The following is a 55,447-nucleotide window of genomic DNA, read 5'->3' on the forward strand; positions in this document are numbered from 1 at the left end:
TGGCCGCATAGGACGGCGAAGCCAGCAGCACCGCCGCCGCGCCGTCGACCACGCCGGACGAATTGCCTGCATGGTGCATGTGAGTGATTTTCAGGTCCGGATAGACCTGACGGATCAGGTCGCCATAGGTCGTGCCCTTGTCGTCGATCGGCACGTTGGCGATCATTTCAAACGACGCCTTCAACCCTGACAGGCCCTCGAGCGTGGTCTGCGGGCGCGGGAACTCCTCACGGTCCAGGGCCAGCGAGCCGTCTTCGCGATAGACCGGCACCAACGACTTGTCGAAGCGGCCTTCCTTGATCGCGACATCGGCGCGCTGCTGGCTCAGCAGCGCCAGTTCGTCCAGCGCCCGGCGGTCGATGCCTTCCATCGTGGCGATGGCGTCGGCGCAGACGCCCTGCTGGCTCTGCGGGTGGCGCGCGCGCAGGCGCAGATTGCCGCCATCCATCATCGGCGGCGTCGACGGATCGCCCGTCGAGGAGGTGTAGGACATCATCTCGGTGCCGCCAGCGATCACCAGGTCTTCCATGCCCGACATGATCTGCGCGGCGGCCAGGTTCACCGTCGTAATGCCCGAGCCGCAGAATCGGTCGAGCGTCATGCCGCTGGCCTTGACGTCATAGCCGGCGTCAAGCGCGGCCATCCGGCCGAGGTCGCCGCCCTGCTTGCCGCGCTGGCTGGAGGTGCCCCAGATGATGTCGTCGACTTCGCCGGTCTTCAGGTTGTTGCGCTCGGCCAGGGCCTTGAGCACCGTCGCGGCCAGGTGCTGCGGGTGAAAGTCGGCCAGCGCGCCTTTGCCGACCTTGCCGATGCCGCGCGGGGTGCGGCAGGCGTCGATGATCAGGGCCTCGGGCATGATGTGTTCCTTCCTGGTGCCTCCGGCGCGCGCCGGATCGTTTGGCGGACACTGGCTCACCCGCCGCCACGTCAGTCCAGCGCAAATGCGCGGCCCGGAGTCAGGCGGAGAATATCCATCCCGCCGGCAGCGTCGACAGCTGCACCCCGACCAGGATCACCACGTCCGGCCCGCCCAGATTGACCAGGACGTCGGCCCCGACCTGATTGACCGTATAGGGCGCGCCGCCCTCGACCCGGACTCGGTCGCCCTCGCCCGCATTGAAGTCCAGAACCCGATCGATGCCTGCGCCGACGAAGGTGTTGAAGATGTCGGCCCCGCTCCCGCCCGCGACCGTGTCGCTGCCGCGGTCGCCGCTGATGAAGTCATCGCCGTCCTCGCCGCTCAGGACGTCGCTGCCTTGCCCGCCGCGCAGGGTGTCGGCGCCCTCGCCCCCGAAGCCGGTGTCATCGCCCATGTTGCCGTAGACCTGGTCGGCGCCCTGGTCGCCATAGAGCCGGTCACCGTCCTGGCCGCCGACCACCCAGTCGTCCCCCTCCCGGCCGCGGATGGTGTCGGCGCCGACATTGCCGTTGATGTCGTCGAACCGGATGCCGCCGACGATCGAGTCGTCGCCTGCGTCGCCGCGCAGATAGCTGTCGCCTGGCCCGTGGTTGGTCCCGCTGACGACGACGTCGTTCCCCGCCCCGCCGTAGATGGTGTCGTAGCCGCCGCCGCCGTCGATGGTGTCGTCGCCGTCGTGTCCGCGCAGCAAGTCGTCGAACGAAGCGCCGATGAGGCTGTCGTCGCCGTTCAGGATGGTCCGGAACGCGGCCGGCATGTCGCCGTCCGCGGCCAGCCCGAGGATCCGCGTCGCCGAAGCTGAAAATGCCGAGACGTCGAAGTGCAGGTAGCCGGACAGGTTCTCCTGGATATGGTTCAGCTCGCCGCCCGCCAGCCGCCCGGCGCCGTCGAAGCTGAAGTTCCCGAACAGCGCGACCCGATCGCCGAACGCGCCGTCAGAATAGATCCGCCCGGTGTTGGCCAGGGTGATCACACCGCCGAAAAGGATATTCAGATCAACGGTGTCCATATTGACGCCGAATCTGGCGCCGGCCTTCAGAAACGCCATCACCTGCTCCCGTCGGTTCGCGCGCATGACGGGCTCGCCTCAAGCGTGCGTCAATGGTCAACGCGTGCAGGTGGCGCAGTGTTAAGATGAATTAGGAGTTCGGCCCCGCGCCCGCCGCCGCCAGCGAGGCCAGGGTATCGCGCACCGGGCTTTCGGGTTTCACCCGATCCCTTGCCCGCCCGCAGGTCGCTTCTCTGCCTGCTTGTAGACATCGGAGCGCAGCCATGGCCGCCAAACAACCGAACATCCTCGTCATCTGGGGCGACGACATCGGGCAATCGAACCTCAGTTGCTACACCCATGGCCTGATGGGCTACCACACGCCCAACATCGACCGCATCGCTAAGGAAGGCATGCTATTCACGGACAGCTACGGCGAGCAATCGTGCACGGCTGGCCGCTCCTCGTTCATCACCGGCCAGAGCGTCTACCGAACGGGCCTCTCCAAGGTCGGCATTCCCGCCGCGCCGGTCGGCATGAGCGAGCAGCTGGTGACCATCGCCGGGCTGCTCAAGAACCAGGGCTACGCGACCGGCCAGTTCGGCAAGAACCACCTGGGCGACCTGAACCACATGCTGCCCACCAACCACGGCTTCGACGAGTTCTTCGGCAACCTCTACCACCTCAACGCCGAGGAAGAGCCGGAGATGGACAACTACCCGACCGAGAAGGACTTCCCGAACTTTCGCAAGACCTTCGGACCGCGCGGCGTCGTGCACTCCTGGGCCACGGACAGGGACGATCCAACGGACGAGCCGCGTTGGGGCCGGGTCGGGAAGCAGAAGATCGAAGACACCGGGCCACTCAACAAGAAGCGCATGGAGACCTGCGACGACGAGTTCGTCGCGGCCGCCACCGACTTCATCAAGCGCGCCAACGCCGAGGGCAAGCCGTGGTTCGTGTGGCTGAACACGACCCACATGCACTTCATCACCCACACCAAGAAGGATAGCGTCGGTCAGGCAGGTCGCTGGCAGTCGCCCTATCACGACACCATGATCGACCATGACAAGAACGTCGGTCAGATGCTCGACCTGCTCGACGAGCTCGGCATAGCCGAGGACACCTTCGTCCAATACTCCACCGACAACGGCCCGCACCGCAACTCCTGGCCAGACGGCGGCATGACCCCGTTCCGCAGCGAGAAGAACACTAACTGGGAAGGCGCCTTCCGCATTCCACTGCTGGCCCGCTGGCCGGGTAAGATCGCGGCGGGGTCGGTCGCCAACGGCATCGTCCAGCACCACGACTGGCTGCCGACCTTCCTGGAGATGGCCGGCGCGCCCGATGTCGTCGACAAGCTGAAAACGGGCTACCAAGCCTGCGGGCGGACCTACAAAAACCACATCGACGGGGTCAGCCTGGCCTCCTACATCACCGGCAAGCAGAAGGAGTGCCCGCGCAACTTCTTCTTCTATTTCAGCGACGACGGCGACGTGCTCGGCCTGCGATACGACAACTGGAAGGTCGTATTCATGGAGCAACGTTGCCACGGCACCATGCAAGTCTGGGCCGAACCGTTCACGCGGCTGCGGTTGCCGAAGATCTTCAATCTACGCACCGACCCCTACGAGTTCGCCGATGTCACCTCGAACACGTACTGGGATTGGATGATCCACAACGCCTACTTCATCTACGCCGCCCAGGCGGCGATGGCGAAGTTCGTGGATTCGTTCGACGAATTCCCACCCGTTCAGCGGCCGAACACCTTCACGGTCGACGACGCGCTGGTGAAGATGACCGAGGCCGCAGGTTCATCCTGAGGCCGGCCAGGGCCAGGGCGGCGGATCTGGCGTCCGCCGCCTTGCGCCTGTCCGGCAAAGCTTCCATTCCGTAACGTCACTATCCGAACATCAGCCGGATGCTCGGGAGGAGACGAACGCCATGGACGCTGCTGCGATGAACGCCATGCTGGCTAGGCAGAAGGCCGCTCACCTGCGTGACGGAGAACCTTCGGCCCAGGTCCGCATCGACCGCATCGACCGGGCCATCGCCCTGCTGATCGACAACCGTGCAGCCATCGAGGATGCGATCAACCAGGACTTCGGCTCGCGCTCGCGCGAGGCGACCGCCTTCACTGACATCGCCGCCTCTATCGGCCCGCTCAAGCACGCCAAGGAAAACCTGGCCAAGTGGATGCGGCCCGAGAAGCGCAAGCCGACGCCGGCGATCCTCGGCCTGTTCGGCGCCAAGGCCGAGATCCGCTTCCAACCCAAGGGCGTGGTCGGGATCATCAGCCCCTGGAACTTCCCGGTGAACCTGACCTTCGGCCCGCTCGCCGGGGTGCTGGCGGCCGGCAACCGGGCGATGATCAAGCCGTCCGAGTTCACGCCCGCCACCTCTGAGCTGATGGCCAAGATGTTCGCCGGCGCCTTCTCGGAGGAGGAGATCGCGGTCGTCACCGGCGGCCCCGAGGTCGGCCAGGCGTTCTCGTCGCTGGCTTTCGACCACCTGATCTTCACCGGGGCGACGTCGATCGCGCGCCACGTGATGCGGGCGGCGGCCGAGAACCTCGTGCCCCTGACGCTGGAACTCGGCGGCAAGAGCCCGGTGATCCTCGGCAAATCGGCGGACCTCGAGGTCGCCTCGGCGCGGATCATGAACGGCAAGACGCTCAACGCCGGCCAGATCTGCCTGGCCCCGGACTACGTGCTGACGCCGCGCGAGAGCCTGGAGCCGTTCATCGCCGGGGCCCAGGCCTCGGTGTCGAAGATGTTCCCGACCCTGAAGGACAATCCCGACTACACCGCCATCGTCGCCCAGCGGCACTACGACCGGATCAAGGGCTACATCGACGAAGCCCGGGCCAAGGGCGCGCGGGTCATTGAGCTGAAGCCCGACGGCGAGGACCTGTCGCAACAGGAGCATCGCAAGATCGCCCCGACCCTGATCATCGATCCGAGCGACGACCTGAAGGTCATGCAGGAGGAGATCTTCGGCCCGGTGCTGCCAGTGAAGACCTATGGCGGCATCGATGAGGCCATCGCCTATGTGAACAAGGGCGAGCGTCCGCTGGGCCTCTACTATTTCGGCTCGGACGAGGCTGAACGCGAGAAGGTGCTCAGCGGCACGACCTCGGGCGGGGTGACGGTCAACGACGTCATCTTCCACGTGGCGCAGGAGAACCTGCCCTTCGGCGGCGTCGGGCCGTCAGGCATGGGCAGCTATCATGGGGTCGACGGCTTCCGCGAGTTCAGCCACGCCAAGTCGATCTACCGGCAGATCAAAGCCGACAAGCCGCTGCAGCAGATGCGTCCGCCGTACGGCCCGGCCATTCGCAAGTACCTGGACGGCCAATTGAAGCGCTGACGAAAGTCGCCAGCTCCGAATCGACGGAGCGGGCGGCGCTCGCCCCGGCGAGCGCGGCCCGGAGCGGCGAGTCGGATTCGCGGGCCTCGACCGGCGTGAACGTGCACACCAGTCCCCAGACGGCGACGGCGATCGGTCGTGGCATGTCTCGCTCCCATCTGGCGGTCTTCAGGCCGCTCGTGGGGGCGCTCTTGCAGCGGTTCGAACATTGCGCGCAGTTGCACCAAGGCGCATGTGCGCCGCTGCACCGGGGCGCCACCGGTTGCAAATCGCGGCGCCGCGATGCATTCGAAAACCCGCGTTACATCAATCGCGGCAAGCCAAAAAAAAACGCCGCCCCGAAGGGCGGCGCTCTTTTTGTGATGCCGAAAGGCCTTATTCGCCCGAGCGTAGCTGCTCGCGGGCCTGGGCCAGCAGTTCGTCCATCTTCATGCGCACTTCGCCTTCGCTGACGGCGACGCCCGAGCCCTTCAGGTCCTCGAACACCTTGCGCAGCACGTCATCGTCGCCCGGCAGCTCGAAGTCAGACTTCACCACGGCCTTGGCGTACTCGGCGACGCTCTCGGCCGAGAGGCCCATCAGACCGGCGGCCCATTCGCCCAGCATGCGGTTGCGACGAGCGCCAGCCTTGAATTCTTGCTCCTGGTCGAGCTCGAACTTCTTTTCAAATCCACGCTCGCGATCGTCGAAGGTCGTCATGTGTTCCCCAGTAGGCGGTCGGTCGGCGTTGCATATCCCGTGAACCGCGCCGTAGCAACGTAAACGCACGATGAGGCGATGCGGCTCTTGCGCCGTTTGCGCCGCGCGGACCAATCCGTTAGTTTTTTCAGGCCTCATATGAGTGAGAGGGCCATACGGTCGGAGCCGCGCGCGTTTGCATCGAACTGCGCGCGTTTTTCGTTTTTCCGCTGGCGGCCAAGCCCTCGCTCTGGGAGAAGGCGCACATGACTACCCGCCGCAAGAAGATCTACGAAGGCAAGGCCAAGATCCTCTACGAGGGCCCCGAGCCCGGAACCCTGATCCAGTACTTCAAGGACGACGCCACCGCGTTCAACGCGCAGAAGAAGGCGATCCTCGAAGGCAAGGGCGTCATCAACAACCGCATCAGCGAGTACGTGATGACCAAGCTGAACTCCATCGGGGTTCAGAACCACCTCATCCGCCGGCTGAACCTGCGCGAGCAGCTGATCCGCGAGGTCGAGATCATCCCGCTGGAGGTGGTCTGCCGCAACGTCGCGGCCGGCAGCCTGTCGCAGCGTTTCGGCCTGCCGGAAGGCCAGGCCCTGCCCCGCTCGATCATCGAGTTCTATCTGAAGGACGACAAGCTCAGCGACCCGATGGTCGCCGAGGAGCACATCACCGCGTTCAACTGGGCCTCGACCCAGGAGATCGACGACATGATGGCCCTGACCCTGCGGGTGAACGACTTCCTGACCGGCCTGTTCGCCGGCGTCGGCATCACCCTGGTCGACTTCAAGGTCGAATTCGGCCGCATCTACGAGAACGACTTCGCCCGCGTGATCCTGGCCGACGAGATCAGCCCCGATTCGTGCCGCCTCTGGGACAGCCAGACGAACGAGAAGCTGGACAAGGACCGCTTCCGCCGCGACATGGGCGACGTCATCGAGGGCTACACCGAGGTGGCCCGCCGTCTTGGCATCATGAAAGAGATGCCCACCGTCATCCAAGGAGGCCTGCACTAGTGCGCGCGAAAGTTCATGTGTTCCTGAAGCCCGGCGTGCTGGACGTTCAGGGCAAGGCCGTCGAAAGCGCCCTGCACGGCCTTGGCTGGCCGCAGGTCGACGGCGTGCGCGTCGGCAAGACCATCGAGTTCGACCTGAAGGACGCGACCGACAAGGCCGCGGCCGAGGCCCAGGTGAAGGACATGTGCGAGAAGCTGCTCGCCAACACCGTCATCGAAAGCTACCGGATCGAGGTGGCGTGAGAGGGCTCACCGCCCTCTTTCCCCTTCTCCCGCTGATCCTGGCCGCCTGCGCGCCGGAGCCTGAGCCGGTCCGGCCGCGGCTCGCGCTCGACTGCTCGCTCTCCTACGAAGCCCTGTCGGCCAAGGTCCTGGCCCAACCGGGCCTGATCCCCGCGCCTCAGGAGCGTGGCGAGCCCTATCGCTTCTACAACATGCAGGGCGGCGGCGAGGCCTTCGTCCTGACCCAGCCCGGCGCGCCCGGCCATCCGGCGATCTTCAAGCAGGAAGCGGTCCAGGAAGGCGGCCGCAAGGTCATGAAGAACACCGGCTGCGCCTATGGCGACAAGGCTGGATTCGACCAGGTGATGACCTACCTGGAGAGCCTGGGCGCCAGGTAGCACGCTCAAGCTTACGACTTTCGCATGCGCAGACCACCGATGTAACCAAGACGAGAAGTCCGCTGAAGCCGTGGGAAACATGAACCACGTCAATATTTTGCGCACTCTTGGAATTGGCTGGGCGATCTGGCTTTGCGCCGGCTCAGCAATCGGCGCGCCCGCGCTGATGACCCGGGCCCCGGGCTGCCTGGACGCGGCCGACCTGCCGATTTGCCTGTTGAAGGTACTGGCCGAGGACGACGCGGGCAGCGATCTGGCGCGCGACCGCGAACTGGCCGCCCGGCCGCATATCTTGGCCGCAGCGGGCGTCACTCCCGAAGGCGTCGCACGCTACCGCGCCGGTAAGGACGCGCGGCTCGGAGAGATATTCTCGCTAGCTGACGATCAGGCGCAGGACGCATTCGTTCAGGTGCTCGACAGCGACCGCGCCGGCCGTCCCCCTGAAGAGGGGCTCGCGATCATCGCGGCCCTGCCTCGCGACGCTCCCACGCTCCCTCCGCTCTTCGCTGACAGCCAGGAAACGTCGGCCAGACTGACAGCCTACCGGTTCATCGCGTTCGCAGATCCCACCACGACGACGCCGGGACCTCCGCCGAGCCGGGCGCTAGTCGCTGCGGTCCTGCGGGCATGGGAGGATGATCTGGCCAGTCGAAGCGGCTTGGCCGACTCGCTTACCGACGCCTCAAGCTTGGCAGCCGCCTATGCCAGACATGGTGATCGCGACGGCGTCGACCGGGCCATCGCCCTGGAGCCTCGCCCCGACGACCGCATCCGCATCCTGCTCGAACTTGGCCGCCAGGACGAGGCGCGAGCGGCGCTGGCGCGGCTGACCGCGGCCGACTTGGAAGCGAGCGTGCGCGCGGAGCTGACGCGGAAGGTCAGCGCCCAGCATCAAGCGGTGTTGGGAGAAGCGGTCGCCATGGAGGTGATGCTGCAGGAGGAGATCGCTCGCCACGGTGCCGCCGGTCAGGACACCTGGATGTACCAGGACCTGCGCAAGCAAAACGCCCGACGGCTCGCCGCGCTGTCCAAGGCGCAACCGAGCGTCCCGGCGCGACTGGTGCGAAGCGAAGCCGAGTCGCGGCTTGCGGACATTCGCGACGAAGTGCTTGGGGCCGACGCGCCCCCTCGCCCGGGCGGCCCGCGTCTGGTGACCGACGCGGCCGCCCTCGGCCTCGCGCGCCAGCAACAGGATCAGCCCACGGCACGCCTCCGCGCCGACATCGAACAGGGGCGTGGCCTGGAAAAGCTCGACGATTACCTGGCTGCAACCCCGGTCACAGAACAATCGAGGCTGCTGGCGACCTGCACCGAGGCTTCGGCCAGCGTGCGTCTCTTCAACCTTGTCGCAGCCTGCCTCGACCGCTTTCAGGTCGACACAGGACAGAGCCGTATGATCTTCGCCGAGAGCGCAATCCGCTACGCCCGGAGCGCCTATTCGTTCGGCGACGCCGCCACGGGACGAGCGCTCCTGACCCAGGCCCTCTCTGCAGCGAAGGATCTCGACGTCAAAGAGAGCTCGAGCGTCAAGCTGGAGCTCATCGAGATCGCCAAGGCCGAACTGCGCGCCAGCGACCGTCTGCCCCCTCGCCCAAAAGCTCAAACGATGATAGGGCCCGCGCCATGAAAGCCGCCGTCATCGTATTCCCGGGTTCCAACTGCGATCGCGACTGCAAGGTCGCCGTCGAACGCTCCACCGGCGCCAAGGTCGACATGGTCTGGCACGCCGAGACCCAGCTGCCGCAGGGCCTGGACCTGATCGTGCTGCCCGGCGGCTTCTCCTACGGCGACTACCTCCGCTGCGCGGCCATGGCCTCGCTGGCGCCGGTGATGACCGAGGTCCGCGCCGCGGCCGACCGCGGCGTCGCCGTCGTCGGGATCTGCAACGGCTTCCAGGTGCTGACCGAGTCGAAGATGCTGCCCGGCGCGCTGCTGCGGAACGAGAAGCTCAAGTACGTCTGCAAGCCGGTGGCGCTGGAAGTCACCAACGCCCAGACCCGCTTCACCGCCGGCTACGCCGGCCGCCGCGAGGTCGAGATGACGGTCGGCAACGGCGAGGGCAACTACTTCGCCGACGAGGAGACGCTCGACCGGCTGGAGGGCGAAGGCCAGGTGGTCTTCCGCTACCTCGACAATCCGAACGGCTCGTCGCGCGACATCGCCGGCATCGTCAACAAGCGCGGCAACGTCATCGGCCTGATGCCGCACCCCGACCGCGCCTTCGAAGCCGAGCTCGGCTCGGCCGACGGGGCCATCCTGTTCCAGAGCGCGCTCGCGAGCGCCTAGTCTTCGTCGTCGTCGCCGGTCTCGTCGCCGATCGCCTCGGTGACTAGCCGGCGCCAGACCGGATCGCTGTCGTCGACCAGATCGACGTCCTCAAGCAGGGCCACGGCCCCGGCGCCGTCCGGCAGCACCAGGCCCAGCACTTCCATCACCTCGCCATCCTCGGTCTCGTGGGACTCGGCCTGCACGACCACGGCGGCGACCTCGCCGTCGTCCTCCCACCAGATGATCGGCTGCGGCAGCTCCATGTCGATCGGGCGGCCGCGGTGGGTGTCGCCAAGGGCGAAGATCGCCACCTTGGCCTGCACGTCCTCCAGGGTCGCCAGCGCGCCTGTGAACGGCTTCAGCCGGGCCCAGTCGTCGACATCATAGCCGCCGCCGTCGAAGGTCGGTTCGTCGTCAAACTCGCTCATCGGGCCTGCCTAGACCCGATAGGCGCGCGTTTCCAGCGCCGTCAGTGCACGGTGGCTGGGACGCTCGCCGCGTCGTCCCACATCCGCACCGGCATCGGAAAGCCGGCCTTGCAGAGCGCCACGTTCAGGGTCCGCGCCAACAACACCGAGGCCTCGGGCCCGCCGACCAGCGGCCGCAGCAGCGCCAGCGCCACGTCCGGCGCCGCACGCGCCACGCCGCAGGCCAGAACCACTCGCTGCTCGTCCTGGGAATAGCCGCCGCAGGCGATGCAGTGCACCTCCATCGCCCGCCGCGCATCGCGCTCGATGTGCTCCATCAGCGCCACGAACACGTTGGCCACCGGCCTGGAGCTCACGTGCGTCAGGCCCGGCCGAACCAGCTCGCGCGGGTCGTCGCCGGCCATGCGCGCCCGCGCCCAGGCGCGCAGCGAGGCCAGCACGAGCTGCTCGGAGACCGCCAGGCCGTGCGGTCCGACCCGCAGGGACGCCGCAGCTAGGGGGGCGATGGCCATGGGAGCGCTCCTTTATTGCGAATGACTCGCAATATCGATACACCCGGCCGGCCTGTCGGTCAATCGGCCGAACCGCCTTCGAGGTTGCGTTTCAGCGCCGCGAGACCGGCCTCCATCAGCGGCGTCACCATCTCGCTCAGCGCATCGGGCTTGAAGTCGCTGAACCAGAGCACCCGGCTGCCGGCGCCGTCGGCGATGACCTGCATCGAGGCCGCGTGATGTTCGAAGGGGCCGTCGATGACGCTGTAGGCGACGCGCCTTGAGGGCTCGTCGACGCCGAGGATCTGCTCGGTCACCATCATCCCGTTGGCGAACGTCACGGTGCGCAGGTCGCCGTCGACGCGCCCGTCGACCAGCACGCCGGCGAACAGTTCATGCGCCTTGCCGACCTGCCGTAAGCGCTCCCATACGCCCGCTATCGGCAGGTTTACCGACACGTCTCGCAGGATCGTGACCATGGAAAATCTCCGCTGACTGATTTTGCAGGGAGAATAGCCCTCCGGGCCGGCGGCTTCTGGCGGCTATCGGACGCTATCGGCAGACTTTGCGCTGCCGCTACGTCATGCCGTAAGCACGCGCGGACAATCTGCGGAGGCGACATGCAAAGGCTGATGGGATCGGGCGACCTGCTCGACGCGAACGGACATCTGGTCGAGCGCGGCTGGGCCGCCAACGAGGTTCGCCGCTATGATCGCGGCGCCATCGGCGTGCCCCATGACGATACGGCGATCAAGGAGTGGGACTACTACGCGATCCTGTCGCCGGACTTCGGCCTGGCCCTGACCGTCGCCGACAACGGCCACATGGGCTTCCTCGGCGCCTCGTGGATGGACTTCCGGACGGGGAGCTTCGTTAACGGCGGCGTCGGCCTGCCGGCCCCGCACGGCGCCATGGCCCTGCCGCCCAGCGCCGACGCCGGCGACATCGCCCACGTCCACCCGAAGATGGAGATCGCGTTCCGCTTCGTGCCCGGCGGCCGGGTGCTGACCTTCGACGCGCCCAGCTTCGACAAGGGAGCCGGCATGTCCGGGGAGATCTTCCTGGCCCAGCCGCCGATGGACCGGATGGTCATCGCCACGCCGTTCGCCGAGCAGGCCACCGCCTTCTACTACAACCAGAAGATCAACTGCATGCCGGCGTCGGGTCATGTGGTCTACGCGGGCCAGCGATATGAGTTCGAGCCGTCCAGCGCCTTCGCCGTGCTCGACTGGGGCCGCGGGGTCTGGACCTACGACAACACCTGGTACTGGGGCTCGGCCTCGGGCCTGGTCGACGGCAAGCCGTTCGGCTTCAACATCGGTTACGGTTTCGGCGACACCTCGGCGGCGAGCGAGAACATCCTGTTCTTCGACGGCAAGGCGCACAAGCTGACCGACCTGGAGTTCCATCTGCCCGAAGGCGCGCACGACAGCGGTCCTTGGCGGTTCACCTCCAGCGACGGCCGCTTCGAGATGACCTTTGAGCCGATCGTCGACCGCCACGCCGACTTCGCCATGGGGCCGGTCAGCAGCCGCCAGCACCAGGTGTTCGGCAAGTTCTCCGGCGTCGCCGTGCTCGACGACGGCACGCGCCTGCAGGTCCGCGACCTGATCGGCTTCGCCGAAGAGGTCGAGAACCACTGGTAGCGAAGGTTGTCGCCCCCCGTGTCATCCCGGTTTGCGAAGCAAGACCGGGACCCATGAACACCGGACGGATCCGACGGCGGCTCAGCGTCACCCCATCCTGCTCGAACAACGCGAATGGGTCCCGGTCTTCGGCTGCGCCGAAACCGGGATGACACTTATCGTCAGGCCTGCTGGTGCTTCAGCGGCAGCAGGGCCACCAGGCTGATCAGGGCGGCGACCGCCAGATAGATTCCGACCGGCACCAGGCCGCCCTGGGTCGACAGCGCCTGGGCGATCATCGGGGTCAGGCCGCCGCCGATGATGCCGCCGACGTTGAACGCCATCGAGGCGCCGGTGTAGCGCACCCGCGCCGGGAACAGACCCGGCAGGAACGCGCCCAGCGGGCCATAGACGAAACCCATGGTCAGCAGCGCCAGCGACAGGAACGCCCAGGCGCCGAGCAGCGAACCATGGCCCATCATCGGGGCCATCAGCGCGCCCACCGCGATGGCCATGAAGCAGCCGGCCATCAGCACGCGGCGCGGATTGCTGGCGTCCGACCAATAGCCGGCTAGGACGATGCCGAGCGCCATGAAGCCGATCGCGCCCAGCTGCACGCCGAGGAACGTCTCGCGGCTGTAGCCCAGGGTCTGGACGCCGTAGCCGAGCGCAAAGGCGGTCGCCAGGTAGAAGGTCGCAAAGCAGGCCACCACCGCGAAGGTCCCGGCCAGCGTCGGCGCCAGGTGGCGCTTGAACAGCTCGGCCAGCGGCACGTCCGAGGGCGCCTCCTCGGCCAGGGCCTTGGCGAAGGCCGGGGTCTCGGTGAGCTTCAGGCGGACCCACAGGCCGACCCCGACCAGCAGGGCGCTGCCCAGGAACGGAATGCGCCAGCCCCAGCTCTGGAACTGTTCAGGGGTCAGCAGCATGCCGAGGATCAGGAACAGGCCGTTGGCGGCGATGAAGCCGACCGGCGCGCCGAGCTGCGGGAACATGCCATAGCGCGCGCGCCAGCCGGGCGGCGCGTTCTCCACCGCCAGCAGCGCGGCCCCGCCCCACTCGCCGCCGAGGCCGAAGCCCTGGCCGAAGCGCAGGATGCAGAGCGCCACCGGCGCCAGCCAGCCGGCCTGCTGGTAGGTCGGCAGGAAGGCGATCAGCACCGTCGAGGCGCCCATCAGCAGCAGCGAGGCGACCAGGGTCGACTTGCGCCCGATGCGGTCGCCGAAGTGGCCGAACACGATCGCGCCGACCGGCCGGGCGAAGAACGCCACCGCCATGCTCGCGTACGAGGACAGGAGCTGCATCGAAGGCGAAGCGGCCGGGAAGAACAGCGGTCCGAACACCAGCGAGGCGGCGGTCGCATAGATGTAGAAGTCGTAGAATTCGACGGCGGTGCCGACCAGGCTCGCGCCCAGGACCCGCCGCGTCGACGGCGCCTCAACAGTCTTCGACATCCACACCCCCAATGATTGCTGTTCGGCTTCGCGCCAGACGCCTGCCAGGTCAAGGCGCGGGGCGCGAAATCTGCGGTCGGGGGGTTGCGACAGTTCGCCTGATTGGCGTCTATCTGACGTAGCGATTCGCCGGAGACGGGAAAGTGACCCAAGGACTTGGAGCTCTGCGAATACTGGTCGTCGACGACAACGAGCAGATGCGCACGATCATCGGCACGGTTCTGGCCGCTGCGGGCGTCGGGCGCCTATTCTATGCGACCGACGGACGACACGGCCTGGACCAGCTGATGCACGATCCGGTCGACGTGGCCTATGTCGACTACGAGATGCCGACCATGAACGGCCTCGACTTCATTTCCCGGGCGCGCGCCCTGCCGGGCGAGACGCGCTACCTGCCGATCATCATGCTGACCGGCCACTCCGACCTGCCGCGCCTGAACGCCGCGCGCGACCGCGGCGTCAACGAGTTCCTCGCCAAGCCGGTCACCGCGCGCGACATCCTCAAGCGACTGGAGTCGGTGATCATGCGACCGCGCCCCTACGTCGCCGCGGCGGACTTCTTCGGACCGGACCGGCGGCGGCGCTCGCCGCTCGGCTATGCCGGCCCCATGCGCCGCGCCGCCGACAACGCCGGCGTGCTGGAGCTTTAACGTCCCCACACCGCTCATCCCGTCGAAAGCCGGGATGAGCGGATCGGGGGCGGCCGAGCCAACTACCAGCTTTGGCAAACCTTCTCGGGAACCGAGACGACGCGCACCCAGCGATAGCCCTGCACCTGGGCGCCGCCGACCTCGTAGGTCGCCGGCTCGCGGGTGAAGCACGGACCGAACGCGCCGGCGTCGGGAACCAGCATCTCGCCGCCCAGCACGACCTTCTCGAAGACGGCGACCGCCTCCGGCCCCAGCTCGCGGCCGACCATCGCCTTCCAGGCCTCGTGGTCGAAGGTCACGCCCTGCTCGCGGCTGACGAACATCGGCGCCAGCATGTCGTCCAGCCGGCGCTTGCCGCCCGACTTGGCGCGGATCTTGGCGTCGAGGTCGGCGAAATAGAGAGCGCCGCGATTGTACGGCACGTGGCGGATGCTCTCGGAGCCGAAGCCGGCCTTGGCGATCTTCTCGGCCGACCAGTCGCGCGCCTCGCTGCCCCAGTAGCCGCGGGCCATGGCGTCGATCTGCTGGCCATACTGCTCGACCGTCGAGAACCCGGCCCGCAGGGGGGCGAGCGCCGTGTAGTGGGTGGTCAGGCCCTCGCTGAACCAGCTGCTGATCCCGACAGCGCCCGGCGACTCGATCCCGCCGACCCACTGGTGGATCATCTCGTGGGCGAAGGTGGTGCGCGGCCCCTCAGCGCCCGGATCGCGCGGCGCCGAACCGCGCGAGAGCATGAACGAATTGGCCAGCGCCGTGCCGCCGCCGACCGGCGGGGTGTCGAGGAAGCGCATGAACACCCGGTAGCGCGGGGCCGGCTTCAGATAACCGAAATCCTTGTCGAGCTGCTGGTAGAGCTTGCCCGACCAAGCCAGCTCGGCGGCCGGGTCGAACGGGGCCTGGCCAAGCCAGGTCCCGCTGAAGCCGTCCACGTCGCCGCGCTTCGGATAGCGGCCCATCGGCCCGGCCATGTACCAGGCCTGGCGCAGCTTCTCCGGATCGCCGGTCAGCGCGACGTCGCCGTCGCCGAACGAGGCGACCGCGCTGGAGCCCCTGGCCAGGCCGCTGAGGTCCCAGCGCAGCTTCAGCTGCGCCTCGCCGACCTTTTCCGGCAGCACCAGGAACCCGGCGCCGGCGCCGCTGACCCCGCCGCCCGACGGCCGGATGCCGAACGGCGGGCCTTGCGGCGCACCGGCCGGCTGCACCGCCGAGCGATAGCTGATGGTCACCGGATAGGAGACCGGCCGCTGGGCGGTCCAATGGCGGAAATAGGGGAAGCCGCCCGGCGCGGCCGGGTCGTCGACCGAGGCCAGCGGCACCGCGCCCTTGGCGTCGGTCACGGTCAGGCCCTGCACCCGGTCGGCGACGCCGCGCACCCCGGCATAGGTGACCGGCGCGGAGAGGACGAGCCCTTCGCCCTGCGTCAGCACGCTGCGCACCTCGATGGCGACGACCTCGGCCCCGCCGTCGCGGACCGGCTTCAGAACCGTCTCCAGCCGCGGCGCGGCCTGCGCCCCGAACGCCAGCGCGCTCGCCGCGCCCGCCAGCAGCCACCGTTGAGAATTCCAGCCCATCGCACGCCCCCTGTTCGCACATATGCTATGCGCCGGAGCGGGCTTTTCTATGCAAAGGCGCGAGGCGGACGCCGGACGGCCAGCAGGCCTTTGCGCCGTTGGGGCAACCGCGCGGAAGGGCTATGCGCGGACCCTGGCCGGATTGCCGACCACCGTCGCGCCGGGCGCGACGTCGCGGGTCACCACCGCCCCCGCGCCGACCAGGGCGTCGTCGCCGATCCGTACGCCCGGCAGGATGATCGCCCCGCCGCCGATCCACACATTGGCGCCGATGCTGATCGGCCGGCCGAACTCCAGCCCGGACGCGCGCTCGGCCGGGTCGCGCGGATGGTCGGCGGTCAGGATCTGCACGCCCGGCCCGATCTGGGTCCGGGCGCCGATGGTCACCGCCACGACGTCGAGGATCACGCAATTGAAGTTCAGGAAGGCGCCATCGCCGAGACTGATGTTGAAGCCGTAGTCGCAGTGGAACGGCGGCCGGATCGTCGCGCCCCGGCCTGCGAAGGCCAGGCGCTCGGCCAGCAGGGCGTGACGCCGATCGATGGGCAGGTCCAGGGCGTTGAACCGAGCCATCCAGGCGACCGCCGCGGCGTGGTCGGCCTGGATCTCCGGGTCGCCGGCGTCATAGAGCTCGCCGGCCAGCATCAACTGCTTCTGGGTCTGCGCCATGGCTATCCGCGCCAGATGCTGACGCCCTCCTTGATCGTTTCGGTGACCTTCAGCGAGGCCAGCTTCTCCGGATCCGTGGCCGTCGGATCGGCCGACAGCACCGCGAAATCGGCCAGCTTGCCGGGAACCAGCGATCCCTTCGTCGCCTCCTCGAAGTGCTGATAGGCGGGCCAGATGGTCATCGCCTTCAGCGCCGCCTCGACGGGAACCCGCTGATGCGGCCCCAGGATGTCGCCCGAGCGCGTGCGCCGGCTGACCGTCGCCGACAGCACCCGCATGGAGTCCGGCTTGGCCACCGGGGCGTCGTGGTGGGTGGTGAACATCATTCCGCGCCGCAGCGCCCAGCCGGTCGGCGAGATGTTCTCGGCCCGCACCGGCCCGAGCACCGAGTCCCGGTGCCAGTCGCCCCAGTAGAAGGTGTGCATCGGGAAGAACGACGGGATGATCCCCAGGGCCTTGCAGGCGTCGACCTGATCCTCCCGCGCCGTCTGGCCATGGATCAGCACGGGGCGCCGGTCGCCCCGCCCATGCTTTCTCGTCGCCTCGCGCACCCCGGCGATCAACACGTCGATGGCGGCGTCGCCGTTGGCGTGGACCAGGATCTGCCAGCCGTTGGCGAAGGCCTTGTCGATCGCCGCCAGGCACTGGTCCACCGGCACGGCCGGATAGCCGGCATAGGCCGCGTTCTGGCCCTCGGGCGGCACGAAGTACGGCTGCGACAACCAGGCGGTCTTGCCCTGGGGCGACCCGTCGATCGACAGCTTCACCCCGCCGATCCGCAGCCGGTTCGTATAGGTGCGGCTGAGCAGCGGCGGAACCACCACGTCCGTCGCCGTCAGCACGTCGGGGTAGGCCACCACGTCGGCGCTCAACATGCCCTTGCTGGCCGCCAGCTGCAGCGCCTTCACCCCGCCGCTGGAGGACTTGCCGTCCTGACAGGTGGTGTAGCCGTACGAGGTGTAGAGCTTCACGCCCTCGGCGATCATCTTCAGGTTGGCGTCGAGGTCGAGCCGGCTCAGCAGCTTGACCATCACGCCCATGAAGGCGTGCTCCTCCATCACCCCGTTGGGTTCCTTGCCGCCGGCCTCGCGACGGAAGACGCCGCCCTGCGGATCGGGAGTCGCGGCGCTGACGCCCGCCGCCTCCAGCGCCTTGGAGTTGGCGACGCCCAGATGGCCGGACTGGTGGATGAACAGCACCGGGGCGTCGCTGGAAATCTCGTCGAGGTCCTTGCGGGTCGGATGCCGCTGCTCGCGCAGTTGGGAGTCGTCGTAGCCGAACCCGATGATCAGGCCATAGCGCTCGGCGAACGGCCGGTTGGCGTCGCGCCAGGCCCGCACGATCCGCTGCAGGTCTGGGATCGACTTTCCCTCGCCGTCGGGCGCCGGCAGCAGGTTGGCCGACACCGCCTGCAAGCCGACGAACGAGACGTGGCCGTGCGGGTCGACGAAACCCGGCAGCAGGGCGCGCCCATCCAGGTCCACCAGCCGCGCGCCGCGCCCGGCCTTGGCCAGCACCTCGTCCCGGTCGCCGACCGCCAGGATGCGCCCGCCGCGCACGGCCACCGCCTGGGCCCTCGGCCGCGCGTCGTCCATGGTCAGGATCGGACCGCCCGCATAGACGGCGGTCCCCTCGGCCGCGAAGGCGCGCGATCCGGCCGCCAGCGCGGCGGCGCCGCCCAACATCACGCCCCGACGTGTTCCCTGCATCATATCCCTGTCTCCCCTCCAGCCGCGGCGTCATCGCCGTCTAGTCGAGTTCCTGCACTCCGCCGCCGCTGACCGTCAGCACCTGGCCGCTGATCCAGGCGGCGGCAGGCGAACAGAGGAACAGCGCCGCATTGGCGATGTCCTCCGGCGCGCCAAGGCGCCCCAGCGGCGTGTGGCGCAGCATCGCCCGTTCCGTCTCCGGTGTCAGCACGCTCGCCAGGGCGCCGGTCTTGATCGCCCCCGGCGCGATGGCGTTCACCCGGATCCCCATCGGCCCGAGGTCGAAGGCGAGGTTGCGGGTCAGGTGGTTGGCCGCGGCCTTCGACGATCCGTAGGAGGCCATCCGCACGTTGCGGTTCTCGCCCGCCATCGACGAGATGTTGAGAACCGCGCCGCCGCCGGCCGCGGCCATGTGCGGCGCGCACAGCTGGCAGAGCCGGAAGCCCGAGAACACGTTGAGCTGAAACGCGCGCACGAAGTCGGCCATCGGCATGTCGAACGGCTTGGGCCCGCCGCCGCCGGCGTTGTTGACCAGGATCGTCAACCGCCCGAACCGCTGCAGCGCCAGGTCGACCAGGCGTTCCAGGTCCTCGTCGCGGGTGACGTCGCAACCCACGGCCAGCGCCTCGCGCCCCGCGTTCGCCAGTCCGTCCGCCAGCGCCTGCGCGGCGGCTTCGTCGCGGTCGCTGACCACCACCGCCGAGCCGGCCTGCGCGAACCGCTCGGCGATCGCCCGGCCGATGCCCGCCCCGGCGCCGGTAACGATCGTCACCTGTCCGTCCAGCGCCAGCAGCCCTTCGATCCCTTCCGCCATCCTGACCTCCCTACGTCGCCAGATGAGCTAACGCGCGGCTTGATCGGCGGGCTCCTTGATTTGGCCGCGTGCCTGCGCCAGAGCATCGGCATGTCCCTGCGCATCGATCCGTTCCACGCCATTTCCGTCAGCGGCCTGGCCCATCGGCTGAAGTCCGAGGGCCGTTCGGTGATCCACATGGAGTTCGGCCAGCCCTCCACCGGCGCGCCGAAGGCGGCGATCGAGGCCGCCCACAAGGTGCTCGACAGCGACCCGATGGGCTATTGGGAAAGCCCGGCGCTGAAGGCCCGCATCGCGCGCCACTATCTGGAAAAGTACGGCGTCGAGGTCGCGCCGAACCGCATCACCCTGACCTGCGGCGCCTCGCCGGCGCTGGTTCTGGCACTGGCCTCGTCGTTCAGTCCCGGCGACCGCGTCGCCCTGGCGCGGCCTGGCTACGTCGCCTATCGCAACACGCTCAAGGCGCTGCACATCGAGCCGGTGGAGCTGGCCTGCGGCGCCAACGAGCGCTACCAGCTGAGCGCCGAGCGCATCGCCGCCCTGGATCCGCCGCCGGCCGGCGTGATCATCGCCAGCCCGGCCAATCCGACCGGCACCATCATCCCCGCCGACGAGCTCGAGGCCATCGCCAAGATCTGCCGCGAGCGGAACATCAAGATCGTCTCGGACGAGATCTATCACGGCCTGAGCTACGTCGAGCCGGCGCGCTCGATGCTGGAGTTCGAGCCGAACGCCCTGGTGGTCAACTCGTTCTCCAAATACTTCAGCATGGCCGGCTGGCGGCTGGGCTGGCTGCTCTCGCCGCCCGAGCACGTGAAGGCGGCGATCGCCTATATGGGCGCGCTGTTCCTGACCCCGCCGTCGCTGGCCCAGCACGCCGCGCTGGCGGCGATGGACTGCGAGGACGAGCTGGAAGGCCACATCGAGGTCTATCGCGCCAACCGCGCCCTGCTGCTGGAGGCGCTGCCGCGGCTGGGCCTGTCGGCCATCGCCCCGCCGGACGGCGCCTTCTACATCTATGCCGACGTCGCGCACCTGACCGACGACAGCCTCAGCTTCTGCCAGCGGCTGCTGCAGGACACCGGGGTCGCCACCGCCCCCGGCGTCGACTTCGATCCGGTCGAGGGCCGCCACTTCATCCGCATGTCGTTCGCGGTCTCGACGCCGGAGATCAAGGAGGCGATCTCGCGGCTGGAGCCCTGGTTCGCCGCCCAGGCCGCGGCGAGCGCGGAATAAAATCCAGCGCGGCTGTCGGCCCCCGCGAACCTGCCGCGTCCTAGGGGCAGACCCAAGGAGATCGACATGACCGACACCGCCGCCGACCGCGAACTCGTCCTGACCCGCATCGTCGACGTTCCCGCCGACAAGCTGTACCGCGGGTGGACCGAGCCGGAGCTGATGAAGCAGTGGTTCGCCCCCAAGCCGTTCACCGTCCCGGTCGCCGAGACCGACGTGCGCCCCGGCGGAACCAGCTTCGTGGTCATGAAGGACCCGGACGGTAACGAATATCCCAATCGCGGCGTCTATCTCGACGTCGAGCCGGGCAGGAAGATCGTCTTCACCGACGCCTTCACCGAGGCCTGGACGCCTTCGGACAAGCCGTTCTTCGTCGGGACCATCAGCTTCGAGGACCTGGGCGGCGGCCAGACCCGCTACACCGCGACCGCCCGCCACTGGAGCGTCGAAGACAAGCAAGCCCACGAGCAGATGGGTTTCCACGAGGGCTGGGGGATCTGCCTGGATCAATTGGTCGAGGTGGCCCGCGCTCTCTAGGCCGACAGCTCTAGGCGCCGGCCGGCTCATCGCCCAAAGTCGGATCACAGATGAGCGTCCAGATCCGTCCCTTCGCAGAGGCCGACCGCCCGGCCTGTCAGGCCATCGCCGCGGCGGCCGCCCTCACCTCCTATGGCGCGCACATGCCGCCGCAGGCGTTCGGCCCGCACGAGCCGCTGGAGCCGGCCGACCAGCGCGCGGTCGCCGTGATCGGCGGCGAGGTGGTCGGCTTCATCGAGCTGGTCGGCGCCCACGTCTCCAACGTGTTCGTCGCGCCGGCGGCCCAGGGCCAGGGCGTCGGCGGCCTGATGATGGCCTGGGCCGAGGCGCAAACCCACGGTCCGCTGACGCTCTCGGTGTTCACGGTCAATCCGAACGCCCGGCGCTTCTACGAGCGGCTCGGCTTCGTGGTCGAGGGGCTCAAGACCATCGCCTTCGCCAGCGGAGACCACGAGGTCTGGCGCATGCGCAAGGACCGCGCCGCGCCGCTTTGACGGCGATCAAGGCCGACTGCATCCATCGCCCCTATTTGAGCGTTGCAGTGACCAGGAGGTCGCTATGGCGCTTCTGTCCCACCCTCTGAAGGCGTCGCAGCGCTTGCTCGGTCCGCGGCGGTCCTCCCCCGTTCCGCCGCCAGGCGCTCCCCCGCCGCTTCGCCTGTCGCCAGGGCGGGCGGCGGCGGGCGCATTGCTCGCCCTGATCGGCCTAGCTGGCCTCATCGGCCAGATCGTCGTGTTCAACTGCGGTTCGCAGGCCTGCGACCGGGCGATGATGACCGTCGGCCTGGCCATGGGCGCGGCGCTGGCCGCCCTCTGCCAGATCGCAATCATCTTCGGCCTCTGGCTGCTCTGGACAGCACGTCGGCGCGACGTCTAGGCCCTTGCCGCCCCCTGGACCCGGGCATAGGCTGCCCGGATTAATTTACGTCATAAAGGGAAGCGACAATGAGCGCTGCGGTGGAAACGGTCCAGAAGTCGGAAGAAGTCCTCTATGAGGTGGCCGAGGGGATCGCCACCCTCACGCTCAATCGGCCCGAGCGGCTGAACACCATTTCCGGGCCGATGCTGGCCCGCCTGACCCAGCTGCTGATCAAGGCCAACGAGGACCCCGCCGTGCGGGTCATCGTGCTGACCGGAACCGGCCGCGCCTTCTGCGCCGGGCTCGACCTGGTCGACGCCACCCAGGGATCGGGCATCGGCTCGGACAAGCAGGTCTCCACGATCTCGGTGAACCTCGACCTGCGCAACACCCCGCCGACCGTCCTGTTCGCCATGGACAAGCCGACGATCTGCGCGCTCAACGGCTCGGCCGCCGGCTACGGCATGGACACCGCCATGGGCTGCGACATCCGCATCGCCGGCGAGAGCGCCAAGATGGCCGCGGCCTTCGTCAAGCGCGGCGTGGTGCCGGAAAGCGGCGGCACCTGGATCCTGCCGCGGCTGCTGGGCTGGGCCAAGGCCGCCGAGCTGATCTTCACCGGCCGCACGCTGTCGGCCAAGGAGAGCCTGGAGCTCGGCCTGGTCAACCACGTGGTCCCCGACGCCGAGCTGGCCGCCAAGACCCGCGAGATCGCCCTGGAGATGGCGGCCAACGCGCCGCTGGCGGTGCAGTCGGCCAAGCGGCTGATGCGGATGGGCCTGTCGGAGACGTTCAACGACCACGTCCACCACGTCTATCTGCAGTTCCTGCAGCTGATCCGCACCCAGGACTTCAAGGAGGGCATGACCTCCTTCCTCGAAAAGCGCCCGGCCGACTTCCAGGGCCGCTAGAGGCTCGCCATCGGCCCGGCGCCGGCCGGGCCGACCTAGCTGCGAGCGGCGAACCCGACGCTGCCGTCGTCGTCCGCCGCCAGGGCCTGCACGTCGGAGACCGAGGCGGCGGGCGGACCGCCGCGGCACGCCTCAGCCATCCGCTCCAGCGCGACCTCGTCGCCGATCGCGAGCAGCTCGACCGAGCCGTCGGGGCAATTACGCACCCAGCCGTCGAGCGCGAGCGAGCGCGCCTGACGCTCGGCCCACCAACGATAGCCGACGCCCTGCACCTGTCCGGTGATGCGCAGTCTGAACGCACGCCGCTCCATGCGCCCAGCATGCGCCTGCAGCAGGCGAATGTCATGACATGCGGGTCCCGTCCGATTTGCCGACATATCGTCACCCGCCTAGGCTGTGCGGAATCGAAGACGAGGGAGAGGACGATGGTCAGGCAGGCATGGGTGTTCGCCATTGCGGCGATGGTGGCGAGCTGCGCAGCGCCGGGCGGCCAGGCGCCGCAGATGCAGGCCAAGGCCGAGCCTAAGCCTATCCCCGAGATCCGCCCCGGCTACCTGGCCGGCTACCTGCCGATGGGCGGCGCGCCCAACAGCCTGGCCATCCTCCCCGGCCCGCCGGCCGCCGGCTCGCCCGCCCAGGCGCGCGACGACGCCGCGGCCAAGGCGGCCGTCGACCTGAACGGCGGCCCGCGCTGGTCGGTGGCCGTGCAGGACGCCGAACTGAAATTCCCGGCCGCGGCCGAGACCTTTTCCTGCGCGCTGGGCGTGAAGGTCAGCGCCGAAACCACGCCGCGGCTCTACACCATGCTGCGCCGCACGCTCGTCGACACCGGGCTGTCGACCTATCCGACCAAGACCAAGTTCCAGCGCCAACGGCCGTTCATGGTCAACAACACGCCGATGTGCACGCCGCAAGACGAGGCCGAACTGCGCAAGGACGGCTCCTATCCCTCCGGGCACAGCGCCATCGGCTGGGGCTGGGCGCTGATCCTGGCCGAGGCCGCGCCCGACCGCGCCACCGAGCTGCTGCATCGCGGCCGCGCCTTCACCCAGAGCCGGGTGGTCTGCAACGTCCATTGGCTGAGCGACACCGAGGAGGGCCGGATGATGGGCGCGGCCACCGTCGCCAAGCTGCATGACAACGCCGACTTCAAGGCGGATCTGGAGGCGGCCAAGGCCGAGATCGCCGCCGCCCGCGCCGCCGGCCAGCTGCCGACCCGCGACTGCGCCGCCGAGACCGCGGCCCTGGCGAACGGCTAGCGCGCTTTGTCATCCCGGAAAGCCCTTGAGGGCTTGTCCGGGATCCATTCGCGCCGCGCCCGGAAGATGGGGCGAGGCCGGGCCATCTCTGGCCGATCAGGTGTTCATGGATCCCGGACTTGCTGCGCAATCCGGGGTGACACGGAGGGCTCGCCCTACCCGGCGTGGGCGGCTTCCAGGTCGGCGACGATGATCTTGCTCATCTTCAGCATGGCCTGGACCACGCGCCCGGCCTTGGCCGGGTCGGGATCGCTCATCAGCCGCGGCAGCGCCTTGGGCACCACCTGCCATGACAGGCCAAAGCGGTCCTTCAGCCAGGCGCACTGGCTGGGGGAACCGCCGCCGGCGATCAGCCCGTCCCAGTAGCGGTCGACCTCGGCCTGGTCCTCGCAGTCGATCACGAACGACACCGCCTCGGTGAACTTGAAGTGCGGCCCGCCGTTGAGGGCGGTGAACCGCTGGCCGTCGAGTTCGAACTCGACGGTCATCACCTGTCCGTCCATGCCGCCGGGCGAGCCGGGCGGATAGCGCGTCACCTTGCCGATCTTCGAATTCGGGAACAGCGAGACATAGAGCTCGGCCGCCTCGTGGGCCTGGCCGTCGAACCACAGGAACGGATGTATCTTGTGCATGTCGTCCTCCTCACCGGGGCGGCGCGCCGCACCCGCGATCGAGCCCACCAGCGGGACCTCGGGCCAAGGACGAACCAGCAAGGCCGGATCCGACATCGGTAGAAGACCCGATTGCCGCGGCCGCGGCCGCTTGCCCAAGCTTGCGGGCGAAAGGACGCCGCCCCGTGGTCCACCAGGCTGCCCTCCCGCCGATGATCGGCGTCGAAGCGATATTCGAAGGCGGCCCGCCGCGGCGGCTGACCGCCCTGGCGCGCCTGCCCTCGCCGATCGCGCCCAACGCCGCCGTCCGCACCGTGCTGACCTTCGCGATCGCCTGGATCCCGCTGGCCGTGCTGGTCGCCATCGACATCGTGTTGGGCCGGCCCAGGGTCCTCTACAGCTTCGTCGAGGACATCGGGGTTCACGCGCGCTACGCGATCGCCGCCCCGCTGCTGGTGCTGAGCCACGTCGTCTGCGCCCGGCGGCTCGGCCGCATCGCCTATCACTTCCAGGTCTCGGGCCTGCTCGACGAGGCCGACCAGCGGCGGGTGCGCGAGGCGCTGGAAGCCACCCGCCGCCGCGTCCACTCGCTGTGGGCCGAGGCGGTGGTGGTCATCGTCGTCTACGCCCAGGTCGCCTCCCTGGTGACGCTCGAGCCGCAGATCCTTCGCCAGGCCGAGTGGCAGGTCGCGGCGAACGGCGCCGGGCTGTCGGCGGCCGGCTGGTGGCACGGCGTGGTCAGCGCGCCGCTGTTGATGGCGCTGCTGCTGGGCTGGGTCTGGCGGATCGCCAACTGGGCCTGGTTCCTGCGCACCGTCTCGCGCCTGGACCTGAGGCTGGTGGCCGCACATCCCGACCAGGCCGGCGGGCTCGGCTTCCTGGCGCAGTCGGTCCGGGCCTTTTGCATCGTCGGCACGGGCCTGGGCGCCATCGTCGCCGGCCGCTTCGGATACGTCTATCGGCACGATCTGGCCACGCCGTTCACCAACCTGCTGCTGGTCGGCGGCGTGACGGTGCTGACGCTGGCGCTGGCGGTCGGGCCGTTGCTGTTCTTCATGCGCCCGCTGATGCAGTCCTGGCGGCAGGGGGCGCTGGAATACGGCGTTCTGGCCAGCGACATGGGCGTGCAGTTCGAGCGCAACTGGTTCGGCGGATCCGAGCGGCCGATGCTGGCGGAACCGGACTTCTCGGCCGCCACCGACCTCTATCAGGTGGTCGGCAACGTCTACGCCATGCGCTTCATTCCGGTCGACCCGCGCAGCCTGATCATGCTGGTGGCCGCTACCCTCGCCCCCTTCGTGCCGGCGATGTTCCTGTCCATGCCCACCGAGGCGGTGATCGGGGAACTGAAGGCGTTGCTGTTCTAACCTAGCGGTCGAGCCAGCGGCGCCAGGCCGGTCTGGGCTTGGGCTTGACCGGCGGCGGCGGCGGGGCCGCTACCGGCGGGGCGACGGGCTCGGCTGTGGGCGGCGCAGGCGGCGGCAGGCTGAACATCGCCCGATCGACCGGCAGGAAGTCGACTTTCGACAGCACCCGTTCGCGCGGCGCGGCCAGACCGCCGCCGGACATCGCCACCCGGAACGGGATCATCACCGCGCCCACGCGGCGATAGTCGGAGATCTCGTAGGTCGTCGGCGGCCCCTGGCCGTCATGCTCGACCATCCGGCCGAGCAGGCGGCTGCGCGCGTCGAACCAGAGGTCGCGCGGCGCGCCGCCCGCCGGCTGCACCCGCAGCACCTCGTAGCTGCGCCCCTGGTGCTGGCGCACCCCTTCGTGCGAACTGCGCAGGTCGAAGCGGCTCGGATAGAAGTAGCCGTACCCGGCGAAGAACGCCTCGCCCCGGACCTTGGCCAGATACGGTCCGCGATCGGACCCCGTAGCCGCGCCGCTGGCCAGGACCCGCCACTCGGCCGCGCCGTTGTAGCCCTGGATCAGCCTGGTCCCGCCGTCGGTCAGGGTTTCTTCCCGCAATCCGTAGCGCAGGGGATCGGCCCAGCGTTCGATCGGCTTGCCGCCCTCCGCGCCCACCTCGTGCACGCCGCGCAGCATGTTCCAGGCGGCCGCCCCGCCGGAGGCCGCGCGCGCCTGGTCGAGGACCCTCTGGGCGGCGGGAGAATTCTGGGCCTGCGCGGCGCCGGCCGCGAGCACCGCGACGGCGACCACCGCGGCGAACAGCTGACGCATCGGCGAAGTCCACATGAGCCGGCGAAGGAAGCGGCGAAGGATGTCGAGAATGCGGCGACTCGCACCCTCGGCCCGCCTGTTAGCCGCCCCGCGCCCGCGCCGCAAACCGCCCGGCCTCGATAATTACGATACTTTCAAGTTGACATAATTGAGCCGTGAGGAGAAATCTCCGCCGCGCAACGCCGTTGCGGCGACGCCCGCCGACGCGCGCAGACGCCGCCACGGTCGGCGCACATCAAGGGGGAAGCATGTTCCACACTGCCTTCACGCGGTCGTCCGCGTTCACCAAGCGCGCGCTGCTGGCCGGCGCCGCGGCCGCCGCTGTGCTCGGCTCGGCCTCCGCCGCCGCGGCCCAGGAGCCCGACACCCTGCTCGGCGAGGTGGTCGTCACCGCCCAGAAGCGCACCGAGCGCCTGCAGGACGTGCCGGTCTCGGTGAACGTGGTCTCCGCCCAGGCGCTGGCTGACAGCCATGTCTCGGGCCTGCAGCAATTGCAGCAGCTGTCGCCATCGCTGACCTTCACGCCCTCGGCCAACACCCGCGGCCAGGGCCTGTCGGTGCGCGGCCTCGGCACCCTCAACTTCTCGGACGGCGTGGAGCCGACCGTCTCGGTGGTGCTGGACGGCGTCGTCATCGGCCGCAGCGCCGGCTCGTTCTTCGACTTCAACGACGTCGAGCGGATCGAAGTGCTGCGCGGGCCGCAGGGCATGCTGTTCGGCAAGAACGCCGCGGCCGGGGTGATCAACATCGTCACCGCCCGTCCGAACCTCAGCGAGTTCGAGGCCGACGCCTCGATCAGCTACGCCACCTTCGACGAGGTCCGCGCCAAGGGATCAGTCTCACTGCCGATCAAGAGCGGCGAGCTGGCCGCCCGGATCTCCGGTTTCTACAATGAATCCGAAGGCATCATCACCAACCGGTTCGACGGCAAGAAGTACAACGGCCTGAATTCCTACGGCGTGCGCGGCAAGCTGGTCTGGAGCCCGGACGACAGCTTCGACCTCTTCGCTACGCTCGACTACACCCGCGCCGACCAGGACTGCTGCGTCAGCACGGTGCGCTCGATCCTGCCGACCACCCGCTATTTCGGCCCGACCGGCCCGACCCGCGCCTCGCTGTTCACCGGCGTCGAGGTCGGCCCCTACAGCCGCGAGGCCAATTTCGACGGCAAGGCGTTCAACGACCAGAGCACCTGGGGCGCCTCGGTCGAGATGAACAAGGAGTTCGAGCCCTTCACCCTGACCTCGATCACCGCCTATCGGGCGTTCGAGGTCGAGGACAACAACGACGCCGACGGCGGCCCGCTGGCGATGCTGAACATCAACAGCGCCCACCAGAAGCAGAACCAGTTCAGCCAGGAACTGCGCATCACCTCGCCGGCCGGCCAGCGGCTGGAGTATGTGGCCGGTCTGTTCTACTTCGACCAGGACGTCTCCACGACGACGGAGATCCTCGGCAACTTCGGCCAGGTGCTGCCGGCCGGGCAGTACTTCCAGAACTTCATCGATCGGGCGATCAGCACCCGCAACTACGCGGTGTTCGGCCAGGCGACCTTCAACGTCACCGACCAGCTGCGGCTGATCGGCGGCCTGCGCTACACCAACGAAGAGCTGAAGGCCCGCTTCCTGCGCACCGTTCCGGCCGGCGCCCGGGCCGCGGTCCCGAGCCTGGGCGGCCCGCCCCTCGACGCGCCGCATCTGAACGCCAAGGACGACGACGTCTCGGGCAAGCTCGGCGTCCAGTACGAGGTCAGCGACGACGTCATGGCCTATGCGACCTACTCGCGCGGCTACAAGGGCCAGGCGATCAACCTGCTGAACAACCTCAGCGCCGCCACGGTCAATTCGGGCAAGTACGTCCTCGCCCCGGAAACGGTGAACAACTACGAGATCGGCCTGCGCACGACGCCGTTCGACCGCCGGATGATCTTCAACATCACGCTGTTCCAGACCGAGATCGAGAACTTCCAGGCCCAGACCTTCGACGCGAACACCACTAGCTTCGCGCTCGCCAACGCCGGCGAACTGCGCTCGCGCGGGGTGGAGCTGGAGACCCAGTACCGCCCGAACCAGGCGTTCCAGTTCTCGGCCAACGTCGCCTATGCCGACACCCGCATCGAGGACTTCGCCCCGGCCTGCTACCCGGGCCAGACCGCGGCGCTGGGCTGCGTCGGCGGCCGCCAGGAGGTCACCGGCAGCGCGCTGACCAACGCGCCGATGTGGTCCTACACCCTGGGCGCCAGCTACAACCGGCCGCTGGAATCGATCCCGTTCGACCTGACCGCCGACGTCTCCTACAGCTACCGCTCGTCGGTGTTCTTCACCTTCCGCGACCCGAACACGATCCAGCCCGGCTACGGCCTGCTGAACCTGAACGTCGGGCTGCAGAGCAACGACGGCCGCTACGGCGTCACCGTCTTCGCGCGCAACCTGCTGGACGAGCAGTTCTATTCCGGCATCGGCACCGGCTTCCTGGACACCAACGCCACCGGCGCCGGCTACACCCAGAGCCTGACCCAGGACGCGTTCCGCCGCGTCGGGATCGAGGCCCGTGTGCACTTCTAAGGCCGGACGCGGCCCGCTTCGGCGGGCCGCTCCCATCACGAGGCCAAGGAGAAAGGGCGCCGCGATCGCGGCGCCCTTTTTCGTACCCTAGTTCTCGAAGTAGCGGGCGAAGCGGCAGACCAGATCGGTCGAAGGCTGCGGTCCGGAGCCGTACTTACCCCACTCCTGGTCCCAGAGGCGCTTCAGGCGCGCCAGTTCCTGCGGGTGACGCGCGGCCAGGTCGACCGACTCGGCGAAGTCGACGTCGGTGTTGTAGAGCTCCCAGCGATCCTGGCCCTCGTCGCACTTGTGCAGGGCCACCGCCCGCCAGCCGCCGTTAGTGATCGCCCGGTTGCCGCGCAGCTCGAAATACTGGGTCGTGCGCGCCGGCGCGGCCTTCGGGTCGGCGAAAGTGGCGGCGAACGAACGGCCGGCGACCGGCAGCTGGCGCTGGCCGTCGACGGTGTCGGCGAACCTGGTCCCGGCGGCCGCCAGCAGGGTCGGGGCGATGTCGACCACGTCGACGTACTGGCTGCGCACCGCCCCGCCGTCCTTGATCACCGCCGGCCAGGAGACGATCAGCGGCGTGCGCACGCCGCCCAGATGCGGCCAGAGCTTGTAGCGGCGGAACGGGGTCACCCCGGCCATCGCCCAGGGGCGCGGATACTCGGCCTGGGTCTTGACCGTGCCCAGCTCGTCCAGCCGCGCGCGCTGCTGGGCCGGCGTCAGGGTGTTCGGGCGATAGAGCCCGTCGAACGATCCGGTCTGCCCCGCCTCGGGCGCCGCGCCATTGTCGGACAGCAGCACGACGATGGTGTTGCGGCTGAGACCGGAGGCCTCAAGATAGGCCAGAAGCCGGCCGATCTGCTCGTCGGCGTGCTGCATGAAGCCGGCATAGACCTCCATGTAGCGGGCATAGACCGCCCGCTCGTCCTCGCTGAGCTCGGCCCAGGGGCGGTCGCCCTCGGCCCCCGGCGGCAGGACGGTGTCGGCCGGGATGATGCCGATAGCCTTCATGCGTTCGAACCGCTCGCGGCGGATTTCGTCCCAGCCCTTGTCGTAGACGCCCTTGTAGGCGTCGGCGTAGCGGGCGGGGACCTGCAGCGGCGCGTGGGCGACGCCGAGCCCGAGATTGAGGAAGAACGGCTGGTCCGGCGCCTTGCCCTGGTGCTCGCCGATCAGGGCGATCGACTTGTCCACCAGGTCGCTGGACAGGTGATAGTCGGCCGGCAGGGTCGGGTGGATGTAGCCGTTGTTCTCGACCAGGTCGGGCTTGTACTGGTCGGTCCAGCCGCGCGCGAAGCCATAGAAGTAGTCGAACCCGCGTTGCAGCGGCCAGGACTCGCGGCCCGCCGTCTCGCCCAGCTGGCTCATCGGGATCAGGTGCCACTTGCCCACCAGCCAGTTGGCGTAGCCCACGCCCTTCAGGGCCTGGGCCATGTTCTGGGCGTTCTTCGGGACATCGAAGGCGTCCTTCGGGAAGGCGCTCGGCATCACCGCCGCGACGTCCGGCACGTCCGGCATGTTGACCGTATGGCCGTTGCGGCCGGTGATCATCGCCGCCCGCGTAGTCGAGCACACCGCCTTGGTGTCGAACCGATTGTAGCGCAGGCCGCGGGCGGCCAGGGCGTCAATGTGCGGGGTGCGGATCTCCGCCCCGAAGCAGCCCAGGTCCGAGAAGCCGACGTCGTCGAGGACGATGGTGATGATGTTGGGCCGCGCGCCCGGCGCCGGCTTGCGCGTCGCCGCCGTCGCGCCGCGCGCCAGGGCGGTCGAGGCCAGCAGGGAGGTGAGCAGGACGCGGCGTTGGATCATAGCGGACTCCGAGGTTCCGCTTCGGTTTCGACCCGCGCCGATATTATGTCAACTTTATAGTATCGTAATTCAGCGAGCCGGGCCAGGCGGCGTCAGCAGGCTCTGGATCAGAGTGCGCAGATCCTCGTCGCTGACCGGCCAGTTCAGCGTATGGGTGTTGCGCGCGACGCCGTTCAGCGCGTTGAGGATCACCGCGGCCGGCAGCGCCGGCGGCGGGTTCATCCGCTCCAGAGCCTGGGCCAGCGCGCCGGTGTTGCGGCTGCGGCGCCCCTTGGTCCCAGCGAACAGCGGCGCGGCGATCTCGCGGTTCACGCGGGCTTCGGTCTGCAGCGCCACCGAACAGGCGCCCAAGTGAGAGTGGCCGTAAAGCTCGATGAGCTTGTGGGCGAAGGCCTCCAGGTCCGCCGCGGGCGCGCCGGTGTCCTTGAACTCGGCCTCGCTCCAGACCTCGAGGAACGCCTCCATGACGCAGGCGGTGGGAGTGTCCCAGCGGCGGTAGAAGGTCGCCTTGGTGACCCCAGCCTCGGCGCAGACGCGTTCGAGGGTCATGCCCGAATAGCCGTGCCGCGCCAGCACCAGCAGCGCGGCGGCCTTGATGCGTTCCTGCAGGCCGCTGTCGCGCGGGCGGCCCCTTCCCCGGCGCGGCGGTTCTGCTGTCTTGGCCTCGGTCGAACTCATGACCTTGGATGTCTCCCCGCGCCGAATCCGCGACCGGCGGACCGGGTCGGCGCTCAAGCCTAGAGGCCCGGGCCGCCCCCGCCCGTCAACCCCCGCGGGCGACAAGTCCTTGGCCGCGCCGGAGATTTTCTGTACGAGCGGTCTGGCGTAGCGGCCTCTTTCGGGTTTCCGGCCGCCGCCTCTCCCCCGAGCCCGCATGCAGGAGACATCCCATGGCGTGGCTCGTCCTCGGCGTCGCCGTCGTGACTGAAATCATCTGGGCGCTCAGCCTCAAATGGGCTGGCGTACAGGCCACTTGGCAGGCCGCCGCCGTGCCGATCGCACTGAGCTTCGTGAACATGGGCCTGCTGGCCTGGGCCATGCGCGGCCTGCCGGCGGGGACCGCCTATGCGGTGTGGACCGGCCTGGGCGCGGTCGGAGTCGGGATCTGCGGGGCGCTGCTGTTCGGCGAGAAGCTGTCGGGCGTGCAGATCGGCTTCATGGCCCTGATCGTCGTCGGCGTCATCGGAACCAAGCTCGCCGCCTGAGCGTGAGGGGCGCGCCGCGCAGGCGCGCCCCGCCGCCCTAGAACCGGACGCGGAAGCCCGCGGTCCCGGCGAAGTCGTAGCTGTCGCCGAAGGTCGAGAGCGAGGTGTCGCCCGAGACCTCGCCGTAGAGCGTGTAGCGGCCCCCGCCCCAGGCGTAGGTCCCGCCCGCCGCCAGACCGGCCCAGGTCCGAGCAAGACGGCTGACCACCGGCGCGCCGGAGACGTCGACCGCGGTTCCGTCGAGGAACTCGTGGCTGACGTCGACCACCGCATAGAGGCCGCCGCCGGACGCCAGGGCGTAGTCGACGCCCAGACCCGCCCGTGCGATCAGGCTCTCGGACGTGTCATTGGCCACCACCGCGCCGAAGCCGTCGGTGAAGCTGTCAAAGTCGACCTTGGCGTAGCTGACCTGCGCCTGCGGCGTCAGGCGCAGGCCGCCGACGGCGAACCCGTGGCCGGCCTCCAGCGCTGCGGCCAGGCCCTCGCCCGAGACGCCGTCGGCGCGGGTTCCGAGCTGGCTGGAGCTGAGGTCGCTGTCGAACCAGCTGGCCTGCAGCTGGGCGTCGAGATAGCCGCCGCCGGCCGCCATCCAGGTGAGGTTAGCGCCGAGGCCATAGCCCTTGGTGTCGATGTCGCCGCCGCCATAGGGCGAGCCGACCTTGGTCTTGGCCCCGCCGAGATAGCCGGTCAGGCCGGCGATGATCACCCCGCCCGCGCCGGTTTCGGCCGCGAGCGGCTCGACCCCGAACTGCAGCTTCCAGCGGTCGGCCTTGAGGTTCGCCGCTGTGGTGCTCTCGTCCGGCTTCAGGCGGGTGCGGCCGCCGTCCAGGCGGCCCCAGACGCCGACGCCCGCCTCGCCCGACCACTGCCGGGCGCCGGTGCGCTCGCGCATGGCGCCCAGACCGTTCAGCAGTTGCAGCGCCTGCGGATAGGCCTCGTAGATCGGAACCCCCGGCTGGTAGAGCGGCGCCTCAGCGCCCGACAGGTCGGACGGTTCGAGGTTGGAGCGCAGGCGCCAGTCGCCGCCCTCGGTGTCGCGGCGCAGGACGTAGCCGTAGGCGCCAGCCACCAGCACGTTCTCGGCGCCGCGCCGATAGTCGCCGTCCGCCAGGGCGAAAGCGCCCGCGGCGGACGCGCCGTCCACCTGCACCAGCAGGATGCCGTCCGCGGTCAGCGCCCCGGTCCCGCCGGCCAGGCGGTTGATCTTGATCGGCGTCACGCCGGAGGCCGCCCCGCCCACGACCAGCAGGTCGGCGGGCGCGCCGTCACCGGCCAGGGTCGCGTCCATCTCCAGCACCCCTCCGGCCCCGACATAGCCGCCGGTCAGGGTCAGCACGCCGACGCCGCCGCGGCCCGGCGCGACCACACCGCCGGCTTGGTTGACCAGTCCGCCGAGTTGGCCCGCACCGATCAGGCGCCCGCCGAAATGGACGCTGGTCATGCCGCCCAGCTTGCCGTCGATGGCCAGGGTTCCGGCCCGGACTTCGGAAGCCCCGGCGAAGGCCGAGCTGTCGCCGGTCAGGCTGAGGGTTCCAGCTCCCTGCTGCGCCAAGGTCCCCGCACCGCTGACGACGCCGGCGAAAGCGACGTCGTCGGAGCGCCGGAAGACCAGCGTCCCGTCATTGGCGACGTCGCCGCGGATCGATCCTGAGGCTCCGCCGTCGCCGATCTGCAGCGCGCCGCCGCTGATCCGCGTGCCGCCGGCATAGCTGTTGTCGCCAGTCAGGATCAGCGTGCCGCCGTCGGCCTTGTCGAGCCGGCCCCGGCCGGTCAGTTCGGCGGCGATGACGGCGACGAACTGCGCGCCCTCGCTCGTGCCGTCGCCGACCCGGACGACATTGTCGCCGGCCCCGAGGGTCAAGGCGTCGCCGATCAGCCGGTAGCCGTTGGCGGCGAACTGCACACCCGTGACGTCGATGGCGCCCTCGGATCCGTCCACCGTGACCGTGCCGCCTGTCCCCGCGAAGATCGCGAAGCGGGGGTTGGAGAAGGCGCCGTTCTGGGCGCCGCTCGCCGTCGTCCAATTGCCGGCGCCCGCGCGCCACGTCCCATCGCCGCCGCTGATCGCCCCGTCGCCCGCCGCGCCGCCGTCGCCGTCCCAGAAGGTGAACTCCGGCGGAGGCGGCGGCGGCGTTGTGGTTCCGCCGCCGCTGGAGGGGGGGGCGCCCGAGGCGATCAGGTTCACTTGATTGGCGATCGAGGTCTGGACCACTCCGGTGAAGCCGGCCGGCAGGGTCCCGACGTCGAGCACGTTGTCGGTCAGGATCCCGGTGTAGTCGAACAGCCGATAGACGCCCTGAAGGAAGCTGCCGCCGGCGCTCTGCGTCACGTGGAGCGTGCCGTTCAGGGTCAGGGCGCCGTTCACCACCGCCAGGTCGTTGAGCGTTCCGCCCGCTGTACCGGCCTGGCCCAGCTGGTAGCGCAGGGTCGCGCTGGCGTTGAGGGTGAGCGGGCCGTTGAAGGTCAGCGTCCCGGCCGCGTTCAGCCCGCCCGGGGCCAGGGTTCCGCTAATGACCCCGCCACGGGACGTGCCGGTCCCGCCGATGGTCCCGTTGACGCCGACCACCAACGCCGAGCCGCCGCCCGCCACCGAACCGTTGATCAGCAGGGTCCCGGCGTTGACGTTGGTGAGGAAGCCATAGGTGTTGGCGCCGTTGAGGATCAGCGTCCCCAGATCGGTCTTGGTGACGCCGCCGCTAGCGCCGACCAGCGGCGTGTCGATGATCGCCACGTAGTTCTTGCCGTCCGCGGTGCCGTCGCCGACGCGGATCGTCCGCCCCGCGCCCGACAGCGTGATCGTTCCACCAGTGAGGCGATAGCCGTCCTCGGCGAATTGCAGGCCGCCGCCTGTCGTGACCGACCCGACGTTCACCGTGCCCGGGACGCCGGCGAAGATCAGCAGATCGCTGGCGGTGTAGGTGTTGTTCACCGCGCCGGTTCCGGTCGTCCAGTTGACCCCGGCGGTCGTCCAGCTGCCGGAGCCGCCATCGACGCGGCCGTTGCCCGAACTGCCCGCACCGTCGCCGTCCCAGAAGTTGACGGCCATGCCGCCGGTGTTGACCAGATTGACCTGGCCCGGGATCACCGTCTGCAACGAGACCGTCGAGCCGGCCGGCGTCGTGCCGATGGTCAGCCCCTGGTTGTCCAGCGTCCCGCCATAGGAGGCGATCCGGTAGAGGCCAGGATCGAACAGGCCGCCGGCGGTGAGCGAGACATTGACCACCCCGTCCAGCCGCAGGTCGCCGCCGACCTTGATCAGGTCGTTCATTGGCCCGCCGACGACGTTCGATTCCCCGAATTCGATCTGGAGCGTCGAGGCCGGATCGAGCAGCAGGTCGCCGGCGATGGTCAGGGTCCCCGGGCTGTCGCCCGGTGCGATCGTGCCGCCGGTGACCGTCACGTCGCCGCCGATGGCGCCCGAGCCGCCCAGGGCCGCCCCAGCCGCAATGACGAGGTTCCCGCCCAGCTTGCCGCCGACGTTGAGCTTGCCGCCGATCAGGTTGGTCGTCCCCGTGAACGCCGAGTTGTCGCCGGTCAGGCGCGTCGTGCCAGCCGCGACCTTGATGGCCCCGCCGCCGGTGATCACGGAGTCGAACTCGTAATCGAGGTCGGTGTGGTTGAAATTGAGCCGGCCGGCCGCGCCGAGCGTTACGCTCGCGGTGTCGAGCACGCCGGCCGCCGCCGCAGCGGCGCCCTCGCCCCCGCCGATGTTGATGACGCCGACGGCCGTCGCCGAGCCCGCGTTGAACGCGCCCGGCGCCTCCAGCACGCCGCCGTTGGCCAGGGTGACGACGCCCTGGCCCGGGCTCGCGCCGAGCGTCACCGCGCCGGTCGCAACCAGCCGTGACCCGACGTCCGAGACCAGCAGCGTGGCCGAGCCGTTGTTGATCCGCGGGCCTACGCTGAGTGCGCCGGTGGTCACCTCACCGCCGTCCCGGACGTTCACCTCGCCGCGATAGAGAGTCAGCGTACCCAGGCCCAGCGTGGAGCCGGCGCCAGTGACTGTCAGCCGCGGCGCCGTCGCCTGGGCGGCGACTTGCGCCCCGACGAAGAGGCCCTGTCCGACGGTGGCCCCGCCGCGGTCTGAAATCGTCCAGGTCCCGTTCGACGTTCCGTTGATGGCGCCGAAGCTGGCGCCTTGGTCGAAAATCAGCTTCGAACCGACGCCGCTGACCGTCAGGTCGAGCACGTTGTTAGGGGCCAGGCCGAGTCCGGTGTTTACGGCATGGACGACCCCGCCATTGCGAATCCGGATCGTGGCCGCGCCGCCATTAGCCGCTTCGAGCGCATTGGCGGTCAGCTGGCTGCCGACGCCGTCGACAATCAGCGTGCCCCCCGAGCTCACGAAGGCTGTGCCGCTGGCGGTGACCTTGGCGCCGCCTTCCAGCCGCACCTGCCCGCCCATCACGCTGAATAGCGCGCTGCTGCTGGACCCGGCCAGCGGGAGAACCCCAGCGCCGTTGACGACGAAATTCCCGCCCGAGCCGATGAAGGTCAGACCGATGACCGTGAAGCCGGCCGGATCGACGAGGATGTTCTTGTTCGGAAGCGTGACCGGCGCGGCGACCGCAAACCCAGCGGTCAGGGTGATCGTGGACTGCGCGTCCGGACTGGCGGCCGCGGCGGCCAGGGCGTCCCTGAACTGCTGCTCCGTCCCGGCGGTAAAGCTGGCGGCCTGGGCCGCATGAGGGGCGAGCGCGGCGACGCCCAGCGTCAGAACCGAAGCCGTAGCCCAAAGCCCGCGCCGGCGACGGGGCGGGAAACTGCACGAACGCGACATGACTTGCACCCACTTTCGGCCGGCCTGGGGGGACTGGCGGGCCTACGCACGCCTCCACCGGGAGCGCGGCGCGGGGGAACTGTCGGTGCGGAAACGTGAACTAACGCATAATATGGGGTCGCAATAGTTGACTATTTTAAGTGGCATTCCGAGTGACAATTGCACGCACCAACCAGCGCGTTGACTCGCGGGCCGCGGCGGCCCCATCTCCAGGACGATGGCCAAGTCGGATAGAGCGCCGCGCCGCTGGTCGGACGCCACCCACGCCAGCCTCATCGCGGCGGGGCTGGAGGCGTTCGGCGAGCAAGGCTTCGAGGCCCTGAGCGAGGACGCCATCGCCCGTCGCGCGGACCTGACGCGCGGGGCGATCCAGTACCAGTTCGGCGGCAAGCGCGGCCTGTTCGCGGCGGTCTTCCGGCATGTCCTGACGCAGACCGCCCGCGATCTCTATGACCGGACCATGGAACGCGCGCACTCGGTCGCCGAGCTGGGCGAGGGCGTCGGGGTGTTCATGGACCTGGCGCTGGATCCGCAGCGCCGGCGGCTGCTGTTCGTCGAGGCGCCGACCGTGCTCGGCTGGGACGACTGGCGCGCGGGTCTGCGCGGCGCCTTCGAGCCGCTGCTGCACCACGCGCTCGGCCATTGGGTGTCCGAGGGGCTGCTGCGCGAAGAGGAAGTCCCCGGTTACGCCGAGGTGCTGCTGGGGGCCGGCGTGCAGGCGGCCCTGGCCCAGAGCGCCGGCGATCCGGCCCCACGCAAGGCCCTGGAGGCGATGATCGCCCGCCTGGCCGCCCGCCCCTGAGCGGCGCGGTTGCACGTCGCCGTCATTTCATGCACGATGCATGAAATGACAGGAGGAAGCCGCGCATGTCCCGTTTCGCCGTCATTGCGGCCGCCCTGCTCGGCGTGCTGTTCCCGCTGCTGGAGACGTTGCGGCGCGGGTTCTCAGCCTGGCTGACTACGCCGGTCACCCTGCTGGAGGACTATGTCGCCGGCGCCCTGCTGCTGTGGGCGGCGGTGTTCCTCGCCCAGCGCCGGCCGAGCGGCTGGGTGGTGATGCTGGTCGCCGCCGCTTACGCCACAGGCATGATGTCCTCGAGCTTCTGGAAGCAGCTCGAGGCTCAGCTGACCGGCGAAACCTGGGAGGACAACCAGGGCGTCGTCGTGGCCTTCAAGCTGTTCCTGTGGGGCGTGCCGCTGATCCTGACCCTCCTTTCGGCAAGGGCGGTGCTGCGGGAGCGGGCGGCCCGATGAGCAAGGACATCTATCTGGTCGTCCACGGTGAGGCGCAGCACCATGTCGAGGGCCTGGTCGGCGGCTGGTACGACAGCGACCTGACCGAACAGGGCCATCGCCAGGCTCAGGCCATCGCCGGCCGGCTGGCCGAGCGGCTGGCCGGCGCGCCGTCGGTGGAGGTCTATGCGTCGGACCTGCGCCGCACCGCCCAGACCGCCGCGCCCATCGCCCAGGCCCTGGGCGTCGAGGCGGTGCATTGGCCCGACCTGCGCGAGCGCAGTTACGGCGAGGCCGGCGGTAAGCCGGACGCCTGGCTGGAGGCGCGCACGGTCGCCGCGCCGAAGGACGGAAACCGGCTCGACCACCGTGACGGCCTGGTCGAGGCCGAGACCAAGCGGCAGTTCGCGACCCGAATCTACCGCGCCATGGACGCGATCGCCGCCAGCCCCTGCCCGGTCCAGGTCGTCGTCACCCATGGCTATGCGGTGACCTTCGCCATCGCCGCCTGGATCAGGATGCCGCTGGAGTCGGTCGGCTGGGTGAACTTCCGGTCGAGCTCCGGCGCGATCAGCCACCTGCGCGAGGACGACCGCTGGTTCAACCGCTACCTGATGAGCCTCAGCGACACCGACCACCTGGCCGGCGTCGGCTAGCCCGCGTCGCGCGGCGGCTCCTGGGCGAGCGCGGCCTGGCGGGCGATGGCCAAGATCTCGTCGCCGCGCGCGCCCGGACCGAAGACCCGCGCCAGCAACAGGCCGCCGAGCATCGTGCTCCACGCCGCCACCGCCGCATCGGTCTTGCCGCCCGGTTCGCCCATCGACCGGGCGGTGCGCTCGAAGACGCCCTCCAGCCGCTCGGCCATCAGGGCGCGGACCTGCGGATCGTCGCAGCGCGCCACGTCGGCGGCCAGCGAGGCGATCGGGCAGCCCTGCCCGATCCCGTCACGGTGCGCCCGGCTCAGATAGCGCGCGACCAGGCTGCGGAAGCCTCCGCCGGCCCGCTGCTGGACGGCTCGCTGGCTGGCGAAGGCGCCGTCCAGCGCGCGCCCGAGCGCGGCCAGCGTCAGCGCCGAACGCGACCGGAAGTGGCCGTAGAAGCCGCCGCGAGTCAGGCTGGCCTGCTGCATCAAAGCGTCGATGCTGAGATTGTCCAGGCCGCCGGCCCGGATCCGCGCGGCGGCCGCATCGAGGATGCGCTCGCGGCTCTCGGCTTTCTCGGCTTGCGAATGTCCCATCGGCTCCGGACCTCACGGCTGACCGTCGCCAGAGGTAGCACAAACTATGTTGAAGCAACAGCCGGGCATGATTTTGCTTAGGAATCTGAATGATTGACTTCATCCAGATACATGTTGACCATCATGCAGATTACCGACTGGAAGATTTCGATGACCACCGCCACCATTTTGGCCGAAGCCGCCGCCCACCCGTTCGACCATGCCCTGGCCCTGCAGCCCGTCGGCGAGGGCGTCTATGAAGGGGTTCCGAGCCCGCGCTACTGGAACATGGCCGGTCCGTTCGGCGGGATCACGGCGGCGACCCTGCTGAAGGGCGTGCTCGACCACCCGGCCCTGCGCGGCCGGCCGCTGGCCCAGACCGTCAACTTCTGCGCCGCCATCACCCCCGACCCGTTCGTCCTGAAGGTGGTCCTGGAGCGCGACGGCAAGTCGACACAGCATTGGAGCGTGCGCCTGGAGCAGGCCGGCCAGATGGCGGCCAACGCCACCCTGGTCACCGGCCCCGAACGCGAAACCTGGGCGCACCAGCCGGCGCAGCCGCCGGACGTCGGCGAGGCGTCCAGCGTGCCGGTGTTCGACACCGCGGCGGCGACCGCCTGGTTCGCCCAATACGAGATGCGCTTCGAGCATGGCGCCTTCGGTCAGGACCAGCCCTCGCATACCGGCCTCACCCGCGCCTGGCTGCGCGACCGCCAGCCCCGGACGCTGGACTACCTGGCGCTGGCCTCGATGGCCGACGCCTTCGCGCCGCGGGTGTTCCTGATGCGCGGCGTGCGCGCGCCGGCCGCGACGGTGAGCCTGTCGACCTACTTCCTGGCCGCGCCGGATGAACTGGCGGCGCAGGGCGTGCGCCCGATCTTGGGAGAGGCGCAGCCGCGCGCGGCGCGGCACGGTTTCCACGACCAGAGCGTCGAACTTTGGTCCGACGCCAAGTCGCTGCTTGCGGTCTCGCACCAGTTGGTGTGGTTCAAAGACTAGAAGAACGAAAAAGTACAAGACGGGGGACTAATGGGGGGAATTCGACGCGGGCGCGCCCAAATGGGCGCCGCCTCGCTGGCGCTGGGCTGGCTGCTAGCCGGCCAGGCCGCCGCGCAACCGGCCAAGGCCGAGGACGGAACGGCGACATTTCCGGCCGCCTTCTTCGCCCAGTACAACCCGGTGACCGCCGCCGACATGGTCGCCCGCACGCCCGGCTTCGAGCTGCGCGACGGCGATGACCGCCGCGGCTTCGGCGGCTCGGCCGGCAACCTGCTGATCAACGGGGAGCGCCCGAGCTCCAAGACCGCCGCCTCGGAGATCCTCAAGCGGATCCCGGCCAGCGACGTCGTGCGGGTCGAGGTGATGTCGGCGACCAACGCCTCGGCGGACGTCAGCGGCCAGACCCAGGTGGTCAACCTGGTCATCAATCAATCGGCGGCGCGCAAGCCCTCGACCACCTTCGTCGTGGGCCTGCGCCAGATCCAGTTCTCCGAGCGGATCGGCTGGACGCTGCAGGCCTCGCGCTCGATGGCCCTGTCGTCCACCGCGGACCTGTCGCTGGACGTCCAGGCGCCCAACACGCTCGGTCGCGGGGAGATCCGCGACCTGCTCTATAACGGGGCCGGCGACCTGACCGGCGCCCGGTACCAGATCGGCCAATCGACCAATGTCAGCCTGCAGGGCTCGGCCCACCTGCGCTGGCGCCCCAACGGAGAGGACGTGATCAACCTCAACGTCCAGTACGTGCCGACCTGGAACGGGACCGACACCGTCCAGTACGAGGCCCTGGCCACCACCGCCCTGCGCAGCAGCCTAGTCGGGCGCACGGAGTACGACGACAACTACACCGCCGAGATCGGCGGAGACTGGGAACACCGTTTCTCGCCGGCGCTGTCGGTCAAGCTGATCGGGCTGGTGTCGCAGTCGAGCGTCGTCCAGCAGGACGTCTACGACATCTTCACCGCCCCGGCGGCCAACCTGCTCCGCACCCAGGACCGCACGACCAGCGGCGGCGAGCGCATCGCCCGCGGCGTGGTGAAATGGAACGCGTTCTCCAGCCACGCCCTGGAGTTCGGGGGCGAAGGCGCCTTCAACTTCCGCGACACGACGCTCGACATCGTCAATCAGCCGCGCGGCGGACCGCCGATCCGCGTCCCCCTGCCCGTGGCCGACGCCCGGGTCGAGGAGGTGCGCGGCGAGCTGTTCGTCACCGACATGTGGTCGGCGTCGCCCAAGCTGACGATCGAGGGCGGCGTCAATGTCGAGTTCTCACGCATTTCCCAGACCGGCGACCAGGAGCAGGAGCGCGAGTTCAACTTCGTCAAGCCTCGCCTGAACGCGACCTATGTGGTCAATCCCGATCACACCTTGCGCTTCAGCCTGGTGCGCGACGTCGCCCAGCTCGACTTCGCCGAATTCAGCAGCACCATCGACTTCGTGAATTCCTCGACCATCCAGGGCAATCCGAACCTGGTGCCGGAAACGGCCTGGAAGTCGCGCATCGAGTGGGAGGGCCGCTTCGGCCAGCGCACCGCCGTCACCCTGGCGGCCTTCGCCGACGCGGTGCAGGACGTCCACGACCTGGTCGAAATCGGCGGCTTCGACGCCTACGGCAACATCGGCGACGGCACGCGGATCGGGGCCGAGGTCCGCGGGACCGTCCCGCTCGACAAGGCCGGCCTGCGCAACGCCGAGCTGCGCTTCAACGGCCTCTACCAGCAGACCCGCGTCACCGACCCGATTACGGGCCAGGAGCGTTCGTTCTCCGTGCCGCTGGAGCGCCAGGGCACGACGTCCGGCGCGCCGGTGCTGAACGCAGGCAACAAGGACTGGGCCTATGTGGTCAATTTCCGCCAGAACCTGCCGGCGATCTCCTCGGCCTGGGGCGTGACGGCCGTGCAGTGGGCCGAGCGCGACGAGTACCGGCTGGCCGAGACCATCAGCTATGTGCGGCCCGAACCGCGCATCGATCTGTTCGTCGAGACGACCCTGATCAAGCCAGTGACCGTGAAGCTCTACATCAACAACATCCTCACCTCCTCCGAGGAGCGGACGCGGACCTACTTCCGCGGCTCGCGGGCCGGCGGTCAGATCGACCGGATCGAGGAGCGGCTGTCCGATGGGGGCCCGGAAGGCTCGCGGGTCGTCGGCGTCCTGGTGTCGGGCCGCTTCTAGGCCTCGGCGGCGTCCATCGCCGCCTTGGCTGCGGCCATCATCTTGGCGAAGGCGCCGCTGCGGATCAGCTCGCGGCGCTCCTCCAGACCGCGGTGCAGTTCGGCCAGCACCCTGGCGGCGTGCTCGTTAGTCTGGATCGCCGCCCACCAGGCCGCGACGTTGGCCGCCTTCGGCACCGGGTTCTCGACGCCGGTCCCCGGCAGCACGTTCTCGATAAGGAACAGCGCCGGCACCAGCGCGCAGTCGGCCAGGGTCAGTCGCCCGCAGCAGGCGTAGCCGTCGGCGCCGATCATCTTGTCCAACGCCTTGACGTTGCGCACCACCTGGCCGCCCAGCAGGTCGACGATCCCCTGGTCGCGGCTCTCCGCTCGCGACTGCGGACCGAGCATGAACATGTTGTTCATCAGGTAGACGTCGCCGATCCGCGCCAGGGTGCGGATATGCGCGGTCTCACGCGGGGTGGCGCCGAGCAGCGAGGGCTGCGGATAGACCTCCTCGATGTACTCGGCGATGACCTCGGATTCCGGCATCAGGTCGCCGTCGAGGTCGAGCACCGGGATGCGGCCGATGGGCAGGCGTTGGCGGAAGGACGGCATGCCGAAGTCGGCCGGCCGCTCCAGCTCGATGTCGGTGATGCCCTTGGCGTAGATCTGCATCCGCACGCGGGCGGAATAGGGGCTGAGATCCCCCGAATAGAGCTTGGGCATGGCTTCCTCCTGAAGGACCTTGTTTTCCCTTAGAGAGCACGGATTCCGCACGCCGCCCATGGCTACGGCTGGAACAACCGCGCCGCGCCCCCGTTCCCTGCTGCCCTACCCATCACCGCAAGGAGGAACGCCATGACCAGCCCCGCCGACCTGCGCGAGAAACTGTGGAAGTCCCTGAAGTCCGACAAGACCTTGATGCTCGGCCTGGCCGGCGTCGACGAGGGTCACGGCCAACCGATGACGGCCCAGCTCGATGGCGACGACACCCGTGCGATCTGGTTCTTCACCTCGCGCGACACGGACCTGGCCCAGGCGCTCGGCGCCCGCCACGAGGCGGTCGCGCACTTCATCGACAAGGGCCACGACCTCTTCGCCACCCTGCACGGCGACTTGGTGGTCGACGACGACCCGGCCATGATCGACCGGCTCTGGAACAAGTGGGTTGCGGCCTGGTTCGAAGGCGGCAAGTCCGATCCCAAGCTGTTGCTGCTGCGCTTCGAGCCCGACCGCGCGCAGATCTGGCTGAACGAGAACAGCCTGTTCGCCGGCGTGAAGATGCTGCTCGGCGCCGACCCCAAGAAGGACTTCGCCGACAAGACCGCCGAGGTCCGCCTCAACTAGACGCGGTACAGCCGCACCGGCGAGCCGGCCGCGCGGGCGATGACCCGCTTGGCCTCAAGGTCGAGCTGGACGCACTTCAGCCACCAGCCGGCCTTGTCGCCGCCGGGAAACAGGTCGCCCGGCAGCTTCGGCAGCAGGGCGGCCTTGGCCGCCGCCACGGTGAGGCCCGGCGCTTCCCCCGGCAGCACGGCCAGGAGCGCAGTCTTCATCGCCCCGTACTTGGCGGCGTCGACGCGGGACGTGCGGCCCGGGCTGTTGGGGTTCTCGACCTCGACCTTGTCCGACACGCGCGTCTCCTCCCGTTGGTTAGTCAGTTCGCGGCGGCGGCGCCCGGATAGTGCACCTGCGCTCCCGGCCCCAGCGGCAGGTCCAGCAGCACCCAGCCGACGGTCATGGCGATGCCGGCGGCCATGAAGCAGAGCGCATAGGGCAGCATCAGCGCCAGCAGAGAGCCGACGCCCATGCCCCGGTCCCAGCGCTGACCGAACGCCAGGATCAGCGGGAAGTAGCTCATCAGCGGGGTCATGATGTTGGTGTAGCTGTCGCCCATCCGATAGGCGGCGGTGGTCATCTCAGGGCTGACGCCGAGCAGCATGAACATCGGCACCACCACCGGCGACAGCGCGCTCCACTTGGCCGAGGCCGAGCCGATGAACAGGTCCAGGAACGAGGACAGCAGCAGCACGCAGACCAGCAGCACCGCCGGCGGCAGGGCCATGGCCTGCAGCGCCTCGGCGCCGTTGATGGCCACGATCGGACCGATCCGCGACCAGTTGAACATGGCCACGAAGTGCGCGGCGAAGAACACGAACACCAGGTAGGGCGCCATGGTGCGCACGCCGTGCTGCATCATCTGCACGACGTCGTCGGCCGACCGGACCGTACCGACAGCACGGCCGAAGGCGATGCCGCTCAGCACGAACAGCAGGAAGAAGCCGGCGATCAGCGAGGCGTAGAGCGGCTGCAGCCGCGAGGGCCCGACGGCGTCCTGGTCGATGAACGGGGTGTAGCCGGGCCACAGGGCCAGGGCGGTGAAGCTGGCCACCACCGCCAGCGCCGCCACGCCGGCCCAACGCAGGCCCTTGCGCTCCTGCGCGGTCAGCCCGGCCTTCTCGAGGTCGGCGCGCAGTTCCTCGTCGACCACCCCGTTCCAGACGCCCAGCCGAGGCTCCACCACCTTGTCGGTCAGGAACCAGATGATCGGGGTGAACAGCGCGACGATGGCGCAGATGTAGTACCAGTTGCCGAGCGGGTTCATCGTCCAGTCCGGCTGCACGATGCGGGCGGCCTCCTGGGTGAAGCTGAGCAGCAGGACATCGATCTGGCCGGGGATCAGGTTGCCGGCGTAGCCGCCGGACACCGCCGCGAACGCCGCCGCCAGGCCGGCCAAGGGATGGCGGCCGGCCACCGCGAAGGTGATCGCCGCCAGCGGGATGAACACCACGTAGGCCGCGTCCGACGCATGGTGCGAGACCATGCCGATCACCGCCACGATCGGGGTGAGCAGCGCCTTGTGGGCGTTGCCGAGCGAGGCGCGGATCAGGGCCGAGAACATGCCCGAGCGCTCGGCGACAGCCGCGCCCAGCATGATGGTCAGCACCAGGCCCAGCGGTGCGAAGCCGGCGAAGGTGCGCGGCATCTCGGCGAACAGGCGGGCGATGTTCTCCTGCGAGAACAGGCTGGCGGCGCGATAGGTCAGGACGCCGTTCGCCAGTTCGGCGTGCTCGGGCGCCTTGGTCCCCGAATAGGGCAGCGAGGCCTGCCAGCCCATCGCCGCGCCCAGCGCCGACAGCAGCATCAGGGCGAAGATCAGATAGACGAAGATGATCGTCGGATCGGGCAGCAGATTGCCCGCGCGCTCGACGAACCCCAGGAAGCCGCGCTGGCGGTCGGGTCGGGTTTCGTCGGTCATCGGGGCTCCTGGCGCCGCTTGGAAAGGGCGACCTGTCTAGCCAAGCCTTTGAATGCCGACCATCAACTTCTATTTGACCAGGCTAGACCGGTCCGCCGCCACTATTCGGGCACGGGCGGCGGAGCCTGGCGATACCAGGCCAGCTGCTCGCTGGTGGCCAGCAGCCGCCCGTCGCGCGACCAGTAGCTGGAACGTTCGTCCGAGGCGCCGCCGCCGCCGACCCGCCCCTCGCACTCGATCAGGATGAAGTCGTCGCCGAGGACGGCGATCTCCTCGGCCGTGGCGTGCAGGTAGGCGGTGAGCGACAGGGTCGTGGTCATCACCCGGTCGAGCGCGTACATCGCGCGCGGCGCGGAATTGTCCGTCACCATGGCCAGCAGCGCCTTGTCCCACACGCCATTGCGCGGCCGGACCCAGGCCAGCGAGCGGGAGTCGCCGCCGGGCTTGGGCGGGAAACCGTCGAGGGTGCGCCGCTCGAAGGCCGAGGCCCCGAAATGCAGCGGCCCGGCGGGGTGGTCGGGAGACGGCAGCTCGTCAGGCGACGGCGCCTGCGGCAGGGTCGCGAACGCGAACGGCGCCGTGGGCGGTCGCCGCGCCATGGTGATCATGCCGTGGACGCCGACCTCCTCGACGCCCTGCGGCCGCAGCTCGACCTCCCAGACCCCGATGGAGCCGCCCTGGCGCAGCCGGCGCGTGCGCACGTCGAGCTCGCCAGACGGCAGCCCCGCGGCGTAGGTCAGGGTCATGGACAGCACCTCGCCGCTCGCCTCGGGCTCGGCCTCCAGCGCCCGGACGCAGAGGCCGAGCGCGTAGCCGCCCCACAGACCGCCGCCGGGATTGCGCCACTCCGGCGCGGCGAAGGTCGTCCATCTGCCGGGCGCGCGCGATTGCAGGGCGATGTCGTAGGCGGGGTTCGAGGACGTCGTGGACATATCGCCGTTCTACTGGCCCGGCGCTCGCGCGCAAGACCGCGCCAGACGGCCGCTGCCCGCGCGCGAGATCGGCGCGACCGCCGGCCGCTCTCGGAACAAACGCCGATGAAGCATGTTCTCCGACGATTGGGCGGGAGAGACCTGAGCGTCGCGCGATTTGCGCGGCGCCCCTTGGGATTGGGCTCCATCATGACTTCCACCCGCCACGCCCGCGGAGCGTCGCACGGCTGGGCTGCGGCCCTGTGCGCAACGGTTCTCACGCTTGCGACGACTCCAGCCGCGCACGCCGAACAGGCGCCGCCCGCCGCCGAGAGCCCGGCGACGCTGTTCCAGAACGTCCGGGTGTTCGACGGCAAGCACGGGATGCTGTCGGCGCCGTCCAACGTTCTGGTGTCGGGCAACAAGATCTCCCAGATCTCCACCGGCCCGATCGCCGCGCCGCCGGGCGCGAAGGTGATCGCCGGCGGCGGCCGCACCCTGATGCCCGGCCTGATCGACGCCCACTGGCACGCCATGCTGATCCGCGGAACGCCGGCCGAGATCCTGTCCGGCGACGCCGGATACTCCAACCTGCTGGCTGGTGCCGAGGCTCACGATACCCTGATGCGCGGCTTCACCACCGTGCGCGACGTCGGCGGCCCGGCGTTCAGCCTCAAGCACGCCATCGACCAGGGCGTGATCGACGGGCCGCGCATCTATCCGTCCGGTGCGATGATCACCATCACCAGCGGCCACGGCGACTTCCGCCAGCTCACCGACCTGCCCCGCCGGGCCGGCCAGCTGACCCGTGTGGAGGAACTCGGCGGCGCGGCCATCGCCGACAGCCCCGACGAGATGCGCATGCGCGCCCGCGAGCAGCTGATGCAGGGCGCCTCGCAGATCAAGGTGACGGCCGGCGGCGGGGTGTCCTCGCCGTTCAGCCCGGTCGACGTCACCACCTTCACCGAGCCGGAACTGCGCGCCGCCGTCGAGGCGGCGGAGAACTGGGGCACCTATGTGGTCGCCCACGCCTTCACCGACGAAGCCATCCGCCGCTCGGTCCACGCCGGGGTGAAGGTCATCGAGCATGGCTTCCTGATGAGCGAGCCCACCGCCCAGCTGATCGCCCAGAAGGGCGTCTGGCTCAGCCTCCAGCCGCTGCCGGAGGCCCTGCGCGAGGGCTTCCCGGTCGGCTCGGTCCAGCGCGAGGGCGCCGACGAGGTCTGGCCCGGCATCGACCGCACCTATCGGCTGGCCCGCAAGTACAAGCTCAAGACCGCCTGGGGCACCGACGTGCTGTTCTCTCAGGCCCTGGCCCAGCAGCAGGGCGCGATCCTGGCCTCGCTGGCGCGCTGGTACACCCCGGCCGAGGCGCTGATCATGGCCACCTCGACCAATGCCGAGCTGCTGCGCCTTTCGGGTCGCCGCAATCCCTATCCGGGCGCGCTGGGCGTCGTCGAGCAGGGCGCCTACGCCGACCTGATCCTGGTCGACGGCGATCCGCTGACCAACCTCGACCTGATCGCCGATCCCGCCCGGAACTTCCTGGTGATCATGAAGGACGGCAAGATCTACAAGGACACGCTGTCGAACTGACGCCGTCGTCGCGCCCAACGCCGCAGTTTGCCCCTCCCCCCTCCCCCTTGCGGCAGAGTCCCGCTATATGCGCGCCCATGAGCGCTCAGCCTGGCAAGACCCTCCGCGAAACCGCCGCCGAGTACGGCCTGAAGTCGGAAGAATACGACGTCATCCTTCAACGCCTGAACCGCGAGCCCAACGAGGTCGAACTGGGCGTGTTCTCGGTGATGTGGAGCGAGCACTGCTCCTACAAGTCGAGCAAGAAGCACCTGGTGAAGTTCCCGACCACGGGCCCGCGGGTGATCTGCGGTCCGGGCGAGAACGCCGGGGTCATCGACATCGGCGACGGCCAGGCCTGCATCTTCAAGATGGAGAGCCACAACCACCCGTCCTACATCGAGCCCTACCAGGGCGCGGCGACCGGCGTCGGCGGCATCATGCGCGACGTCTTCACCATGGGCGCGCGCCCGGTGGCGCTGCTCAACGCCCTGCGCTTCGGCGATCCCAGCCATCCGAAGACCAAGCGCCTGGTGAGCGGCGTGGTCGCCGGCATCGGCGGTTACGGCAACTGCGTGGGCGTCCCGACCGTCGCGGGCGAGACCAATTTCCACCGCGGCTATGACGGCAACATCCTGGTCAACGCCATGTGCGTGGGCCTGGCCGACGCCGACAAGATCTTCTACTCGGCCGCCCCGGCCGCCGGCTTCAGCGTCGTCTACTTCGGCTCCAAGACCGGCCGTGACGGCATCCATGGCGCGACCATGGCCTCGGCCGAGTTCGACGACGCCTCGGACGAGAAGCGTCCGACCGTGCAGGTCGGCGACCCCTTCGCCGAAAAGCTGCTGATCGAGGCCACCCTCGAACTGATGGCCTCGGGCGCGGTCGCCGCCATCCAGGACATGGGCGCGGCGGGCCTGACCTCGTCGTCGGTCGAGATGGCCGGCAAGGGCGGCGTCGGCATCGAGCTGACCCTGGACGACGTGCCCCAGCGCGAAGAGGGCATGACCGCCTATGAGATGATGCTGTCGGAAAGCCAGGAGCGCATGCTGGCGATCCTGAAGCCCGGCCGCGAGCGCGACGGCCACGCCATCTTCGAGAAGTGGGGCCTGGACGCGGCGATCATCGGCGTGACCACGGACACCGGCCACCTGGTGCTGAAGCACAAGGGCGAGACCGTCTGCGACGTGCCGCTGGCCCCGCTGTTCGACGACGCGCCGCTCTACGACCGTCCGTGGGTCGCCCCGGCCCAACTGCCGCGCCTGGCGCCGGCCGACGTCGCCGCCCCGACCGACTACGCGGCCGCCGTGCTGAAGCTGATGAGCAGCCCGGACATGGCCTCCAAGCGCTGGCTGTGGGAGCAGTACGACCGTCACGTGATGGCCGACACCCTCGAGGACTCGGCCACCGGCGCGGACGCCGGCATCGTGCGCGTGCACGGCACCAAGAAGGCGCTGGCCGTCACCTCCGACTGCACCCCGCGCTACGTCCTGGCCGACCCCTTCGAGGGCGGCAAGCAGGTCGTGGCCGAGGCTTGGCGCAACCTCACCGCGGTCGGCGCCGATCCGATCGCGATCACCGACAACCTGAACTTCGGCAACCCCGAGCGGCCCGAGATCATGGGCCAGATCGTCCGCGCCATCGAAGGCATGGCGGAGGCCTGCCGCGACCTCGACTTCCCGGTCGTGAGCGGCAATGTCAGCCTCTACAACGAGACCAACGGCGCGGCCATTCCGCCGACCCCGACCGTCGGCGCCGTCGGCCTGATCCCCGACTACGCCCACCGCGCCGACTTCGCCGGCATGAAGGACGGCGACGCGCTGGTGCTGCTCGGCGCCACCGCCGGCGAACTGGGCGCCTCGATGTACCTGCGCGAAGTCCTGGGCCAGGAAATCGGCGCCCCGCCCAGCGTGGACCTCGCCCTGGAGCGAAAGGTCGGCGACCTCGTGCGGAGCCTGATCCTCTCGGACCAGGTCACGGTCTGCCATGACTTGTCGGACGGCGGCCTGATCGCCGCCGCGGCCGAGATGGCCCTGGCCTCGAACACCGGCTGCGCCCTGAAGGCCGCGGCGTCGACCGCACCGCACGCCTACCTGTTCGGCGAGGACCAGGCCCGCTACCTGGTCGCCGTCAAGGACGCCGCCCCGATCCTCGCCGCGGCCCAGGCGGCCGGCGTCGAGGCCGCCGTTGTCGGCAAGGCCGGCGGCGCGGACCTGGCGGTCGAAGGCCTGTTCACCCTGCCGCTGGCCAAGCTCCGCGCCGAGCATGAGGGCTGGATGCCGGCCTATATGGGCGGCTGATGTCCAAGCTCCGCCGCCTCATCGACCTGCCCGGCGTCCGCGACCTGGAAGACAAGGCGCTGATGCAGCCGCGCTACGCCGACGTCGACGCGCGCTCGACGTACCCGGAGATCGACGAGGTCTCGCGCGCCCTGTTCGGCCTCACCCAGGACGAGGCCGACGACGTGACGCGGCCGGAAGGCTGGGACCGTATCGAGCGCAAGCCGGTGCGCGACCAGGTCATCGCCTTCGAGGCCGAGGGCTGGGACACCACCGACGACAAGCGTCGGCCGCTGCGGATGTTCGACCATTTCGCGCCGCAGCTCTGGCTGGCCCTGCGTGGCGTGGCCGGAGAGCTGCCGTTCCAGGCCGAGCCCGACCCCGACGAGGCGGTCTATTCGTCCCTCGCCGCCGACGCCGCCAAGTTCCGCCGCGACCGGCGCTAGCTGGTATGGGCGGCGGGGATACATCCGGGGGGCGCGCTCGCACGTAGGTAGGCCATGACCCGCCTCCTCGCCCTCGCTCCGCTCCTGCTGCTGGCCGCCTGCGCCAGCGCCCCGACCCGCTCGGGCTTCCTGTCCGCCTACGACGGCTTGACGCCTCGTACCGACACGGTCCGCGCCAAGGTCGAGCAGAAGCGCGACGAGGCGATCCTGGCTGATGTCCGCCAGGTCGCCATCGAACCCACCGTCCTTGTCGGACCGGGCGACTGGCTTACCCCCGGCGAGGTCGTGCTGCTGCAAAGGGAGCTCGACGCCCAACTCTGCTTCGAGCTCTCCGAACGCTTCGACATCGATCCCGCCGCGCCCAACCGGGTTCGCGTGGCGATCACCCGCGTGGATCCGACCGGACGCGCCGCCTCGGTCGCCTCGGCCGCGGCAGGGTTCTTCATTCCCGGACCGTTGGGACTACGCGCGCCGGGAACGCTCGGGTCGCTGTCGGCGGAGGCGGAGATGCTACAGGGCGAGCGGCAGGTCGTCGCCGTCAGCTGGAGCCGCAGCGCCACCGCCATCGGCACGGACGATCCCTCGCTGAGCCGCGTGGGCGATGCTCTGCAGTTCGCCGAACCATTCGCTGACGCCGTCGCCGCGGCGATGACGCCGACCGGCCTCAAGTCGCGTCCGATCCCAAAGCCCGACCCCTGCGCCGAGTTCGGCAGCCGTTTCCGTCCCGAAGGCTGGGCGGCCAAGTTCGCGACCGGGCTCTATGTGCCGCAGATGAGCGGCGCCAAGGCCGAGGAAACCGACGACGGCCGCTAGGCGCTGGCCTTGGCCAGCAGCTCCAGGGCCGCGGCCGCGAACGCCTCCATGTTCGCGGCGCGATCGCTTGAGCCGGTCTCGATGGTGGTCACGAACTCGACCGGTCCCGACACCGCCACGCAGGTGTGGCCCGCCGCGTCGCCATAGGGGTTGCCGGTCGGCCCGGCCGCGCCGGTCTCCGAAACGCCCCAGGTCGCGCCGAACCGCTCGCGCACGGTCCGGGCCAGCAGCAGGGCGTAGGGCTCGCTGGCCGAACGCATGCCCTCCAGCGCCTCCTTCGGGATCTCCATCAGCATCACCCGCGCCTTGGGCGTGTAGACCACCCCGCCGCCCAGATAGTAGGCCGACGCGCCCGGGACGCTGAGCAGCGCGGCGCTGATCAATCCGCCGGACGAGCTTTCGGCCACGGCGACCTTCTCCTTGCGCGCCTTCAGCTGCTCGCCGATCTGGGCGGCCTGCGCCATCAGAGCCTGCATTCGATTACTCCTCGTCCAGTCGATAGGTGGTCCGCGCCACGTCGCGGAACAGCAGCGCCTTCTCGTCGGCGCTGGCCCCGGAGGCCAGACGCTTCAGCGCGTTCCAGAGGGTGGCGTAGTCGCAACTGACCCGGTCGACCGGAAAGTTGCTCTCGAACATCGCCCGCCGCGGCCCGAACAGCTCGATGCAGGTCTCGACATAGGGCCGCCAGGCGTCGGCGAGCTCGGCCGAGCCCGGCAGGCTCTCGCGCTTGTGGAACTCGAAGCCGCAGATCGCCATGCCCAGGCCGCCGAGCTTGACCACGACGTTCGGGTGCTGAGCCACCAGCGCCATGTCGCGCTTCCAGCGGGCGAACTCCTCGTCCCGGCGGCCGGCATAGGGCCCGATGCCCAACACCCCGCCGACGTGGTCCAACACGATCGTCGTCTCGGGGAAGGCGCCGGCGAGATCGGCCACCTCCGGCAGCTGCGGATGGAATTGCCAGGCCTCGAACGACAGGCCGTTGGGGGCCAGCTGGGCGAAGCCGCGCCGGAAGTCCTCGCGCCCGTACAGCCCCTGCGGCGGGTTGGTATGGCCGTTGCGCACCTCGTCGCTGGGATCCCAGGCCCCGGTGTGCCGGATGCCGCGGAACCGGCCGCCGCCTGCGCGGATGTGGCCCGCCAACGCCTCTCCGACATTCTCGTGCGTCAGGTCCGCGAAGCCGACGATGCCGGCGCAGGCCCGCACCGGGCCGTAGCGCCCGCTGGCCGACATCGCCGCGACGCCGTTGACGAACTCGGTTTCGCCCACCGGCGACATCAACCGGCTGGTGTCGGCGCTGTACATCGCCCCGCACTCGACGAAGACCGTGCTCTCGACGCGGTGCCCCGATCCGAGGTCGGCCAGCAGCTCGTCCAGGAGGTAGCGGCCGTTGGGGAAGTCCCAGAGGTGGTGGTGCGGATCGCAGATCGGCAGATCCGGTTCGATGATCTCCTCGGTCACGCCCTCTCCCCCGCTCGTTTTTCTTGGCTTCCGTACGCCGGCGCGCTCATGATGCCCGCCAATTAGAACGACCGCCATTTTCTTCGGGAGGATTTTTATGGACGCCCAGTCTCAGTGGACCGGCCTCGACGCCGCGCGCCTGGAGCGCATCACCGACCATCTCGAGCGCAACTACATCGGCCCGCAGAAGATCATGGGCGCCCAGATCGCCGTCGCCCGGCGCGGACAGGTCGCCTACCGCAAGTCCTTCGGGTCGATGGACCTGGAGCGCAGCAAGCCGATGGCCGACGACGCCATCTTCCGCATCTATTCGATGACCAAGCCGATCACCTCGGTCGCGCTGATGATGCTCTATGAAAAGGGCTACTTTCAGCTCAACGACCCGGTCAGCCGCTACGTCCCGTCCTGGAAGGACCACCGCGTCTATGTCTCCGGCGAGGACGAGGCGATGGTCACCGAGCCGGCCCGCCGTCCGATCTCCTTCCGCGACGTGCTCTCCCACTCCGCCGGCCTGACCTATGGCGGCGGCCTGCCCGGCGTCGGCATCCAGCATCCGGTCGACAAGCTCTACCGCGCGCTCAAGGTCAAAACCTTCGGCGGCGAGGACACCATGCAGGGCTTCCTCGACAAGCTCGGCCAGGTGCCGCTGGTCTATCATCCGGGCGAGCGCTGGATGTACTCGCTGGCCACCGACGTCTGCGGCGCCCTGGTCGAGGTGATCTCCGGCAAGCCGCTCGGCCAGTACCTGCAGGACGAGATCTTCGGCCCGCTGGGCATGAAGGACACCTCGTTCTCGGTCGCGCCCGAAAAGGTCGACCGCTTCTGCGCCAACTATCAGCGCGGCCCCGACAAGAAGCTGAAGCTGATCGACGACCCCGCGACCAGCGCCTTCGCCCGCCCAGCCGGCTTCGAATCCGGCGGCGGCGGCCTGACCGGCACCACCGACGACTACATGCGCTTCTGCGAGATGCTCCGTCGCGGCGGCGAGCTGGACGGCGCCCGCATCCTCGGGCCGCGCACGCTGGAGATGATGTACATGAACCACCTGGCCGGCGGCCAGGACCTGTCGACCATCGCTCTGGGCAGCTTCTCGGAGACCGCCAACGACGGCGTCGGCTTCGGGCTGGGCTTCGCCTCCACCAAGGGTCAGGTCGAGACCGGTTCGCTCGGCGCCGGCGACTACTACTGGGGCGGCGCGGCCTCGACCATCTTCTGGGTCGACCCGAAGGAGGAGCTGTCAGTGGTGTTCATGACCCAGCTGATGCCGTCGGGGACCTTCAACTTCCGCGGCCAGCTCAAGAGCCTGATCTACTCGGCGATCGTCGACTAGCAGGCGCGGGGCGTCGATGGCCTCGTCGACATCGACGCCCCCGACCTGGCTGCGGTCCCCGGATCACGGAGACGATGAGATAGCCCCGTCGATCCGATGGGCGACACCCAGGGACCCTTGTGCCAATCCAGCGGTTGTTAAGCTTTCTACCGCATTAAAGATTCGCTGAGTGGAGTTCCCCCGATGCCCATGTCCATCGCTGACCTGGAAGCCAATCTGAGAGAGGCGTTTCCGGACGCCGAGATCGCCATCGACGATCTGGCCGGCGACGGCGATCACTATCGCGCGCGCATCGTTTCTCCGGCCTTTGCAGGCCTGTCGCGGGTCAAGCAGCACCAGCTCGTCTACTCTGCCCTGAAAGGCAAGGTCGGCGGAGAACTGCACGCCCTGGCCCTCGAAACTTCCGTCCCGGCCTAGGAGGAACCGCCCCTTGCGCTACCGTCCGTTCGGCGCATCGGGGAAGGCGGTTTCCGCCGTCAGTCTGCTTTTGCGGGACGCGCCGAACATGAGCTCGCCCGGCGCCTGGCGCAGCCTGGTCATCTCGGCGATGGAAAGCGGG

55 protein-coding genes (2 of these 55 running past the window's edge) are annotated in these 55,447 nt (G+C 69.2%); 31 read left to right on the plus strand and 24 right to left on the minus strand.

The window, feature by feature from the left end:
• Together O4N75_RS16575 and O4N75_RS16580 are read right to left on the minus strand one after the other, a co-directional pair.
• On the minus strand, window positions 1-856 hold the 5' portion of the coding sequence (locus O4N75_RS16575; protein ID WP_269626566.1) for an acetyl-CoA C-acetyltransferase. It extends 383 nt beyond the left edge of the window; 856 of the gene's 1,239 nt are visible here — the first part of the coding sequence; it begins with the start codon at window positions 854-856; the stop codon falls past the left edge of the window.
• A gap of 100 nt (window positions 857-956) precedes the next feature.
• Entirely contained in the window at window positions 957-1,967 is a 1,011-nt protein-coding gene (locus O4N75_RS16580) for a calcium-binding protein (protein ID WP_269626567.1), read from the minus strand.
• Between the two features lie 224 nt (window positions 1,968-2,191).
• Between O4N75_RS16580 and O4N75_RS16585 the strand changes: the two genes are divergently transcribed.
• On the plus strand, window positions 2,192-3,730 hold the full coding sequence (locus tag O4N75_RS16585) for an arylsulfatase (protein WP_269626568.1): 1,539 nt from the start codon (window positions 2,192-2,194) through the stop codon (window positions 3,728-3,730).
• Window positions 3,731-3,851: 121 nt separating this feature from the next.
• On the plus strand, window positions 3,852-5,276 hold the full coding sequence (locus tag O4N75_RS16590; protein ID WP_269626569.1) for a coniferyl aldehyde dehydrogenase: 1,425 nt from the start codon (window positions 3,852-3,854) through the stop codon (window positions 5,274-5,276).
• 375 nt (window positions 5,277-5,651) lie between these two features.
• Here the strand turns inward: O4N75_RS16590 and O4N75_RS16595 are convergent, their stop codons facing one another.
• On the minus strand, window positions 5,652-5,975 hold the full coding sequence (locus tag O4N75_RS16595) for a DUF1476 domain-containing protein (RefSeq protein ID WP_267230452.1): 324 nt from the start codon (window positions 5,973-5,975) through the stop codon (window positions 5,652-5,654).
• A gap of 245 nt (window positions 5,976-6,220) precedes the next feature.
• Between O4N75_RS16595 and purC the strand changes: the two genes are divergently transcribed.
• The 5 genes from purC to purQ all read left to right on the plus strand — a co-directional run bounded on the left by purC (window position 6,221) and on the right by purQ (window position 9,884).
• A complete protein-coding gene (gene purC / locus O4N75_RS16600) occupies window positions 6,221-6,979 on the plus strand; it encodes a phosphoribosylaminoimidazolesuccinocarboxamide synthase (protein WP_267230453.1) in 759 nt (252 codons plus the stop codon).
• Window positions 6,979-7,221 (plus strand): phosphoribosylformylglycinamidine synthase subunit PurS, encoded by a 243-nt coding sequence (purS, locus tag O4N75_RS16605; RefSeq protein ID WP_183773609.1) that lies wholly within the window; start codon window positions 6,979-6,981, stop codon window positions 7,219-7,221. Before purC ends, purS begins: the two co-directional genes overlap by 1 nt.
• Window positions 7,218-7,598, plus strand: a complete 381-nt coding sequence (locus O4N75_RS16610) for a hypothetical protein (protein ID WP_269626570.1) — start codon at window positions 7,218-7,220, stop codon at window positions 7,596-7,598. The genes purS and O4N75_RS16610 overlap by 4 nt, the downstream gene beginning before the upstream one ends.
• A gap of 79 nt (window positions 7,599-7,677) precedes the next feature.
• The gene (locus O4N75_RS16615) at window positions 7,678-9,225 is read left to right on the plus strand and encodes a hypothetical protein (protein ID WP_269626571.1); all 1,548 of its coding nucleotides are present in this window, start codon (window positions 7,678-7,680) and stop codon (window positions 9,223-9,225) included.
• On the plus strand, window positions 9,222-9,884 hold the full coding sequence (gene purQ, locus O4N75_RS16620) for a phosphoribosylformylglycinamidine synthase subunit PurQ (protein ID WP_183773605.1): 663 nt from the start codon (window positions 9,222-9,224) through the stop codon (window positions 9,882-9,884). The genes O4N75_RS16615 and purQ overlap by 4 nt, the downstream gene beginning before the upstream one ends.
• Here purQ and O4N75_RS16625 read toward each other — a convergent pair.
• The 3 genes from O4N75_RS16625 to O4N75_RS16635 are packed head-to-tail and all read right to left on the minus strand — an operon-like array spanning window position 9,881 to window position 11,264.
• Complete coding sequence (locus O4N75_RS16625) at window positions 9,881-10,294, minus strand: hypothetical protein (protein WP_269626572.1); 414 nt, start codon at window positions 10,292-10,294, stop codon at window positions 9,881-9,883. The two genes, purQ and O4N75_RS16625, sit on opposite strands and share 4 nt — an antisense overlap.
• A 41-nt stretch (window positions 10,295-10,335) precedes the next feature.
• Window positions 10,336-10,806 carry a hypothetical protein gene (locus O4N75_RS16630; RefSeq protein WP_269626573.1) on the minus strand — a complete coding sequence of 157 codons (471 nt, stop codon included), beginning with the start codon at window positions 10,804-10,806 and terminating at the stop codon, window positions 10,336-10,338.
• A gap of 59 nt (window positions 10,807-10,865) precedes the next feature.
• Window positions 10,866-11,264, minus strand: coding sequence for an SRPBCC family protein (locus tag O4N75_RS16635; RefSeq protein ID WP_269626574.1), 399 nt, complete (start codon window positions 11,262-11,264; stop codon window positions 10,866-10,868).
• Window positions 11,265-11,405: 141 nt separating this feature from the next.
• Here O4N75_RS16635 and O4N75_RS16640 point away from each other — a divergent pair, with 141 nt between their 5' ends.
• Complete coding sequence (locus O4N75_RS16640; RefSeq protein WP_269626575.1) at window positions 11,406-12,431, plus strand: DUF2804 domain-containing protein; 1,026 nt, start codon at window positions 11,406-11,408, stop codon at window positions 12,429-12,431.
• 161 nt (window positions 12,432-12,592) lie between these two features.
• On the opposite strand, the gene O4N75_RS16645 is transcribed toward O4N75_RS16640, so the two are convergent.
• Entirely contained in the window at window positions 12,593-13,861 is a 1,269-nt protein-coding gene (locus O4N75_RS16645; protein ID WP_269626576.1) for an MFS transporter, read from the minus strand.
• Between the two features lie 143 nt (window positions 13,862-14,004).
• Between O4N75_RS16645 and O4N75_RS16650 the strand changes: the two genes are divergently transcribed.
• Window positions 14,005-14,511: a response regulator gene (locus tag O4N75_RS16650; RefSeq protein WP_269626577.1), complete on the plus strand. Its 507-nt coding sequence runs from the start codon at window positions 14,005-14,007 to the stop codon at window positions 14,509-14,511.
• Between the two features lie 62 nt (window positions 14,512-14,573).
• Here O4N75_RS16650 and O4N75_RS16655 read toward each other — a convergent pair whose 3' ends face one another.
• From O4N75_RS16655 to hdhA, 4 genes are all read right to left on the minus strand, one after another.
• Window positions 14,574-16,082 (minus strand): hypothetical protein, encoded by a 1,509-nt coding sequence (locus O4N75_RS16655; protein WP_269626578.1) that lies wholly within the window; start codon window positions 16,080-16,082, stop codon window positions 14,574-14,576.
• Between the two features lie 120 nt (window positions 16,083-16,202).
• A complete protein-coding gene (locus O4N75_RS16660; protein ID WP_269626579.1) occupies window positions 16,203-16,751 on the minus strand; it encodes a sugar O-acetyltransferase in 549 nt (182 codons plus the stop codon).
• A gap of 2 nt (window positions 16,752-16,753) precedes the next feature.
• Complete coding sequence (locus O4N75_RS16665) at window positions 16,754-18,463, minus strand: amidohydrolase (RefSeq protein WP_269626580.1); 1,710 nt, start codon at window positions 18,461-18,463, stop codon at window positions 16,754-16,756.
• Between the two features lie 37 nt (window positions 18,464-18,500).
• Window positions 18,501-19,274 (minus strand): 7-alpha-hydroxysteroid dehydrogenase, encoded by a 774-nt coding sequence (hdhA, locus tag O4N75_RS16670; protein WP_269626581.1) that lies wholly within the window; start codon window positions 19,272-19,274, stop codon window positions 18,501-18,503.
• A 90-nt stretch (window positions 19,275-19,364) separates the two neighbouring features.
• Here hdhA and O4N75_RS16675 point away from each other — a divergent pair, with 90 nt between their 5' ends.
• The 5 genes from O4N75_RS16675 (at window position 19,365) to O4N75_RS16695 (ending at window position 22,816) form a co-directional block, all read left to right on the plus strand.
• Window positions 19,365-20,510 carry an aminotransferase class I/II-fold pyridoxal phosphate-dependent enzyme gene (locus O4N75_RS16675; protein WP_269626582.1) on the plus strand — a complete coding sequence of 382 codons (1,146 nt, stop codon included), beginning with the start codon at window positions 19,365-19,367 and terminating at the stop codon, window positions 20,508-20,510.
• A gap of 66 nt (window positions 20,511-20,576) precedes the next feature.
• Window positions 20,577-21,047 carry an SRPBCC family protein gene (locus O4N75_RS16680; RefSeq protein WP_267230466.1) on the plus strand — a complete coding sequence of 157 codons (471 nt, stop codon included), beginning with the start codon at window positions 20,577-20,579 and terminating at the stop codon, window positions 21,045-21,047.
• 50 nt (window positions 21,048-21,097) lie between these two features.
• Complete coding sequence (locus O4N75_RS16685; RefSeq protein ID WP_269626583.1) at window positions 21,098-21,541, plus strand: GNAT family N-acetyltransferase; 444 nt, start codon at window positions 21,098-21,100, stop codon at window positions 21,539-21,541.
• A 193-nt stretch (window positions 21,542-21,734) separates the two neighbouring features.
• Complete coding sequence (locus O4N75_RS16690) at window positions 21,735-21,923, plus strand: hypothetical protein (RefSeq protein ID WP_269626584.1); 189 nt, start codon at window positions 21,735-21,737, stop codon at window positions 21,921-21,923.
• A 68-nt stretch (window positions 21,924-21,991) separates the two neighbouring features.
• On the plus strand, window positions 21,992-22,816 hold the full coding sequence (locus O4N75_RS16695) for an enoyl-CoA hydratase-related protein (protein ID WP_267230469.1): 825 nt from the start codon (window positions 21,992-21,994) through the stop codon (window positions 22,814-22,816).
• A 35-nt stretch (window positions 22,817-22,851) separates the two neighbouring features.
• Here the strand turns inward: O4N75_RS16695 and O4N75_RS16700 are convergent, their stop codons facing one another.
• A complete protein-coding gene (locus tag O4N75_RS16700; protein ID WP_269626585.1) occupies window positions 22,852-23,127 on the minus strand; it encodes an acylphosphatase in 276 nt (91 codons plus the stop codon).
• A 114-nt stretch (window positions 23,128-23,241) separates the two neighbouring features.
• On the opposite strand from O4N75_RS16700, the gene O4N75_RS16705 reads away from it, so the two are divergent.
• Window positions 23,242-24,075 carry a phosphatase PAP2 family protein gene (locus tag O4N75_RS16705; protein ID WP_269626586.1) on the plus strand — a complete coding sequence of 278 codons (834 nt, stop codon included), beginning with the start codon at window positions 23,242-23,244 and terminating at the stop codon, window positions 24,073-24,075.
• 155 nt (window positions 24,076-24,230) lie between these two features.
• On the opposite strand, the gene O4N75_RS16710 is transcribed toward O4N75_RS16705, so the two are convergent.
• Window positions 24,231-24,707 carry a VOC family protein gene (locus tag O4N75_RS16710; protein WP_269626587.1) on the minus strand — a complete coding sequence of 159 codons (477 nt, stop codon included), beginning with the start codon at window positions 24,705-24,707 and terminating at the stop codon, window positions 24,231-24,233.
• 164 nt (window positions 24,708-24,871) lie between these two features.
• Here O4N75_RS16710 and O4N75_RS16715 point away from each other — a divergent pair, with 164 nt between their 5' ends.
• The gene (locus tag O4N75_RS16715) at window positions 24,872-26,053 is read left to right on the plus strand and encodes a hypothetical protein (protein ID WP_269626588.1); all 1,182 of its coding nucleotides are present in this window, start codon (window positions 24,872-24,874) and stop codon (window positions 26,051-26,053) included.
• A gap of 1 nt (window position 26,054) precedes the next feature.
• Here O4N75_RS16715 and O4N75_RS16720 read toward each other — a convergent pair whose 3' ends face one another.
• Window positions 26,055-26,870: a hypothetical protein gene (locus O4N75_RS16720; protein ID WP_269626589.1), complete on the minus strand. Its 816-nt coding sequence runs from the start codon at window positions 26,868-26,870 to the stop codon at window positions 26,055-26,057.
• A 248-nt stretch (window positions 26,871-27,118) separates the two neighbouring features.
• On the opposite strand from O4N75_RS16720, the gene O4N75_RS16725 reads away from it, so the two are divergent.
• Entirely contained in the window at window positions 27,119-29,434 is a 2,316-nt protein-coding gene (locus tag O4N75_RS16725) for a TonB-dependent receptor (protein ID WP_269626590.1), read from the plus strand.
• An 87-nt stretch (window positions 29,435-29,521) separates the two neighbouring features.
• Here the strand turns inward: O4N75_RS16725 and O4N75_RS16730 are convergent, their stop codons facing one another.
• Both O4N75_RS16730 and O4N75_RS16735 read right to left on the minus strand, forming a co-directional pair.
• Window positions 29,522-31,228, minus strand: coding sequence for an arylsulfatase (locus O4N75_RS16730; protein WP_269626591.1), 1,707 nt, complete (start codon window positions 31,226-31,228; stop codon window positions 29,522-29,524).
• Window positions 31,229-31,297: 69 nt separating this feature from the next.
• The gene (locus tag O4N75_RS16735; RefSeq protein WP_269626592.1) at window positions 31,298-31,906 is read right to left on the minus strand and encodes a TetR/AcrR family transcriptional regulator; all 609 of its coding nucleotides are present in this window, start codon (window positions 31,904-31,906) and stop codon (window positions 31,298-31,300) included.
• Window positions 31,907-32,118: 212 nt separating this feature from the next.
• Here O4N75_RS16735 and O4N75_RS16740 point away from each other — a divergent pair, with 212 nt between their 5' ends.
• Complete coding sequence (locus tag O4N75_RS16740; RefSeq protein ID WP_269626593.1) at window positions 32,119-32,433, plus strand: SMR family transporter; 315 nt, start codon at window positions 32,119-32,121, stop codon at window positions 32,431-32,433.
• A 37-nt stretch (window positions 32,434-32,470) separates the two neighbouring features.
• On the opposite strand, the gene O4N75_RS16745 is transcribed toward O4N75_RS16740, so the two are convergent.
• Window positions 32,471-37,213, minus strand: a complete 4,743-nt coding sequence (locus O4N75_RS16745) for an autotransporter outer membrane beta-barrel domain-containing protein (RefSeq protein ID WP_269626594.1) — start codon at window positions 37,211-37,213, stop codon at window positions 32,471-32,473.
• Window positions 37,214-37,430: 217 nt separating this feature from the next.
• On the opposite strand from O4N75_RS16745, the gene O4N75_RS16750 reads away from it, so the two are divergent.
• The 3 genes from O4N75_RS16750 to O4N75_RS16760 all read left to right on the plus strand — a co-directional run bounded on the left by O4N75_RS16750 (window position 37,431) and on the right by O4N75_RS16760 (window position 39,102).
• Entirely contained in the window at window positions 37,431-38,015 is a 585-nt protein-coding gene (locus tag O4N75_RS16750) for a TetR/AcrR family transcriptional regulator (RefSeq protein WP_269626595.1), read from the plus strand.
• A 65-nt stretch (window positions 38,016-38,080) separates the two neighbouring features.
• A complete protein-coding gene (locus tag O4N75_RS16755; RefSeq protein ID WP_269626596.1) occupies window positions 38,081-38,467 on the plus strand; it encodes a hypothetical protein in 387 nt (128 codons plus the stop codon).
• Window positions 38,464-39,102, plus strand: a complete 639-nt coding sequence (locus O4N75_RS16760) for a histidine phosphatase family protein (protein ID WP_269626597.1) — start codon at window positions 38,464-38,466, stop codon at window positions 39,100-39,102. Before O4N75_RS16755 ends, O4N75_RS16760 begins: the two co-directional genes overlap by 4 nt.
• Here O4N75_RS16760 and O4N75_RS16765 read toward each other — a convergent pair.
• Window positions 39,099-39,683: a TetR/AcrR family transcriptional regulator gene (locus O4N75_RS16765; protein ID WP_269626598.1), complete on the minus strand. Its 585-nt coding sequence runs from the start codon at window positions 39,681-39,683 to the stop codon at window positions 39,099-39,101. The genes O4N75_RS16760 and O4N75_RS16765 overlap by 4 nt on opposite strands.
• 93 nt (window positions 39,684-39,776) lie before the next feature.
• Between O4N75_RS16765 and O4N75_RS16770 the strand changes: the two genes are divergently transcribed.
• A complete protein-coding gene (locus tag O4N75_RS16770; protein WP_269626599.1) occupies window positions 39,777-40,661 on the plus strand; it encodes a thioesterase family protein in 885 nt (294 codons plus the stop codon).
• Between the two features lie 60 nt (window positions 40,662-40,721).
• Complete coding sequence (locus O4N75_RS16775) at window positions 40,722-42,836, plus strand: TonB-dependent receptor (protein WP_269626600.1); 2,115 nt, start codon at window positions 40,722-40,724, stop codon at window positions 42,834-42,836.
• Here the strand turns inward: O4N75_RS16775 and O4N75_RS16780 are convergent.
• Window positions 42,833-43,543 (minus strand): glutathione S-transferase family protein, encoded by a 711-nt coding sequence (locus O4N75_RS16780; protein WP_269626601.1) that lies wholly within the window; start codon window positions 43,541-43,543, stop codon window positions 42,833-42,835. The two genes, O4N75_RS16775 and O4N75_RS16780, sit on opposite strands and share 4 nt — an antisense overlap.
• Before the next feature lie 132 nt (window positions 43,544-43,675).
• Here O4N75_RS16780 and O4N75_RS16785 point away from each other — a divergent pair, with 132 nt between their 5' ends.
• A complete protein-coding gene (locus O4N75_RS16785; protein ID WP_269626602.1) occupies window positions 43,676-44,164 on the plus strand; it encodes a pyridoxamine 5'-phosphate oxidase family protein in 489 nt (162 codons plus the stop codon).
• Here the strand turns inward: O4N75_RS16785 and O4N75_RS16790 are convergent.
• The 3 genes from O4N75_RS16790 to O4N75_RS16800 all read right to left on the minus strand — a co-directional run bounded on the left by O4N75_RS16790 (window position 44,161) and on the right by O4N75_RS16800 (window position 47,008).
• The gene (locus O4N75_RS16790; protein WP_269626603.1) at window positions 44,161-44,451 is read right to left on the minus strand and encodes a hypothetical protein; all 291 of its coding nucleotides are present in this window, start codon (window positions 44,449-44,451) and stop codon (window positions 44,161-44,163) included. The two genes, O4N75_RS16785 and O4N75_RS16790, sit on opposite strands and share 4 nt — an antisense overlap.
• A gap of 23 nt (window positions 44,452-44,474) precedes the next feature.
• Window positions 44,475-46,076 carry an AbgT family transporter gene (locus O4N75_RS16795; protein ID WP_269626604.1) on the minus strand — a complete coding sequence of 534 codons (1,602 nt, stop codon included), beginning with the start codon at window positions 46,074-46,076 and terminating at the stop codon, window positions 44,475-44,477.
• 101 nt (window positions 46,077-46,177) lie between these two features.
• The gene (locus tag O4N75_RS16800; RefSeq protein WP_269626605.1) at window positions 46,178-47,008 is read right to left on the minus strand and encodes a thioesterase family protein; all 831 of its coding nucleotides are present in this window, start codon (window positions 47,006-47,008) and stop codon (window positions 46,178-46,180) included.
• A gap of 189 nt (window positions 47,009-47,197) precedes the next feature.
• On the opposite strand from O4N75_RS16800, the gene O4N75_RS16805 reads away from it, so the two are divergent.
• From O4N75_RS16805 to O4N75_RS16820, 4 genes are all read left to right on the plus strand, one after another.
• Complete coding sequence (locus O4N75_RS16805; protein ID WP_269626606.1) at window positions 47,198-48,583, plus strand: amidohydrolase family protein; 1,386 nt, start codon at window positions 47,198-47,200, stop codon at window positions 48,581-48,583.
• A 77-nt stretch (window positions 48,584-48,660) separates the two neighbouring features.
• Window positions 48,661-50,862 carry a phosphoribosylformylglycinamidine synthase subunit PurL gene (gene purL, locus O4N75_RS16810; RefSeq protein WP_269626607.1) on the plus strand — a complete coding sequence of 734 codons (2,202 nt, stop codon included), beginning with the start codon at window positions 48,661-48,663 and terminating at the stop codon, window positions 50,860-50,862.
• Window positions 50,862-51,287: a hypothetical protein gene (locus O4N75_RS16815; protein ID WP_269626608.1), complete on the plus strand. Its 426-nt coding sequence runs from the start codon at window positions 50,862-50,864 to the stop codon at window positions 51,285-51,287. Before purL ends, O4N75_RS16815 begins: the two co-directional genes overlap by 1 nt.
• Window positions 51,288-51,341: 54 nt before the next feature.
• Window positions 51,342-52,100: a DUF3313 domain-containing protein gene (locus O4N75_RS16820; protein ID WP_269626609.1), complete on the plus strand. Its 759-nt coding sequence runs from the start codon at window positions 51,342-51,344 to the stop codon at window positions 52,098-52,100.
• On the opposite strand, the gene O4N75_RS16825 is transcribed toward O4N75_RS16820, so the two are convergent.
• Complete coding sequence (locus O4N75_RS16825) at window positions 52,097-52,576, minus strand: CinA family protein (protein ID WP_269626610.1); 480 nt, start codon at window positions 52,574-52,576, stop codon at window positions 52,097-52,099. The genes O4N75_RS16820 and O4N75_RS16825 overlap by 4 nt on opposite strands.
• A 4-nt stretch (window positions 52,577-52,580) precedes the next feature.
• Window positions 52,581-53,558, minus strand: coding sequence for an amidohydrolase family protein (locus tag O4N75_RS16830; protein WP_269626611.1), 978 nt, complete (start codon window positions 53,556-53,558; stop codon window positions 52,581-52,583).
• Between the two features lie 97 nt (window positions 53,559-53,655).
• Between O4N75_RS16830 and O4N75_RS16835 the strand changes: the two genes are divergently transcribed.
• The 3 genes from O4N75_RS16835 to O4N75_RS16845 form a co-directional block, all read left to right on the plus strand.
• Window positions 53,656-54,888 carry a serine hydrolase domain-containing protein gene (locus O4N75_RS16835; RefSeq protein WP_269626612.1) on the plus strand — a complete coding sequence of 411 codons (1,233 nt, stop codon included), beginning with the start codon at window positions 53,656-53,658 and terminating at the stop codon, window positions 54,886-54,888.
• A gap of 183 nt (window positions 54,889-55,071) precedes the next feature.
• The gene (locus tag O4N75_RS16840) at window positions 55,072-55,305 is read left to right on the plus strand and encodes a BolA family transcriptional regulator (protein ID WP_269626613.1); all 234 of its coding nucleotides are present in this window, start codon (window positions 55,072-55,074) and stop codon (window positions 55,303-55,305) included.
• Window positions 55,306-55,393: 88 nt separating this feature from the next.
• Window positions 55,394-55,447: the start of an aldo/keto reductase gene (locus O4N75_RS16845; protein ID WP_269626614.1), read on the plus strand. 777 nt of this gene lie beyond the right edge of the window; only the first 54 of its 831 coding nucleotides appear in the window; it begins with the start codon at window positions 55,394-55,396; the stop codon falls past the right edge of the window.

Source organism: Phenylobacterium sp. NIBR 498073, assembly GCF_027286305.1.
Taxonomy (GTDB): Bacteria; Pseudomonadota; Alphaproteobacteria; order Caulobacterales; family Caulobacteraceae; genus Phenylobacterium.

Coding starts and splice junctions, on each gene's coding strand:
- O4N75_RS16580 (WP_269626567.1), bottom strand. CDS start 1,967: ATGGCGTTTCTGAAGGCCGGCGCCAGATTCGGCGTCAATATGGACACC.
- O4N75_RS16585 (WP_269626568.1), top strand. CDS start 2,192: ATGGCCGCCAAACAACCGAACATCCTCGTCATCTGGGGCGACGACATC.
- O4N75_RS16590 (WP_269626569.1), top strand. CDS start 3,852: ATGGACGCTGCTGCGATGAACGCCATGCTGGCTAGGCAGAAGGCCGCT.
- O4N75_RS16595 (WP_267230452.1), bottom strand. CDS start 5,975: ATGACGACCTTCGACGATCGCGAGCGTGGATTTGAAAAGAAGTTCGAG.
- purC (WP_267230453.1), top strand. CDS start 6,221: ATGACTACCCGCCGCAAGAAGATCTACGAAGGCAAGGCCAAGATCCTC.
- O4N75_RS16615 (WP_269626571.1), top strand. CDS start 7,678: ATGAACCACGTCAATATTTTGCGCACTCTTGGAATTGGCTGGGCGATC.
- purQ (WP_183773605.1), top strand. CDS start 9,222: ATGAAAGCCGCCGTCATCGTATTCCCGGGTTCCAACTGCGATCGCGAC.
- O4N75_RS16625 (WP_269626572.1), bottom strand. CDS start 10,294: ATGAGCGAGTTTGACGACGAACCGACCTTCGACGGCGGCGGCTATGAT.
- O4N75_RS16630 (WP_269626573.1), bottom strand. CDS start 10,806: ATGGCCATCGCCCCCCTAGCTGCGGCGTCCCTGCGGGTCGGACCGCAC.
- O4N75_RS16635 (WP_269626574.1), bottom strand. CDS start 11,264: ATGGTCACGATCCTGCGAGACGTGTCGGTAAACCTGCCGATAGCGGGC.
- O4N75_RS16640 (WP_269626575.1), top strand. CDS start 11,406: ATGCAAAGGCTGATGGGATCGGGCGACCTGCTCGACGCGAACGGACAT.
- O4N75_RS16645 (WP_269626576.1), bottom strand. CDS start 13,861: ATGTCGAAGACTGTTGAGGCGCCGTCGACGCGGCGGGTCCTGGGCGCG.
- O4N75_RS16655 (WP_269626578.1), bottom strand. CDS start 16,082: ATGGGCTGGAATTCTCAACGGTGGCTGCTGGCGGGCGCGGCGAGCGCG.
- O4N75_RS16660 (WP_269626579.1), bottom strand. CDS start 16,751: ATGGCGCAGACCCAGAAGCAGTTGATGCTGGCCGGCGAGCTCTATGAC.
- O4N75_RS16665 (WP_269626580.1), bottom strand. CDS start 18,463: ATGATGCAGGGAACACGTCGGGGCGTGATGTTGGGCGGCGCCGCCGCG.
- hdhA (WP_269626581.1), bottom strand. CDS start 19,274: ATGGCGGAAGGGATCGAAGGGCTGCTGGCGCTGGACGGACAGGTGACG.
- O4N75_RS16675 (WP_269626582.1), top strand. CDS start 19,365: ATGTCCCTGCGCATCGATCCGTTCCACGCCATTTCCGTCAGCGGCCTG.
- O4N75_RS16680 (WP_267230466.1), top strand. CDS start 20,577: ATGACCGACACCGCCGCCGACCGCGAACTCGTCCTGACCCGCATCGTC.
- O4N75_RS16685 (WP_269626583.1), top strand. CDS start 21,098: ATGAGCGTCCAGATCCGTCCCTTCGCAGAGGCCGACCGCCCGGCCTGT.
- O4N75_RS16695 (WP_267230469.1), top strand. CDS start 21,992: ATGAGCGCTGCGGTGGAAACGGTCCAGAAGTCGGAAGAAGTCCTCTAT.
- O4N75_RS16700 (WP_269626585.1), bottom strand. CDS start 23,127: ATGGAGCGGCGTGCGTTCAGACTGCGCATCACCGGACAGGTGCAGGGC.
- O4N75_RS16705 (WP_269626586.1), top strand. CDS start 23,242: ATGGTCAGGCAGGCATGGGTGTTCGCCATTGCGGCGATGGTGGCGAGC.
- O4N75_RS16710 (WP_269626587.1), bottom strand. CDS start 24,707: ATGCACAAGATACATCCGTTCCTGTGGTTCGACGGCCAGGCCCACGAG.
- O4N75_RS16720 (WP_269626589.1), bottom strand. CDS start 26,870: ATGCGTCAGCTGTTCGCCGCGGTGGTCGCCGTCGCGGTGCTCGCGGCC.
- O4N75_RS16725 (WP_269626590.1), top strand. CDS start 27,119: ATGTTCCACACTGCCTTCACGCGGTCGTCCGCGTTCACCAAGCGCGCG.
- O4N75_RS16730 (WP_269626591.1), bottom strand. CDS start 31,228: ATGATCCAACGCCGCGTCCTGCTCACCTCCCTGCTGGCCTCGACCGCC.
- O4N75_RS16735 (WP_269626592.1), bottom strand. CDS start 31,906: ATGAGTTCGACCGAGGCCAAGACAGCAGAACCGCCGCGCCGGGGAAGG.
- O4N75_RS16740 (WP_269626593.1), top strand. CDS start 32,119: ATGGCGTGGCTCGTCCTCGGCGTCGCCGTCGTGACTGAAATCATCTGG.
- O4N75_RS16745 (WP_269626594.1), bottom strand. CDS start 37,213: ATGTCGCGTTCGTGCAGTTTCCCGCCCCGTCGCCGGCGCGGGCTTTGG.
- O4N75_RS16750 (WP_269626595.1), top strand. CDS start 37,431: ATGGCCAAGTCGGATAGAGCGCCGCGCCGCTGGTCGGACGCCACCCAC.
- O4N75_RS16755 (WP_269626596.1), top strand. CDS start 38,081: ATGTCCCGTTTCGCCGTCATTGCGGCCGCCCTGCTCGGCGTGCTGTTC.
- O4N75_RS16760 (WP_269626597.1), top strand. CDS start 38,464: ATGAGCAAGGACATCTATCTGGTCGTCCACGGTGAGGCGCAGCACCAT.
- O4N75_RS16765 (WP_269626598.1), bottom strand. CDS start 39,683: ATGGGACATTCGCAAGCCGAGAAAGCCGAGAGCCGCGAGCGCATCCTC.
- O4N75_RS16775 (WP_269626600.1), top strand. CDS start 40,722: ATGGGCGCCGCCTCGCTGGCGCTGGGCTGGCTGCTAGCCGGCCAGGCC.
- O4N75_RS16780 (WP_269626601.1), bottom strand. CDS start 43,543: ATGCCCAAGCTCTATTCGGGGGATCTCAGCCCCTATTCCGCCCGCGTG.
- O4N75_RS16785 (WP_269626602.1), top strand. CDS start 43,676: ATGACCAGCCCCGCCGACCTGCGCGAGAAACTGTGGAAGTCCCTGAAG.
- O4N75_RS16795 (WP_269626604.1), bottom strand. CDS start 46,076: ATGACCGACGAAACCCGACCCGACCGCCAGCGCGGCTTCCTGGGGTTC.
- O4N75_RS16800 (WP_269626605.1), bottom strand. CDS start 47,008: ATGTCCACGACGTCCTCGAACCCCGCCTACGACATCGCCCTGCAATCG.
- O4N75_RS16805 (WP_269626606.1), top strand. CDS start 47,198: ATGACTTCCACCCGCCACGCCCGCGGAGCGTCGCACGGCTGGGCTGCG.
- purL (WP_269626607.1), top strand. CDS start 48,661: ATGAGCGCTCAGCCTGGCAAGACCCTCCGCGAAACCGCCGCCGAGTAC.
- O4N75_RS16815 (WP_269626608.1), top strand. CDS start 50,862: ATGTCCAAGCTCCGCCGCCTCATCGACCTGCCCGGCGTCCGCGACCTG.
- O4N75_RS16820 (WP_269626609.1), top strand. CDS start 51,342: ATGACCCGCCTCCTCGCCCTCGCTCCGCTCCTGCTGCTGGCCGCCTGC.
- O4N75_RS16825 (WP_269626610.1), bottom strand. CDS start 52,576: ATGCAGGCTCTGATGGCGCAGGCCGCCCAGATCGGCGAGCAGCTGAAG.
- O4N75_RS16835 (WP_269626612.1), top strand. CDS start 53,656: ATGGACGCCCAGTCTCAGTGGACCGGCCTCGACGCCGCGCGCCTGGAG.
- O4N75_RS16840 (WP_269626613.1), top strand. CDS start 55,072: ATGCCCATGTCCATCGCTGACCTGGAAGCCAATCTGAGAGAGGCGTTT.